The organism is Faecalibacterium sp. BIOML-A1 (genome assembly GCF_009679715.1).
In the GTDB taxonomy this organism is placed as follows: Bacteria; Bacillota; Clostridia; order Oscillospirales; family Ruminococcaceae; genus Faecalibacterium; species Faecalibacterium taiwanense.
The window spans coordinates 1-57,671 of record NZ_WKZJ01000008.1 but is presented as its reverse complement, the minus strand read 5'-3'; the positions used below and the strand labels follow the sequence as shown (position 1 = coordinate 57,671).

Sequence of the window (57,671 nt, the reverse complement as noted above, 5' to 3'; positions counted from 1 at the left end):
GGCGCTACTTCCATTACCGTTTCCAACGGCACTGCATCCGCCATGGTCACGGTCATCGTCAACCGTTCGGCTGCATCTTCTTCCGATAATTCTTCGGACAGCAGCTCCACCGAACCGGATAACGATACTCCCATCGAGATCGATCCCGTTGTGCAGGCCATTCAGGACAGTGAGGACAACGAGATCGTTTTCACACAGGCCGAGGTGCCTACCGTGACCGGTGATATCCTCAATGCGCTGCGCACCACCGGCAAGACCCTGTGCGTGGTGGGCGATGGCTACACCATGCAGATTGCAGGCAGCGGTGTCAAGAGCACCACCAGTGAGCTGGACACCATGCTCATCCTGACTGAGTCCGATCAGGGCATCGAGTTTGAGCTGGACAAGGGCAAGGCTCTTCCCTGCTCGGTGCGCATCGATCTGGATGTGAGCACCTATACCCGCCTGTATCTGTACAACGCCGTCTCCAACAAGTGGCAGTACCTGAACAGCTACACCGACGGCATCATCACTGCCGATACTGCAGGCCGTTATCTGCTGACCAACCAGAACCTGAAATTTGCCAATATCAACTGGACCTTCTTCATTGCCGGTGGTGTTGTAGTGGTTCTGATCGGCATTGCATATGTTGTGCTGAAAAAGCGCTACTGGTTCTGGTAATTTTCAAAACCACTCTTTCATGAAACAGTAAGACCCTCTCTGAGTGTGATATGCTCCCCCTAGAGTAGACAGAGTAAAACAAAAACTCTGCGTACTCTGGGGGTATTTTTATGTCAGGAAAGAACAATCACTTTTGCACAAAAAATTCGCCGTCTCCTTGTGGAAACGGCGAACAAAAACTTATATTATTTCTCTATCTACTTGACGGAGCGCACTTCAATGGAACGCCTGGGCTTTGTTTGCATTATGATGTCTGCCTTCGTTACTTTTCAATGGGCTGCGAGGGCTTCCAGTCCTTGTAGTTCTCGTAGCGGCTCTCGCGGATCTTGGTGTGGGACCAGATCTCATCCGCCGTGGGCTGCCAGTTGGCTGCATAGTTCTTGCACTTCTCGCACAGGTGCTCCACGCTCTCCGGCGACTGCAGGTCGGTGCTGTGGGCACCGGTCTCGTGCACCATCTTCTGCAGCAGTTCGGGGTTTTCCAGCATCGGGCAGGGACGCAGATGGTTCTTGTTGAAGGGCTGGCCGTTGTGATAAGCCATGAACAGCGGGCTGTGCAGAATTTCCAGAATGCTCTGGTCGTGGATATTGGCATTGGAGTAGTGGATGAACACGCACGGCTCTGCGTCACCGGCAGAGTTGATGTGGAAGTAGTTGCGTCCGCCGGCAATGCAGCCGCCCACGAACTCGCCATCGTTCTGGAAATCCATGGGGTAGAACGGGATATCGCACTCTTCCGAGCGCAGATAGCGGATGCGGTCGATCATATATTTGCGCTGCTCCGGGGTAGGCATCAGTTCCGGTGCTGCCTCGTTGCCCACGGGCATGTAGTGGAAGTAGAAGCCGAAGTGTGCACCCTTCTCACACAGGAAACGCATGAACTCATCGTTGGTAACAGCTTCGATGTTATCGCGGGTGTAGCAGATGGACGTGCCGAACACGATGCCGTGCTCCTTGAGCAGATCCATAGCATGCATGACAGCGGCATAGTGCCCCTCACCGCGGCGGGCATCGTTGGTCTCCGGGGTGCCCTCGATGGACAGCATGAAGGCAATGTTGCCCAGACGCACCACCTCTTTGCAGAACGGCTCATCGATGAGGGTGGAATTGGTGTAGATGGCAAACTGCACATCGTTGTGCTTCTCGGCCAGCTTGAGGATATCAGCCTTGCGCACCAGCGGCTCGCCGCCGGTCAGCATGTACAGGTATACGCCCAGCTCCTTGCCCTCGGTAACGATCTTGTCCATATCCTCAAAGCTGAGGTTGTTCTTGTTGCCATACTCGCCAGCCCAGCAGCCCACGCAATGCATGTTGCAGGCAGAAGTGGGGTCGAACAGGATCAGCCACGGAATGTTGCACTGATACTTCACGCGGTTCTCGCGGATGGTCTTGGTGCCGCGGAAGAAAGCCTCGTAGCCCAGATTCAGCGCCATGGTGCGGGCCACGTTGGGGTCGGTCTGATCCAGCACACAGTTGATGAGCTTGGACCACTTGCTGTCGGGGTCGGTCAGGGTCTGTCTGGCGTGTTCGTAGGCTTCATCGCTGAACGAACTGCCATAGAACTGCTTTGCAATATCCACCAGCTGTCCCACGGTTTTCTGACGGTCTTTATCGGCATGAGAAAGCACCACGTCCACCATTTTACCAACGGCAGCACGCTGCATTTTATGAGTCAGGCTCTCAATAGAAGTATTCATTATCCTTTTCCTCCAAACGGTATTTTTCGGAAATCTCTTTTTCTATTTCTATGCCATTACTCTACCATTCTATCCCACAAGTTTCCATAAACAGAAAAAGCGCCGTGATAGAAAACCCATCACGGCGCGGATTATGATAAAATTTTGTCGTTCTTCCGGTTCAACCGTCCTGTTCCAGATGGATCTTATTGCTGGCAAGGCGGCATAACGCGCGGCGCAGATCGCCCTGCAGCATCCGTCCCATACGTTCTACCATCACAGCGGGCTCGGTCTTCATATCCCGGCGGATCCATTCCAGCACCACGCCCACCAGCGCATATTTGTAAAAATCCACCACAAACTGCTTGTCATCGTCCTGCACGGTGATGTCGCGGCATTCGCGATCCGCAAATTCCTTCAGCATGGGGTCCAGAAGCTTGTACAGATACTGCTCCACCTGTTCACGCCCCACAGAGCGGTATACGTTCAGCACCAGTGTTTTGTTATCCCGGATCTGGTGCAGGATGTCCAGAAATGCTTCGGTCCATGTATCAAAGCTCTGGCAGCCTTCCATCGCCTTGATTGCATCTTCCGTCAGGATCCAGTCCACCAGATCGTAAATATCCTTGAAGTGGTAGTAAAAGGTCATGCGGTTCACGCCGCAGTCCTCGGTGATATCGTTGATCGTGATCTTATTGAGGGGCTTTTCCAGCAGCAGCTTTTTCAGCGATGCTTCCAGTGCCCGCTTCGTTGTTTGTGACACAAAAACCTTCCTTTCCCAACCGTAGAAATTTTTCCCGCTGCGTACGGCGATTGGCAGCTTCGTACATTATAATACCGCAAAAGTCGTTCCGATTGCAAGCATTGATTCTGTCCATTTTGTAAACAAAGAACGACTTCCTGCGTTTTCACTCCGGCAGTTTCTCGTTTCAAAAGCCGTTTCTCAGCCCCCCAAACCCCTTCCGGCGGTGCGCAATGCCTGCAAAAGCGGCTTCTTCCGGCAAAAAAGCGGAAAAGGCCCTTGATTTTATATTCCTCTACGCTTAGAATGGGAGCAGACGGCTGTGATTGAAGTGCCGTTTTGAGGGAGGGTACAAACTATGATGGATACCATTGGTTTTCTGGGCTGCGGCAACATGGGTGGAGCCATCGCCCGTGCCGTTTGCAAAGCTGTTGACCCTAAGAAAGTTTTTCTGGCAAACCGCACTGCGGCCAAGGCGCAGGCACTGGCCAAGGAACTGGGCTGCAAAACAGCCACCAATGCTGAGGTGGCCGGTGACTGTGACCTGATCTTTCTGGCGGTAAAGCCCCAGATGATGGAAGCACTGCTGGAGCCGCTCAGATTCACGCTGGACGAGCGCCCCAAGCGCTTTGTGCTGTGCAGCATGGCAGCAGGCCTTTCGATCGCCCGCATTCAGGAGCTGGCCGGTGAGGACTTTCCTGTGATCCGCATCATGCCCAATACCCCGGCATCGGTGGGCGAGGGTATGATCCAGTACTGTTCCAGCAATGTCACCGCTGAGGAAGAAGAAGCCTTCCTCAGGATCATGGCTCCTGCGGGCCGTCTGGATGCCGTGCCGGAAAGTCTGATCGATGCCGCCAGCTGCGTTTCCGGCTGCGGCCCGGCATGGGTGTACCAGTTTATTGAGGCTCTGGCTGATGGCGGCGTGGCCTGCGGCCTGCCCCGCGCCAAAGCGCAGGAATATGCCGCGCAGATGGTTCTGGGCAGCGCAAAGCTGGTGCTGGAAAGCGGAAAGCATCCCGGCGAACTCAAGGATGCTGTGTGCAGCCCCGGCGGCAGCACCATTCAGGGCGTGCGCGTGCTGGAAGAACACGGCCTGCGCGGTGCGGTGATGGATGCCGTGATCGCCTCGTACAATAAGACAAAGGAAATGGGAAAGGGTTAAGGATATCATGCGCATCGTTGTAAAAGTAGGCACTTCTACTCTGGCATACGCCACCGGACGGCTAAACATCCGCCACACGGAACAGCTGGTCAAGGTGCTCAGCGACCTGAAAAACGAGGGTCATGAGGTCATTCTGGTGTCCTCCGGTGCCATTGGCATGGGCGTGGGCAAGCTCTCACTGCCAACCCGTCCAAAGGACACCACCACCAAGCAGGCCTGCGCCGCTGTGGGCCAGTGTGAGCTGATGTACACCTACGACCGGCTGTTCAACGCCTACAATCACACCGTGGCGCAGATCCTGCTCACCGGCGTGGACGTGGAGCACACCGAACGCCGCGTGAACTTTCAGAACACCCTGTCCCGCCTGCTGGAGCTGGGTGCCCTGCCCATCATCAACGAAAACGACACCGTTGCCACCGATGAGATCACCTCCATTGGCGACAACGACACGCTGGCGGCCATCGTGGCCTGCTGCGCCAAGGCTGACATGCTGGTGCTACTGAGTGACATCGACGGCCTGTACACCGCCAATCCCCACACCCACACGGACGCAAAGCTCATCCCGCTGGTGGAGGAGATCACCCCCGAGGTGATGGCTCTGGCCGATGGTGCCGGTTCGGCCCTTGGCACCGGCGGCATGGCCACCAAGCTGCGCGCCGCCCGCATGGTAACGGGCAGCGGTGCCGATATGGTCATTGCCAACGGCGCACACCCGGAGCTTTTGTACGACATTGCCGCAGGCAGATCCGCAGGCACCCGCTTTGCGGCCCGCAAGGAGGACTGAACACATGACCACACAGGAAATTCTGGAAGCCGCCCGCAGCGCCAAAAGTGCCCTTGCGCTGGCCGATAACACCGCCCGCAACGCGGCCCTGCTGGGCATGGCAGATGCGCTGTGCAGCGCAGACGATCAGGCGGCCATCCTTGCCGCCAACGCCGAGGACATGGCTGCGGCCAAGGGGCACATCAGCGATGTGATGCTGGACCGTCTGGCCCTGACCGCACCGCGCATTGAAGCCATGGCGCAGGGCATCCGGGAGGTATCTTCCCTGCCCGACCCGGTGGGCCGGGTGCTGAACCGGGTGGAGCGCCCCAACGGGCTTGTCATTGAAAAGACGGCTGTGCCCATGGGCGTGATCGCCATTATCTACGAGAGCCGCCCCAATGTGACCAGCGATGCCGCTGCCCTTGCCATCAAGAGCGGCAATGCCTGTATCCTGCGCTGCGGCAAGGAGGCCTGGCGCAGTGCCAACGCCATCGTCACAGCCCTGCGGCAGGGCCTGAAAAAGGCCGGTCTGCCCGAGACAGCGGTCTGCCTGATTGAGGACACCACCCACGCTTCTGCCAACGCTCTGATGACCGCTGTAGGCTATGTGGATCTGCTGATCCCGCGCGGCGGTGCCGGGCTGATCCGTGCCTGCGTTCAGAACGCCAAGGTCCCCTGCATCCAGACCGGCACCGGCATCTGCCATGTGTACGTAGACGACACCGCCGATCTGGACAAAGCTCTGGACATCATCGAGAACGCAAAAGCCAGCCGCCCCAGCGTCTGCAACGCCGAGGAGGTGTGCCTTGTGCACTCTGCCATTGCCGGGGAGTTTCTTCCCCGTCTGGCCCAGCGGCTTGGCCCGGACCGCGCGGCAAAGGGCCTGCACCCGGTGGATCTGCGGCTGGATAAGCGCGCAGCCGCCATTATCTCCGGCACCCCTGCCGGAGAAAAGGACTTTGACACCGAATTTCTGGACTACATCCTCGCGGTCAAGGTCGTGGACAGCGTGGAGGAGGCCATCGGGCATATTGCTGAGCACTCCACCGGCCACAGCGAAGCCATCCTGACCCAGACACAGGCCCATGCCGATCTGTTCACTGCCGCAGTGGATAGCGCCGCCGTGTATGTGAACTGTTCCACTCGCTTTACGGATGGCGGTGAATTCGGCCTTGGGTGTGAAATGGGCATTTCCACCCAGAAACTCCACGCCCGCGGCCCCATGGGACTGGCCGAGCTGTGCAGCTACAAGTATATCATCCACGGCAATGGTCAGATCCGCTAAAGCCCGCTGAACCCACCTTTCCAGTGCGGAAATCGGGAGTGAGCGTTTTCTCCATAATATTCATAATTTAGAAACGAAACTGAAAAGCTTTTTCCGAAACAGGCTGGTGCGATTTGCGCCAGCCTGTATTTTTGTTTTATTCCCATGAAATGTTCTTTCAGCAAAGACAAAAACTGAATTATGTTTTCAATCTGCCTTTCCTGTTCGCTCACTGATATGGATGATTGTATCCCAGTTTTCTGCACTTCTCACAAAGATATAGTCTTACTTTCTCCATTTTGTTTTGTAAAAAGTACAAGAACCCTCTTGACAACCCCTATTTCGATGCGGTAAAACTATATTGAAAAGCTTGATAACGATTTCACTTCATTTCACTTTCCAATGAGAAAGTTGTTTGTCACACGCAACACTATACTTGGAACAAAGGAGAGAGCAATATGACGATCGCCATTCTTGCACACGATTCCCGCAAAGAGCTTGCACTGCAGTTCTGCACTGCTTACAGCGCCATTTTGTCCAAAAACACAGTCATTGCTACCGGCACCACCGGACGGATGCTGGCGCAGACTACCGGCCTGCCCGTGCACTGTTATCTCTCCGGGCGCTTGGGCGGTGTGCAGCAGATCACTTCCCGCATTGCGTGCGACGAAGTGGATCTGGTGTTGTTCTTCCGTGACCCGCTGAAAGCGGATGCCGCCAGCATCACCGAGCAGAATCTGCTCCGCCTGTGCGATATGCACAGCGTACCCATTGCCACCAACATTGCCACCGCCGAGGTCTTGCTGCGCGGTATGGATCAGGGCGACCTGGACTACCGCGAGGGGATGCATCCCGCTCTTGTGGAGCCCATGCCCACCGTGCAGCGCCACGCCGTGTGATGAATCGTGTATAGAGTATCGGGAAAGAGACAGCGCCGCAGGAAACTTCCTGCGGCGCTGTTGTTTTTTGTTTTGCTTTTATTTCAGTAAAGCCTGCAGCTTTTCCAGCCGGCGGACGGCTTCGTCCAGCACATCGGTGCCGCGGGCAAAGTGCATCCGGATCAGGTGGTTCACCGGCTCCCGGAAGAAGCTGGAGCCAGGCACAGCGGCCACGCCCACTTCCCGGATCATCCACTCACAGAACTGCAGGTCGGTCCAGCCCTTGAACTGGGGCAGCGCCAGAAAATCGGAAATATCGATCATCACAAAATAGGTGCCCTGCGGAACATTGTGCTTCAGCCCCACACGGTCCAGTCCGGCCAGAAAATGATCGCGTTTTTCGGTGTAAAGGGCCTGCAGCTCTTCGTAATAGCTGGCGGGCATCTCCAAACCGGCCACAGCGGCCTCCTGCAGGGGTGCAGCCGCACCCACAGTGAGGAAGTCGTGCACCTTGCGCGCGCCCTCAATGACCTCTGCGGGTCCGATCAGATAGCCCAGACGCCAGCCCGTGATGGAGTAAGTCTTGGAGAGCGAGTTGCAGGTGATGGTGTGCTCAAACATGCCGGGCAGGCTTGCCATGCAGATATGCTCTGCCGGCGCATAAATGATATGCTCGTACACCTCATCTGTCACCACAAAGGCATCGTACTGGATGGCCAGCTTTGCAATGGCTTCCAGCTCGTCGCGGCGGAACACCTTGCCGCAGGGATTGGAGGGGTTGCACAGGATCAGCGCCTTGGCACCCTCGGCAAAGCCCTTTTCGATCAGGCTGATGTCAAACTCATAGGTGGGCGGCACCAGCGGGATATAGATGGGTTCCGCGCCCGAAAGAATGGCATCGGCACCGTAGTTCTCGTAGAACGGTGAGAAGATCATCACCTTGTCGCCGGGGTTGCAGATGGTCATCATGGCGGCCATCATGGCCTCAGTGCCGCCGCAGGTCACGCAGATCTCGGTGTTGGGGTCTACTTCGTGGTGCAGGGCAGGGCTGGTCTTTTTTGCCAGCGCCTCGCGGAAGTTTTGCGCGCCAAAGGTCACAGCGTACTGGTGCGGGCCTTTGTAAGCCGTTTCGGCCAGAGCGTCCAGCAACTGCTTCGGCGGGTCAAAATCCGGGAAACCCTGCGAAAGGTTGATGGAGTCGTACTGATTGTTGATGCGGGTCATGCGGCGGATGACAGAATCCGTGAAGGTACCCACACGGTCACTTAAAACAGGCATGCGCTCTCCCCTTTTCAGCCCTTAAAATAAGCCTTCTGGATGGCCAGCAGCACGCCCGCACGGCTGGCAGCAAAGTTCAGACCGCCCTGCAGGTAGCAGGTGTACGGCTCACGCAGCGGGCCGTCGCATGAAAGCTCGATGGTGCTGCCCTGTGTAAAGCTGCCGCTTGCCATGACCACCTCATCAGTATAGCCCGGCTCCGGAGAAGGTTCCGGGGCGGCATAGCTGTCCACGGGACTTGCAGCCTGAATGCCCTGACAGAAGCCGATGAGCGCATCCGCAGTGCCTGCATCAAAGCAGGTGACGATGTCGTTGTGGTCGTCGCAGTAGCGCGGCACTGGATTCTTGCCCAGCAGCTCCAGCATACACTGGGCGTAAATGGCGGTCTTGATGGCCTCGCACACCACGCCGGGCGCATAGTAGAAGCCCAGATACATATCACGGGGCGTTTCCAGCGTGCAGCCCAGATCCTTGCCGAGACCGGGCGCATTCAGGCGGTAAGCGCACAGCTCCACAAGGTCTTTGCGGCCCGCAATGTAGCCGCCGGTGGGAGCGATGCCGCCGCCGGGGTTCTTGATCAGGCTGCCCACCACAAGGTCTGCGCCCATCTGACAGGGTTCCTGCGTCTGGGTGAACTCGCCGTAGCAGTTATCCACAAAAATAATGATGTCCGGGTTTGCGGCGCGGGCGGTATCCGCAATTTTTCGGATCGTTTCCAGATCAAAGGCATTGCGCTGCAGATAGCCGCGGCTGCGCTGGATGTGGCACACCTTTGCACCGGGGGCCTTTTGGGCGATCAGGTCATAATCCGGGGTGAAGTCGGCTTTCAGCGGAGCTTCATCGTACCGGATGCCGTAATCCATCAGAGTGCCGGTGCCCCTGCCCTTGCCGTCCAGACCGATCACACCTTCCAGCGTATCGTAGGGACGGCCGGTGGCAGCCAGCAGGGTGTCCCCTGCCCGCAGCAGGCCGAACAGCGCCACAGCCAGCGTGTGGGTGCCGCTCTGGAACTGGCTGCGCACGAGGGCGTCCTCTGCGCCCATCACCTCGGCAAAGATCTGCTCCAGCTTTGCGCGGCCGGTATCCCACAGGCCGTAGCCGGTGGTGCCCAGCATATCGGTGGAGGACATCTGGGTATCCGCAAAGGCTTTCAGCATTTTGAGCTGGTTAAAATCGCGGATCTCCTCCATATGGCGGAAGTAGGGCTGGCACAGCTCCATAGCTTTTTCGTCCAGCGCCAGAACTTCAGGTTTGTAATTGAAAAAGTGGTTCAGCATTGACATTATAACGGTTCCTTAATTTTATAGATTTTATAGAGCGCAGGCTTTCTGTCGGAATGACTCCTTCAGCCGCACTTCGTGCGCCAGCTCCCTCAGGGAGGGAGCTCCTGACGAAACCAGAACGTTTCACTTATGCAGAAAGCTTTTCCGTCCTGCCAAAGGCTCCCTCATTGAGGGAGCTGGCAAAACCGTCAGGTTTTGACTGAAGGAGTTTGTCCATATCTTGCATATTCCCCCAGCTTTTCAAAGCCAAGCCGGGTATAAAAGTGCACCCGCTCCGGGCTGCAGAGAAACACCGGGTGCTCCCCCTTGGCGGCAAGCTCGTTCGCCATCTGCACAATGAGCCGCCCGCCGATGCCCTTGCCCCGCAAAGGCTGGGCTGTCTGCCCGCAGGCCATGTAGGCCTGCCTGTTCGCAAGGGCATAGGCCCCTACCGTGCAGATCGTTTCACTTCCCTGCCGCAGCGCCCACACAAGAGCTTTGCCGCGGGTGCGCTTTGTGCAAAGCTCGGAGTAAAAGTCCTCCTGCTTTGCCGTATCCGCCGGGTAGAGCGCCCGTGCCACATCCATGGCAGAGGGTTCTCTGTCAAGGGTCAGTCCGGCCCAGAGCGTCTCGTCTGCAGCGGGCAGCGGCAGAGCCTTGCCGGGTGCAAGGCCGAATACAGTCAGCGTTTCAGCTTTGCACCACCCGGCAGGCGGTGGGCATTCGTTTTCGTCTAAAATGATGCTCTCACACCCGCAGAAAGCCAGAAAGCTGGCCAGCTCTTCCGGGTTTGCGTGCCCTGCTGCCCATGCGGTACTGCCGCTGAGTTCCAGCGCCAGTGTAGGTCCTGCGTAGAATCGCCACGGCTGGCTTTTGCTAAAAAGGGCAAGATCCAGCGGCAGGGTCGCCCCCAGCACCCATTTCCCCCGGCAGGCATTTAAAAAGCGGGCGCGGTGGGCTTTTGTGCTGACCTGCGCGATCACTTCAGCTCGTTGACGATCTTCTTGAACTCGCGGCCGCGCACCTCAAAGTTGGGGTACAGGTCAAACGATGCGCTGGCCGGGGACAGGATGATGATGTCACCGGGCTTTGCGCAGGCACGGGCCAGCTCCACAGCGTGCTGCATGTTGTCGGCATGCTGGATGGGCAGCTCTGCTTCGTTGAAGTTCGGGTCCTCGCGCACAGCCTTTTCGATGCGGGGGCCGGTGGCACCCATCAGCACAAGGTTCTTCACGTGGGCCACCACTTCCGGTGCCAGCGGCTCATAGGGAATGTGCTTGTCGTAGCCGCCAGCGATCAGAATGACCTTCTGGTTAAAGCTGCGCAGACCGGCAATGGTGCGCGTCGGGCTGGTGCCGATGGAGTCGTTGTAGTACAGCACGCCGTCCAGCGTGCGCACCGGCTCAATGCGGTGCTCCACACCGGTAAAGGTGCTGCCCACCTTCTGGATGGCTTCCACGGGCACCTCGCCCCACACGGCAGCAGCAGCAGCCAGCAGGTTTTCAATGTTGTGCAGGCCACGCAGCTTCACGTCCTTCTGGGCCAGGAAGGGGGTCACAACGCCATCCTCGGCCATGCAGAGCATGTTGTCCTCTTTGCGCAGGAAGGCACCGTTGTCGGTATCGTGCAGGCGGGTGAACCACACCTGCTTGCCCTTGCAGTCGGACTGCATGGAACGGCTGATCTCATTCTCATAGCCCAGCACAGCGCGGCAGGGCTGCTTCTGGTACAGCAGGATGTTGCGCTTGGCATCAATGTACTCCTGCATGTCCTTGTGGTGGTCCAGATGATTGGGGGTGACATTGGTCACCACGGCAATGTTGGGGCTGGAATGCATGCTGATGAGCTGGAAGCTGGAAAGCTCCACCACAGCCACATCCTCGGGAGCCACCTCGGGCAGCATGGGCAACAGAGCTGCGCCGATGTTGCCGCCCAGATGCACCTTGCGGCCTGCGGCCTCGTAGAACTTGGAGATCAGGGTGGTGGTGGTGGTCTTGCCGTCGGAGCCGGTCACGGCTACGATCTCGCAGGGGCAGAAGTCGAAGAACAACTCCACCTCACTGGTGACCATGGTGCCTGCGGCCATGGCATCCTGCAGGGGCTTTTCAAAGTAGCCCACAAAGCCCGGGGTGCGCATGATGATATCCTGACCCTTGAAGCCATCCAGATAGTTTTCGCCCAGACTCAGGTCGATGCCCAGCTCCTTGATGGTTGCAGCGTAATCGCCAAAGTCCTCCACGCTCTTTTTCTGGTCGCACAGGGTCACATGGGCACCCAGCTCCACAAACTCCTTGATCAGGGTCTTGTGGCTGACACCGGCACCAATGAAGGCCACTTTTTTGCCTTTGATGAGTTCAATCAGTTTCTGCTGATCCTTCTGCATAAAAACAGTTCCTCCTCCATAATATCGTATTCAGAACGCACCTCAAAACGGGTGCAGAGATGTTTCGCTGTACCATTATAGTCCATTTAGCCGCAATTGGCAACGGAAAAACGCCCTTTTTGCCCCAAAAAGTAAGGTAAATTCACAATTCTGCAATTGTATTTTGCCGCTGTTTCTGCTACACTTGTCGAAGTAGAGTGCTTTTTGTATACAAGAAGCCTTTTTTCGCAAATACCATAGAATGAGGTCATCCCCTTGAAACAGTTCTTCCGTATTACCGCAGCAGTGCTTGCTGCTGCGTTCCTGCTTGCGCTCACCGGCTGCGGCAGCAGTTCCAGTGCGCCAAGCTTTACATGGTTCGTGGATACCATTCCCGCAAACCTTGACCCGCAGGTGGCTTCTGCTGCCCCGGACGTGATCGCCTGCGAGAACCTTTACAGCGGGCTTGTCCGCAAAAAAGCGGATGGCGAGATCGTGCCCGATCTGTCCGAGAGCTGGACGATCTCCTCCGATGGCAAGACCTACACCTTCCAGATCAAGGACGGCCTGACCTACAAGGCCGTCAAGGGCGCTTCCACGGATCACACCATCACTGCCGAGGATTTTGTGTTTGCATTTCGGCGCATATTCCAGCCGCAGACAAATTCCCCTTATGCCGTGGAGTTTGCCGCCCTTGAGAACAGTGCTGCCGTGCTGGCTGGAACAGCCGATGCCAGCACGCTGGGCGTTTCGGCCGCCGGCCCGCTGACGCTGGTGTTCCGCCTGAGTGAAAAGGACGACAACTTCCTTGCCAAGCTCACCCTACCCGGTGCCATGCCCTGCGATGAAGCATTTTTTGAGAGCACCCGCGGCACCTACGGTCTGACCGCCAAGACCACCCTTTCCAGCGGCAGCTTCTATCTTTACAACTGGACGGCCAGCGGCCTGTTCCTGCGCCGGGATGTCTCTTCCCCCATGATCGGCAGCCTGCGTCTGGTGCAGAACACCGGCAGCACCGGCAAGAGCGCCGCCCAGCTCATTGCAGACGAAAAATGCTCCGCCGCGCTGGACGACACCGGCGAGGATACCTCGCTGCAGTCGGTGGATTACTCCGACACCACCTGGGCACTGCTGTTCAACAGCGCCGAAGATTCTGTGTTTGCCGATCAGGAACTGCGGCAGGCGCTTGCCGGCATCGCCCGGGAGAATGTGGATGTGCCCTCTTCCGGTCTGTACACCGCTGCCGAGGGTCTTGTGCCCACCGGCCTTTCCGTGGACGGCATCGATTACCGCAAGTCTGCCAGGAACCCGCTGCCCACCATCACCGGCCCCCGTACATTGTACCTGAATGCACGGCAGGGCATGGCCAGCTCGGATTTTTCCGGCGTGACCATCCTGCTGCCGAAGGAAGCCGGCCTGACCGAACTGGCCGAGCAGATCAACGGCGCATGGCAGAAGGACTGCTCCCTTTTCTTCTCGGTGGAAGAGGTTCCGCAGGAGGAGTTCGACAAACGCCTTGCAGCGGGCAGCTACACCATTGCGCTGGCTCCTATCCGCGCCGAAGGCGGCAGCGTATACCAGATGCTGCAGCAGTTCACGGCCGAGGGCGGCGGCCTGACCGGCTGGTCCGACCCCATCTACTCTCAGCGTCTGGCCGAGAGTGCCCAGCAGACCGGCAGCGCCCGCTGTGCCCTGCTGGCCGATTGTGAGCGCCAGCTGCTGGAAGGCTGCGCCGTGGTGCCGCTGCTGGGCCAGAACAGGCGTCTGCTGGTGGCGGACGGCATCACCGGCCTTGTGTTCGACCCCTTCACGCCGGTGCTGGACCTGACCGATGCCCAGAAAAACTGACATTCTCCGGCCCTTGACAATCCCGTCCCTCTTTGCTACAATAAATGAGCAACTTGCAGGGTTAGCTCATCCGGTAGAGCGGCTGCTTCCCAAGCAGCAGGCGGCGGGTTCGGGTCCCGTACCCTGCTCCAAAAACAAACGGCAAACCGTGGAATATCGGTTTGCCGTTTTTGCTTACAGCCGCTCCCTGCAAAATACGAAAGGACTCTGCCATGATCTTTGTTCCCCTGCTGCATTACTTCAAATGCAAAAATTCCTACAGCGGCAACGAATACGGCCTGCGATACCGGATGATCCCCGGCAAGCGCACCGTGCCGGACCCGGACGGCGGCGAGGGTGCCGCAAAGGAGGAAAGCATCCTCACCGTGGACTACTGGCCGGACCCCTGGACCATTGAAAAGACCGACCCTGCCCTGCGGGTGCAGAAGGTGTTTCCGCTCACCGACGAGGGCCGGGAGGCCACAGCCGCTTTTTTGCAGGACGCGTTCAATGCCGATCCTGACCGCTGGAAAAACTGTCCCAGCATGATGGACAGCGACCCGTGGGAGCCGCCTGCTGCCGAAGCCGAGCCGGACAAGCCGAAGGAATAAAACATGATCTATCGTTTAAAAGAACTCAAGGGCGATACCATTGCAGTGCCGCAGCTGGTGTTTTCCAAACTGGGCATCGCCGAAGAATACAATGTGCGCGTGGCTCTGTATGTGCTGGCGACCGGCATCACCGACCCGGACAAGATCTGTGCCGACCTCAAGCTGCGCAGCCGCATCAGCGCCGAGAGCGCCCTCTCCTTCTGGGCGGGCGCTGGCCTGCTGGAGCGGTACGAAGAGAACGCCGCACCGGGCGAGGAACCCAGCGCCCCCGCACCCATGACCTGGGCCGAGATCGCTGCGGCCAGCCGCACCGACCCCATGATCTCCAGCCTGATCGACTGCGCACAGACCGGCTTTGCCCGTCCGCTGACCCACAGGGAGATGGAAAAGCTGGTCAACCTTTATATGCAGGAGGGCTTTGCGCCGGAGACCGTGATGCTGTGCACCGCCTACGTTGCCAGCACCGGCCGCAGCACCATGGCCGCCGTAGTGCATGAGCTGAAGGTGTGGCGCACCGAGGGCGTGGAGACCGGTGAGCAGGCCGATGCCCACCTCAAACTGCTGGCACTGCGCCAGAGCCGCGAGCAGTATGTCAGCGGCCTTCTGAACATCCCGGAAAGCGAGCTGACCCTTGGCGGGCGCAAGGCCATTGCACGCTGGTACGAGGTTTACGGCTACGACGATGCCATGGTGCAGGAAGCTGCCGTGCAGGCCGGGGCCAAGCGCGACCTGTGGTACTGGAACAGTATCCTCAAAACATGGAACGCCAAGGGCCTGCGCACCGTGCACGATGTGCGCAGCCCGGTGGCTGCTGCAGGCGCAAGCCGGAACCTCCGGGTAGACCGTGAAGCCCCCAGCGGCAACGATTTCCTCAAGAACGCTGCCCGCCGCCGTCCGTTGAAAAAGAAGCCGGAATAAGGAGGAGCCATGCGTACCAAAAACGAACTGTATCAGGAAGCCATGCGCACCGTGGCCGCCCGGCGGCAGGTGGCCAGAGCCAGAGCCGAGGATGCCCGCGCCGAAGCCGAAGCCGCCATTCCCGCCCTGCGCCATGCAGAAGAAGAGGTGCGGGTGCGGGGCATCCGCTGCGCACTGGCCGGTGCTGCGGGCAAGGACCGCACCGAAGCTGCCGCCGCCCTTGCCGATGCAAAGCAGAAGCTGACCGCCCTGCTGGCACAAAGCGGACGGCCCGCTGATGCACTGGAGCCGCGCTTTGTCTGCCCCAAATGTCAGGACACCGGCAGCGTGAATGGCCGCACCTGTGAGTGCGTGCACAAGGTGATGCAGCAGCTGCGCCGCAAGGAGATCGAGGCGCTGTCCAGCCTGTCCATTGCAAGCTTTGACACCATGGAGCTGCGCTATTACCCGAACCGTGCCGATGAAAAGGTGGGCGGTGCCATCCGCCCTTACATGGCCGATATGCTGGCAGACCTGCGCAGCTACGCGGAAGAGTTTGACCACCACAGCGAGAGCCTGATGCTGTTTGGCAATGCGGGCCTTGGCAAGACCCATGCGGCCCTTGCCATTGCGGGCATCGTGCTGGAAAAGGGCTACGATGTGATCTATGTTTCCAGCCCGGACTTTTTCTCCAAGCTGGAAGGGCTGCACTTTGGTGCAGACCCGGCAGGCGAGGAGGAAACGCTGATGCAGACCGCTGCCGGGGCCGACCTGCTCATTCTGGATGATCTTGGCTCGGAATTCAACTCCGCCTTCCTCATCAGCAGCCTGTACAGTCTGCTCAACAACCGGCTGGGTGCAAAGCTGCCCACCATCGTCACCACCAACATCACTGACGGTGCTCTGCTGGAAAAGCTGTATACCGAAAAAATTTCCAGCCGCCTTTCTGCCTTTGTCCCCTGCCTTTTTGCAGGCGATGACATTCGCACACAGAAAGCAGCTGAATAAAACAAGCGGCAATGCAAATGCATTGCCGCTTGTTTTATTTAAAACTCTAATACAGGACTCATTTCGTTGCGGCGCTGTGCCTGCACGATGCAGTCCTTCTCCGGCACAACGCCCGCCGCGCCCAGCGTGTTGAACACGGTCTGCAGGGCAAGCGCAGGCGTGTTGTTCTCCTGCGAAAGATGGCACAGCGCAAACTTTTTGCACCCTTCCTGAATGAGTTCCAGCAGCTTTGCCGAGCATTCGTCGTTGGAAAGGTGGCCCCGGGTGCTTTCAATGCGTGCCCGTAAGTAATAGGGGTACGGCCCGCTGCGCAGCATGTGCAGGTCGTAGTTGCTCTCCAGTGCCACAAGGTCGCAGCCGGAAAGCGCCTCGTGCACCGGCGGCGTGAGCACGCCAAGGTCGGTTGCAATGGTCATGGTCTTGCCGTCCGGGGTGTGGATGCGGTAGCCCACACAGGGCACATCGTGGCTGGTGGGAAAGCTCTGCACGCCAAACGCGCCCACGTCCTCTTCCCTGCCTTCCAGCTCGTGCAGCTCACAGCTGGCCGGTACGATGCCGTTGCTGTCCAGAAAATCCAGCGTTGCCGCTGCACCGTACACCGGCAGCGTGTTCTTTTTGAGGAAGGTGGAAAGCCCCTTCACATGGTCGCTGTGCTCGTGGGTGACAAGGATGCCGTCGCAGTCACTGGCGGCAAGGCCCAGCGCCTTGAGCGCCGCCGAGGTAGTGCGCACGCCCTTGCCCATATCCACAATGAGATACCGCTGCCCGCAGCGCACCACACTGCTGTTGCCGGAGGAACCCGAATATAACGAGATGAATTCTGCCATGAAAAACCTCTGATACACTCAAAAACAGCCCGCCGCATATGCAGCAGGCTGTTTGCTTTTTATAAGTTACAGTGCCTGATCCAGTGCAGCGGGCATACGCTCCACCTTGCTGATGTCTGCACCCAGACCGCGCAGCTTTTCCACGATATTCTCGTAGCCGCGCTCGATGTGGCCGATTTCCTCGATCTCACTGGTGCCGTCTGCCATCAGCGCAGCCACCACCATGGCAGCGCCTGCACGCAGATCCAGTGCGCGCAGCGGTGCAGGGGTGAGCTTATCCACGCCCTCAAACACAGCCACCTGACCGTCCACCTGCACGTTGGCACCCATCTTGCGCAGCTCGTCCACATAGCGGAAGCGGTTGTCCCACACGCTCTCGGTCACGGTGCTGGTGCCCTTGGCCACGCTCAGCAGCACGCCCATCAGGGGCTGCATGTCGGTGGGAAAGCCGGGATGCGGCATCGTGTTGATCTTCAGCGGCAGAATATCGCCGGTGCGGCGCACACGCACAGCATCGTCAAATTCTTCCACCTCCACGCCTGCACGGCGCAGCTTTTCGGTAATGGGTTCCAGATGCTTGGGGGTGACGTTCTTCACCAGAACATCGCCGCCGGTGGCAGCAGCAGCCACCATGTAGCTGCCAGCCTCGATCTGATCCGGGATGATGCTGTAGGTGCAGCCGTGCATCTTTTCCACACCGCGCACCTTGATCACATCGGTGCCTGCGCCGCGGATGTTCGCACCGCACATATTCAGGAAGTTTGCCAGATCCACCACGTGGGGTTCCTTGGCACAGTTTTCCAGAATGGTCTGGCCCTTGGCCATTACAGCGGAGAGCATACCGTTCATGGTAGCGCCCACGCTGACCTTATCAAAGAAGATGTGTGCACCGTTCATCTCCTTGGCGCGCACGGTGATCATGCCGTAGTCCACGCTGTCCTCTGCGCCCAGAGCACTGAACACCTTCAGGTGCTGGTCAATGGGGCGGGGGCCGAGGTTGCAGCCGCCGGGCATGGCCACCTGAGCCTTGCCAAAACGGGACAGCAGTGCGCCCAGAAAGTAGTAGCTGGCGCGCATCTGGCGGGACAGGTCGTCCGGGACGTTGGTGCCGGTCAGATGGGTGGTGTCGATCTCGTAGGTGTTGCGGTTGATCATTTTGATCTGTGCGCCCAGAACGCTGAGGATCTTCAGGCTCACCGCCACATCACTGATATCCGGCAGATTCTCGATCACACAGACATCCGCAGCCAGAATGGTTGCAGGCAGGACGCCCACCGCCGCATTTTTGGCACCCGAAATGGTAACTTCGCCGTGCAGGGGCTTGCCGCCCGTAATAACAAATTTCTCCAATTTTATGATCTCCTTGTCGGAGGCCCGCAGCCGCAGGCCTGTTAAGGTTCCTGAAAGCATTTTCCATAAAAGCTGCCTGATGTGCATGAGCCATAAGGCCGTACACGTACAGCTATCTTATTATACACAACTTTCACAAAAAAGCAAAGCCCCGTTTGGTGTTGTTTTATTATTTTCTGTTTTGCCCATTTTCGCGCAGGATATTCCAAAATTTTGATTTCTTTTTCAGGTATTTTACAAAAACCAGATACATTGCTGTTGCGCTTTCTTTACCAGATGTGGTCTTCGCACCGAGTCTCAGTGATCCAGCCCAGCTGGTAGGCAGCCACCAGCTGCTTGAGGTCGTGCACACGCTCCCGCAGCACCTCGCCCTCGTCGGTGTCCTCCACGAGAATGCGATGATTTTCGGTCTCCAGAATGTTTTTCTGGGAAATGATATCCAGATTATCCTTCACCGCTTTCTCAGCACTTTCAAAGGGCTGATGGGTGCGCAGGGACATGGTGCGGCTGGAATACACCAGCGTGTAGCCCGCAATGCCGGTCTTTTCGTGGTAGGCACGGCAGAAACCGCCGTCGATCACCACCAGCCGTCCGCCGCCCTTGATGGGGCTTTCGCCGTTCTTTTCCCGCACCGGCACGTGGCCGTTGACGATGTGACTGGCACCGGGCAGGCCAAACTCGGCCAGAATGCGGCGGCAGACGGCCTCATCGTTATACCATGTATAATAGGGGTCCTTCACCTCGGTGTGGGTGGAAGCGTCCTCTACATAGAGCCGCTCAAATGTGGTCATGGCACTGCGGCCAAACAGCGGCGAAAGCTTGCCGCACCATAGATACCACAAAAAATCCTGTCCGCTCTGGCGGGCAGCGCTGCCTTCCGGTGCATAGTAGCCCCGGCGGGCGCGGGCATCGCAGTAGTCCATCAGTGCGCGGCCGGAGTAGTAGCGGCCCTCAAAGCGCTCCATGGCAAAGGTGCCGCGGCTGGTCATGGGCACAGCCCCATGGTAGAGCAGGTTGCCGTTCTCAATGTGGTACACGCTGCCCTTTGCATAGAGAAATTCAACATGCTGCTGCAGTTTTTCGCTCTGGCGGAAGGACTGCACCAGCTTGCGCAGCACCAGCTGTTCATCCGGGTGCAGTGCGGCCGGGTCGGCGGGGTCCACCGTGGGGAACGAGGTATCCCGCAGCGGATACTCCTTTTCGCCGATCTTTACCGTGTGCTTTTCCCAGTCGATGCGGCGCAGATAATCTCGCTCCTGCATCTGGAAGTCCGGGTTGCGGTCGATGACATGGCACTCCAGCTTGAACATCAGAATGCTGATGGCCTTGTGCATCACGGCACAGCGGTGCAGCATTCCCCTGGTGTAGGGGCCGCGGGCCGCATCGGTATGAGGCATCCAGATGGAAAGATCATCATTGCCGTAGAACTGCTCGGCCATGCGCTGCAGATGGCGCAGGTTGATGCCGTAGCAGTCCTCCAGCATTCCGTGGTTATGATAAGCCAGCGTGGTCTTGAGCACCGTGCAGATGCAGATGGGGCTGCCCGCAGCGGCACCCATCCATACTACATCGTGGTTGCCCCACTGGATATCCACATTGTGGTGGCGCATGAGCAGATCGAGGATGATATCCGGGCGTGGGCCGCGGTCGAACAGGTCGCCCACGATGTGCAGCTTGTCCACTGCCAGATGCTTGATCAGCTCACACAGCCGCACGATAAAGCGGTCGGCGCGGCCATTTTCAATGATGCTGCCCACGATCTGGCCATAGTACAGATCCTTGTCGTGATCCTCAAAATGGGCGTGGAGCAACTCGTCCAGAATGTAGCCGCAGCTGGCAGGCAGGCATCTGCGCACATGGTCGCGGGTATGCTTGGAGGACACCAGACGGCAGATATCAATGAGTCTCAGCAGCGTTTCGGTGTACCACTGATCCAGCGCTTCCTCGCTGGTACAGCGTGCCTTGAGCTGGGGCAGCTTTTCGTTGGGGTAATAGATCAGCGTTGCCAGCTCGGCGCGGGTATGCTTCGGCACGGTATCGCCCAGCACCTGATCCACTTTTTCGCGAATGACACCGGAAGCGGAATTCAGAATATGCACAAAAGCTTCATTCTCGCCGTGCAGGTCGCTCATGAAGTGCTCGGTACCCTTGGGCAGCTTGAGCAGTGCCTGCGTGCTGATGATCTCGCTGGCTGCCGCCGCCTGCGAAGGATAATCCCGCGAGAGCAGGGTCAGGTACTTGAGATTATCGCGGATCTCATCGGTTTCGGTGCGCATGGTCTCCTCCATCGCAACGTTCTCTCCGCCGCAGTCCGCCACACGGACCTTGCAAAGATGTTGCTTTCCATATGTATTATTTTTTCCTTATCTTATAGTATAGCACGTCCGGGGTGAAAAGTGGTATACTAGGGCTGACAAACTTTCAGCAAAGGACTTTGGATATTATGCCGAAAAGCGATTTCGTCTCCGTTCCCTCTTCCTGCACCCTCTGCCCGCGCCGGTGCGGGGCCGACCGTGCTGCCGGACGCACCGGTTTCTGCGGCGCGGGCGGCACCTTAAAAGCAGCCCGCGCTGCCCTGCACTACTGGGAGGAGCCATGCATCAGCGGCACAAAGGGCAGCGGCACGGTGTTCTTTTCCGGCTGCACCCTCAAATGCTGCTTCTGCCAGAACTATCCCATCAGCGCCGAGGGCCTTGGCAAGGAGATCAGCGTGGAACATCTGGCAGAGATTTTCCTGAATCTGCAGGAGCAGGGTGCCAACAACATCAATCTGGTCACACCCGGCCAGTGGCGGCCCTGGATCATTGCCGCGCTGGATATTGCCCGGGCTAAGGGCCTGCATCTGCCCATCGTATGCAACACCGGCGGCTACGAAACGGTGGAAAGCGTGGAAGCATGGCGCGGATACATCGACATCTGGCTGGCCGACCTGAAATACGTCTCCTCCGCCCTCTCGGCAGAGCTTTCCTCTGCACCGGACTATTTTGCGCAGGCAAAGCCCGCCATTGAAGCCATGATGGCACAGGCCGGGCACCCGGTGTTCAATGCAGAGGGCATCCTGCAAAAGGGGGTCATTCTGCGGCACCTTGCCCTGCCCGGCCATGTTGACGACAGCTTTGCGGTGCTTGACCAGATGGCCGCGTGGAACGATGCAGACCCCGAGTGCTTCATCCCCAGCGTCATGAGCCAGTACACACCGTTTTACAAAGCCGCAGAGCACGGCATCGGACGGCGCATTACCACCTATGAATACCGCCGGGTGGTCAACTATGCCATGGACAAGGGACTGGCGCAGGGCTACATGCAGCAGAAGAGCAGCGCAAAGGAAGAGTATACGCCTTCTTTCGATTTGACAGGGGTATGAATTCGTCAAATCTCCCAAAAAAGGCTGATTATTTTCTCTTGCATCCCCGCGGAAGTGCTTGCAATCCTATCCGGGCCGGATTATAATGGATACAACGATGTGTTAACAGAACTCTGATGAGCTGTAAATATCAGGAGGAGCGTTATGGAACATTTCAACCCGATCCTTGGCAACGATACCACCGGCCAGAAATTCATCACCTGCGGTGAGATCATGCTGCGCCTGACCCCGCCGAACTACGAGAAGATCCGTATGGCATCCGGCTTTGAGGCCAGCTACGGCGGCAGCGAGGCCAATATTGCACTGGCACTGGCGAACCTTGGTGTGGACAGCACCTTCTTCAGCGTGGTGCCCAACAACAGTCTGGGCAAGAGCGCCGTGCGCTGGCTGCGTTCCAACGACGTGCACTGCACCCCTATGATCCTGACCGAGCCGAACGAGACTCCTTCCAACCGTCTTGGTACTTATTATCTGGAGACCGGCTACGGCATCCGTCCGTCCAAGGTCATCTATGACCGCAAGCACAGTGCCATTACTGAGTACGATTTCTCGCAGGTGGATCTGGATGCTTTGCTGGACGGCTACGACTGGCTGCACCTGAGCGGCATCACCCCGGCACTGGCACCCAACTGCCGCACCCTCATTCTGGATATGCTCAAGGTCGCCAAAAACAAGGGCCTGACCGTCAGCTTCGACGGCAATTTCCGCTCTACCCTGTGGAGCTGGGAAGAAGCCCGCGATTTCTGCACCGAGTGCCTGCCCTATGTGGATGTGCTGCTTGGCATTGAGCCGTACCACCTGTGGAAGGATGAGAACGACCACTCCAAGGGCGACTGGAAGGACGGCGTGCCTCTGCAGCCCAGCTATGAGCAGCAGGACGAGATTTTCCAGCACTTCATCGAGCGGTATCCCAATCTCAAGTGCATTGCCCGCCATGTGCGTTATGCGCACAGCGGCAGCGAGAACAGCCTGAAGGCCTTCATGTGGTACGATGGCCACACCTTCGAGAGCAAGCTGTTCACCTTTAATATCCTTGACCGCGTGGGCGGCGGCGATGCCTTTGCCAGCGGCCTGATCTACGCCATGCTGCACAACTACAGAGCCATGGATATGATCAACTTTGCGGTGGCAAGCAGTGCCATCAAGCACACCATCCACGGTGATGCCAACATCACCGATGATGTGAGCACTATCCGCAACCTGATGAACATGAACTACGATATTAAGCGGTAAGTTTTATCGCCGTACAGAGAACGCCCGCCGGGTCTCCCCGGCGGGCGTTGCTTTTTCTATCAGATATACCGCCCGGTGATGCTCTCCGGGTTCTGTCTTACCTGTTCCGGCGTACCTGCCGCCACGATGCGTCCGCCGGCATCGCCGCCGCCCGGCCCCATATCCACAAGGTAATCCGCATTGCGGATCACATCCAGATCATGCTCAATGACCACCACGGTGGCACCGTTCCCGATCAGCTTCTGGAACACGCCCAGCAGGGTCTGTACATCCAGCGGATGCAGGCCGATGGTGGGTTCATCGAACACGAACACACTGTCTGCCTGCCCCTTGCCCATCTCGCTGGCAAGCTTCAGCCGCTGGGCTTCGCCGCCGGAAAGGCTGGGTGTCTCCTCGCCAAGGGTCAGGTAGCCAAGGCCCAATTCTTTCAGTACCTGCAGGCGCTGGCGCACAAGCTTGCAGTCCGCACAGGCTTCCAATGCAGTGGACACATCCATGTCCATCAGGTCGGCCATGGAGGCTGGTTCGCCGTTCGCCGTGGGCAGCTTCACTGCCGCCGCTTCCCGGCTGTAACGCGAACCGCCGCAGTCCGGGCAGGGCACTTCTACGTCCGGCAAAAACTGCACATCCAAACTGATGACGCCGGTGCCGTCACAGGTGGGGCACCGCAGCTTACCGGTGTTGTAGGAGAAATCGCCCGCCTTATAGCCGTGGTCTTTGGCATCCTGCGTTTTAGCAAACAGCTTGCGCAGCTCATCGTGCACATTGGCATAGGTGGCCACGGTGGAGCGCACATTGATGCCGATGGGCGTTGCATCGATCAGCTTCACCTGCGCGATTTCCTCGGCCTCCACGCTTTTCACATGCGCTGGCAGGGCTGTGCCATTCACCTTTGCCTGCAAGGCCGGGACCAGGCTTTCCAAAATCAGGGTGGTCTTGCCGCTGCCGGACACACCCGTAACCACGGTCAGCCGCCCCTTGGGCAGTTCCAGTTCCAGCGGCTTCACAGTATGGATGGCCGAGGTTTCCAGATGGATGCTGCCCTGTGCAAACAGTTCATTTTCCGGCACATGAGGCCGGGCGTTCACCCCCGCCCTGCCTGCAAGAAACGGGCCGATCTGAGAAGCCGCGTTCTGTTCAATTTCCGGAATACTGCCCTGCGCGATCACATGTCCACCCTTTGCACCGGCTTCCGGCCCCATCTCGATCAGCCAGTCAGCTTCCTTTAAAATTTGGGTATCGTGATCCACCAGCACCACCGAGTTGCCGTCGGCCACAAGGTCGTGCATCACATCGGTCAGGCCTTCAATGTTAGAAGGATGCAGGCCGATGGACGGCTCGTCCAGCACATAGAGCACACCGGTGGTACGGTTGCGCACCGCACGGGCCAGCTGCATCCGCTGGCGCTCACCGGTGGAAAGAGTGGAAGCGGAGCGGTCCAGCGTCAGGTAGCCAAGGCCCAGCGAGAGCAGCCGTGCCGCTGCCGTCTGGAAGGATTCGCAGATATTGCGGGCCATGGGCCGCATCTCTTCCGGCAGACTGTCCGGCACACCCGCCACCCAATCGGTAAGCTGCACAAGAGTCATCTGACAAGCCTTGTCCAGCGTGATGCCCCGCAGCTTTGGGGTACGAGCCGCATTACACAGCCGGGTGCCGCCGCAGTCCGGGCAGATGCCTTGCCGCAGGAACTTTTCCACCCGCTTCATGCCCTTTTCATCCTTGACCTTGGAGAGGGCGTTCTCCACGGTATAGGTGGCATTGAAATAGGTAAAATCCAGCTCCCCGGCCTGATTGGAATTTTTGTTATGATAAAAAATGTGCTTTTTCTCCGCCGGGCCATGGAAAACGATATCCTTTTCCCGGTCGGTCAGGTCGCGGAAGGGCACATCGGTGCGCACGCCCATCTCCCGGCAGATATCCACCATCAGCGACCACATCAGGCTCTTCCACGGGGCCACGGCACCTTCGTCGATCGTAAGAGAATCGTCCGGCACAAGGGTGCTCTCGTCCACGGTCATCACCATGCCGGTACCGCTGCAGGTGCGGCAGGCACCCTGACTGTTGAAGGCAAATTCTTCAGCGGAAAGCGCGCGCACGCTGGCACCGCACTGCGGGCAGAGCAGCGGCTTTTCTGCCGCCACGGCAAGGCTGGGTTCCAGCCAGTGGCCGCACTGCGGGCAGGGATAGCTGGAAAGACGGGAGAACATCAGGCGCAGACTGTTCAGCAGTTCCGTGCCGGTACCAAAGGTGCTGCGGATGCCCGGCACAGCGGGCCGCTGATGCAGTGCCAGTGCAGCCGGAACATACAGCACTTCGTCCACCGATGCCTTTGCCGCCTGCGTCATGCGGCGGCGCGTATAGGTGGAAAGTGCGTCCAGATACCGGCGGGAGCCTTCGGCGTAAAGCACGCCCAGCGCAAGGCTGGACTTGCCCGAACCGGACACGCCCGCCACACCCACGATTTTGCCCAGCGGCACATCCACATTCACGTTTTTCAGGTTGTGCACCCGCGCGCCGCGGATCCTGATATGGTCGACCATCTTCTTTTCCCCCTGCTGTCACTGCTTCTTTTTTAAATAGTATCCAATGCCAATGGCATCTGCCAGCGCCCAGCCGATGGGCACGCTGAGCCAGATGCCAATAACGCCCAGCGGCGTGGCCGAAAGCAGATAGGCCAGCATCAGCGGCAGAGCAAACAGCAAAATGCTGCCGGTGATGGGGCCTTTGGTCAAACTACGCTGCATTGTTTCCGATTCTCCTTTTTATAACGCTGTTTCAGCCGGTGCACTGGCTCTGCCGCCGTCCCGCCTTGAAAGAGACTGCTCTCTTCCTGCAAACTTCTGACGGTACTCTCTGGGCGTGCAGTGCTTGATCTCCCGGAAGGTCTTTGTAAAGTAGCTGGTATCCGAAAAGCCGCAGTCGGCACCGATCTCGCCGATCTTCATGCTGGTGGAAAGCAGCAGCTCGGCGGCCTTTTCAATGCGGTACTGCTTGACATACTGGATGGGTGTGATCCCCAGCAGCTGCCGGAAGCTGCGCAGGCAGGCGCTCTCACTCAGGGCCACGCAGTCGGAAATGCGCTCCACGTTCAGTTCCTCAGCATAATGCTCTTCCACAAAACGCAGCATCTGTTTCATGCGCTGGGCCGCGATCTGCTCCTGCTGAGAGACCTTTGTTTTTCCACCCTCGCACTGCATTCCCAGCAGATGCACCGCCGCCGAAAGATGGTACCGCGCCTGATTCTCATAGTCAAAGACCTCTTGGGCCACTGCGTCCCAGACTTCCCGCAAATGGCAGAGCACGGCCTTCTGCCCGTCGTCTGCCTCGTCCAGCAGAAAGAACGCCGGTGCTCCCGGCTGAAGCAGCGGGTGTACGAGCTTTTGCCAGAAGATAGTATCCATGCCGCCGATCAGGCGCGGATGGAATACCCCGGAATGCAGCAGGGCATCCCCGGTCTCAGCCTGCTCCACCGCATGGAACACTCCGGAATTGACAAACACGCCCTGCCCGGTCTGCAAAACCAGCCGGGCTTTGCTCACGTCCACCGCCAGCGGGCCTTTTACGGCAAGGATGTATTCAAACTCTTCATGCCAATGCCATGCTACCGAGTAGCTTTTGAGGTCCTCTTCATAGCAGGCAATAGGAAACAGTGCGCTGCCGTGCTGCACCAGTTCCCTGCCCTCGTCATCCGCCACAACATCCGGCAGGCAGTTGAGCCCGCCCGCTGCTGCACAGCCGGTCTGAAATGCCACGATCAGCCATCTCCTTTCCGTCAAGGTGCACATCCGCATCCGCGCCGGTTTTGTTGTATCAATCGGGCGTTTTTATCCTAATATTCCGCTCCGATGTGTGATATTATTACATCAGCAAAGTACAAGATGCATTGCAAGTATAACACGCTTCCCGGAGGAACTCAAGATTTATGGTACAGCTTCTGCTTCCGATCATTTACATCTCGTTCATCAGTCTAGGCCTGCCGGATTCCCTGCTGGGGTCGGCGTGGCCCTCCATGTATCCGGCGCTCGGTGTGCCGGTGTCCTATGCGGGGCTGATCTCCATGATCATCTCCTTTGGCACCATTGTTTCCAGCCTGAACAGCGACCGGCTCACCCGTGCGCTGGGTACCGGAAAAGTGACCGCCCTCAGTGTGGCCATGACAGCTGCCGCGCTGTTCGGCTTTTCGGTCTCCACACAGTTCTGGATGCTCTGCCTGTGGGCCGTGCCCTATGGGCTGGGTGCAGGCAGCGTAGACGCGGCCCTGAACAACTATGTTGCTTTACATTATAAAAGCCGCCACATGAGCTGGCTGCACTGCATGTGGGGCATCGGCACCATGATCAGCCCCATGGTCATGGGCCGGGTGCTGGCAGGCGGCGGGCCGTGGACATCCGGCTACCGGTACATTGCCCTGTTCCAGATCCTGCTGAGCGCAGTGCTCTTTTTCAGTTTGCCGCTATGGCAGAGCCGTACTGCAGGCACTGACACCGAAACTGCTTCGACGCAGGCGTTGAGCCTTGGACAGGTATTCCGTCTGCCGGGTGCCAGAGAGGTGATGCTGTGCTTCTTCTGCTACTGTGCATTGGAGACCACGGCCGGTCTGTGGGCCAGCAGCTACCTCACACTGACGAAAGGCGTTGCCGCCGGCACTGCCGCCAGCTTTGCCAGCCTGTTCTACATCGGCATCACTGCCGGGCGCGCCGCCTGCGGCTTTTTGACCCTGAAATTCAACGATACGCAGATGATCCGCATGGGTCAGTGCATTCTGGCCGCAGGGGTGCTGGCTCTGCTGCTGCCCGGGCCGCAGATCCTTGCCCTGAGCGGTCTTGTTCTGGTGGGGCTGGGCTGTGCGCCCATCTATCCCAGCATCATCCACTCCACGCCGGAACACTTCGGCGCGGACAGATCGCAGGCGGTCATCGGCATCCAGATGGCAAGCGCCTATTTGGGCAATCTGGCCATGCCGCCGCTGTTCGGCCTGCTGGCAAACAACATCACTCCGGCACTGTTCCCTTTTTACCTGCTGGCACTGCTGGTGCTCATGGTATTCATGCACGAACAGCTGGTGCGCAAAACAAGCTGCTGCTAATTCTGCCATTCTCCTATTTCATATACAGCAAAAGGCTCCCTGTCCGGTCTCGGGCGGGGAGCCTGCTGTTTTAAAGGAGTTATTTACAGGATGCACCGGCTGATGGCGTTGGCGACCGCAAACAGTTCCTGCTGGCCGATAAAGCCGAACTTTGCCTCGTGTGCGTCCGCAAAGCAGACGGTCAGCTGCGATGCCTGCACCGGGTCGCCAAAGCCTGCCGTCTGGATCCCGAAGTGCAGCACCTTGCGGTACGGCAGCACAAAGATCTGCTGCCGGGTTCCAGTAACGCCCTGCATATCCACCATGATGATGCGGTGGGTGGTAAAGATCACCTGATCGCGCACCGTCTTGTAGGCACCCACGATGCTCTCACCGTCCAGCAGCAGCGCGCGGGCATTTTTGCAGATGTCCTTTTCCTGAAGGCGGATGAGGTTTTCCATTGGCTTATCACGGAATTCCATGGTTTTTGTCCCCTTTCCTGCGTGGTTTTCTGCCCTTATTGTAGCATTCCTGCAGGCGGTTTACAAGATGTGCTCTCGCCTTTTGGGCCGGGCTGTGCTATACTGTATGCCAAAGAGATTCTTATAAAAACGAGGTAACTCCCATGGAGATCATCATTCATCAGGCCATTCTGCATGTGCTGGACACCACCATGGATGCGCCTGTACTCAGCGGCAGCGGCATGGAAATGACCGCCGAAAAGACCGCCTATTTCCAGTACCACATCGAAAAGCTGCTTGCCAGCGACGATATCCGCCAGTGCCGCCCGCTGCCGGATTCCGCCTTTAAAAACGAGCTGGAGCACAACCATGATTTTGTGGACCTCTCCTGCCGCATCGCAGGCGTTCTGTTCGACTACATGCACGCGCACACCACCATTCCGGGGGCAGACCTTGCCGTGGTGGATTTTACCCGCGATGGTGAGCCGTGGCTGGGCATCCTGAAGTTGAACTACAAAAACGGCTACACCCACTACACCGAGAATGTGGAGGGTGCCCCGGTGAACTCCATCATCCAGCAGCGGGCCTGCCTGCCCAGCCAGAGCGGCAAGGTGGAGGAAGGTGCCCTTGTCAATCTGACCGACTACTCCATGAAGCTGCTGGAAAAAAAGTTCGACATCGACGGCCACAAGGATTTTTACCTTTCCACGGTAGTGTTCCAGTACACCACCGCCCAGCCGGAAAAGAAAAAGCTGCAGGCCATTCAGGAAGCCGCCGTGCAGGCCGTGCAGGAAAACTACGCAGATCAGCCCCACGTAGAGGCTCAGGTCGCGATGCTGATCGCCAATCAGGCCGCAGACAACGACAATCAGGTATCCATCCAGCAGGTGCGTCAGCAGTTGGAAGAGGAATATCCCCTTGCCGCCGTGCCCTTTGATGATTATGTGGAAAAGAGTGATGTGCTGGAAGCGCCTGAACAGCCCGTGACCGTGACCCCTGCGCGCATCCGCCGCATGGAGAGCCGCAGCATCCACACCGCCAACGGCATTGAGGTGAAGATTCCCACCGAACTGCTCAACTCGGACAACGAGGTGGAATTTCTGCACAGCGACGACGGCAGCATTTCGCTGCTCATTAAAAATGTGATCCTGTAAGAAACGATTTAAATTGTCTCCGCGCACGGATTGCGCTCCGACAATATCAGCGGAATCATTATTTTCATATTTGCAAAAGCCGAAAAATCTGCGGATTTTCCGGCTTTTCTTTTTTCACAGGAAGGAGCCGTAACGGGAAACAACAAAAAAGCCATCGTTTTTGCATTTCTGCATCAACGATGGCTTCGTATTGGAGCGGCCGACGAGGCTCGAACTCGCTACCTCCACCTTGGCAAGGTGGCGCTCTACCAGATGAGCTACGGCCGCATATTGGAAACCCTGCTGGATTTCCTTAGCTGGTGCCTCCGATCGGAATCGAACCAATGACACGGGGATTTTCAGTCCCCTGCTCTACCGACTGAGCTACAGAGGCATAAGCGGTGCAATTATCCCTGCACCCTCCCGAGCGATTCTCGCGAATTTCGGGGCCCCCGCGAAAGCTTGCGAAGCAAGATTTTGTGGGGAAGAGGAGAAAGTCTGGCGTTCATCACGGCAGTCTTGCTTGCAAGACCGCCCGATGAACTGCAGGACTTTCGACGAAGCGACCCGGATCGGGCTCGAACCGACGACCCCCAGCGTGACAGGCTGGTGCTCTAACCAACTGAGCTACCGGGCCAAATGGTGGAAGTTAACGGGCTCGAACCGCTGACCCTCTGCTTGTAAGGCAGATGCTCTCCCAGCTGAGCTAAACTTCCACAAAATGGAGCGGCCGACGAGGCTCGAACTCGCTACCTCCACCTTGGCAAGGTGGCGCTCTACCAGATGAGCTACGGCCGCACATTCCATGTGTTTGTGCCGGACTGTTTACCGGCGACGCTGATTATTATACCGTACCGCCCGGAAATTGTCAACCACAAATTTGCATTTTCTGCAAAAAAGTTGGAAACCCGCCTGTCTGTATTCAAAAGACTTCACTTTTGCGGGCTTTACCTGTGTCATCATTCAAGTTTGTCACGACATACACGAAGAAAATTGATTTGCTTTCCCTTTTGTAAACTATTATAATGGAAAGTGTCATTTTGTCGCCTGTAAGAGCTGCGTCTGTTATGCCGCTGAGGGCATACAGGCGCGTTTTCGTGCGCAGAAATAGGAAAAGCCAGCATAAAGGAGCAAACACAATGTATAAGATCACTGAAAAAGTCGCGCTGAATCCCACCGTGACGAAGATGGTCATTGAAGCCCCGCTGATCGCCAAAAAGGCAAAGCCGGGCCAGTTTATCATTGTGCGCCCGTTTGAGGACAGCGAGCGCATCCCCCTGACCGTGGCCGGTTACGACCGCGAAAAGGGCACTGTGGATATCATTTTCCAGATCGTGGGCGGTACCACGATGGAGCTGAACAGCCTGCAGGTGGGCCAGAGTGTCCACGACTTTGTAGGCCCGCTGGGCCGCGCCACCGAGGTGGAAGGCCTGAAGAAGGTATGTGTCGTGGGCGGCGGCGTAGGCTGCGCCATCGCTCTGCCCATTGCCCGTGAGCTGCACGAGCAGGGCTGTGTGGTGCACAGCGTGGTGGGCTTCCGCAATAAGGACCTGCTGATCCTTGAGGACGAGTTCAAAGCCTGCAGCGACGAGCTGCGCATTATGACCGACGACGGCAGCTATGGCACCAAGGGTGTTGTTACCGCTGCACTGGACGAGCTGGTGGCCGCCGGCAACCAGTACGATCTGGTCATCACCATTGGCCCGCTGATCATGATGAAGTTCGTGGTCAAGACCTGCCAGAAGCATGGCCTGAAGAGCATCGTTTCCATGAACCCCATCATGATCGACGGCACCGGCATGTGCGGCGGCTGCCGCCTGACCGTTGGCGGCGAGACCAAGTTCGCCTGCGTGGACGGCCCCGACTTTGACGGCGATCTGGTGGATTTTGATGAGGCAATGGCCCGCGGCACCATGTACCGCCCGTTTGAGGCACACGCCCGTGAAGCGGCATGCAATCTGCTCAATCAGGAGGTAAAATAAGATGGCTTTCAATATGGACCCGAAGAAGTGCCCCATGCCCACGCAGGACCCCAATGTGCGCAACAAGAACTTTAAGGAAGTTGCTCTGGGCTACACCGAAGAAATGGCCGTGAACGAAGCAAAGCGCTGCGTGCACTGCAAGAACAAACCCTGCCAGACCGGCTGCCCTGTGGGCATCGATATCCCCGAGTTCATCGGCCATGTGGCCGAGGGCGACTTTGAAGCCGCTTATCAGGTGATCAACCGCTCCTCTTCCCTGCCCGCTGTCTGCGGCCGTGTATGCCCGCAGGAGAGCCAGTGCGAGGGCAAGTGCACCCGCGGCATCAAGAACGAGCCGGTGGGCATCGGCCGCCTGGAGCGCTTTGTTGCCGACTGGCACCGTGAGAATGTGCACACCGCCCCCATCGTGCCCGAATGGAACGGCCACAAGGTGGCCATCATCGGCGCAGGCCCTGCCGGCCTGACCGCCGCAGGCGATCTGGCAAAGCTTGGCTACAAGGTCACCGTTTACGAGGCCCTGCATGTGGCCGGCGGCGTGCTGATGTACGGCATCCCTGAGTTCCGTCTGCCCAAGGCCATCGTGCAGCAGGAGATCGACGGCCTGAAGAAGATGGGTGTTGATTTTGAGTGCAATATGGTCATTGGCAAGGTGCTCACCATCGACGAGCTGATGGACGAGTACGGCTACGAGGCCGTGTTCGTAGGCTCCGGTGCCGGTCTGCCCCGCTTCATGGGCATCCCCGGCGAGAGCCTGAAGGGCGTCTACTCTGCCAACGAGTTCCTGACCCGCTCCAACCTGATGAAGGCTTATCTGCCCACCAGCAAGACCCCCATCCGCACCGGCAAAAAGGTCGCCGTTGTGGGCGGCGGCAACGTGGCTATGGACGCTGCCCGCAGCGCCCTGCGTCTGGGTGCCGAGACCGTGTACATCGTCTACCGCCGCGGCATGGCTGAGCTGCCCGCCCGTAAGGAAGAGGTGGAGCATGCCGAGGAAGAGGGCATCATCTTCAAGACCCTGTGCAACCCTGTGGAGATCCACGCCAACGACGAGGGCTTTGTCAAGTCCATCACCTGCATTGAGATGGAGCTGGGCGAGCCGGATGCTTCTGGCCGCCGCCGCCCCATCGAAAAGAAGGGCAGCGAGTTCGAGCTGGATGTGGACACGGTCATTATGAGTCTGGGCACCAGCCCCAACCCGCTGATCCGCTCCACCACCCCGGGTCTGGAAACAAACAAGCACGGCTGCATCGTTACCGACGGCGACGACGGCAAAACCAGCCGCGATGGTGTGTACGCCGGCGGCGATGCCGTGACCGGCGCAGCTACCGTCATCAAGGCCATGGGCGCAGGCAAGGCTGCTGCAAAGGCCATTGACGAGTACATTCAGAGCAAGTAATCCCCTGTGAAGGTGGGCACCGTCCACTGAATACCGGATATGAAAAATCCCCTGTGCCAGTGCACAGGGGATTTTTTGCATCTTATTCTGCGGTCTCCGTTGTGAGCGCCGGGTAGCCCGTCCGCACGCACCGCACAGCGCACCGGGCGCTGCCGCCGGTGGTACAGGTAAAGAGGGTCAGATCCCATTCATCGGACTCCTCCGTCTTTTCGGTCATTTCCTCAATTTGCGTGGGCTGCAGGTTTTCCACATAGGAGACCTCGTAGGTCCAGCGCATACCGTCCATATCCGTAAAATAGACCTGCGCGCCCTCGGTCAACCACTTGATGGGGCTGAAATGCTTTGCATAGTTGTGGGCGCAGACCACCATGTTATCCGCATAGGTGGAACCGGAGTAACGGCCCGGTGCGATTTTCAGGCCCGCATAGCTCCACTGGCTCATCACCGGCAGTTCCAGCCCGATGGACGGAATGGACAGATAGCCGATGTAATCCCAGCCGTTCAGTTCGGTCACGGTCATTACCTGCGTGGGGTCCAGCTCCGGCTGCAGCGCCACGGTATCCGATTTTGCCTTTTCCTCAATGGCAGCGTTCAGGGTCTGCTCCAGCTCGCCCAGCACCTCCTGCGAGGCCTTGTCTGCACGGGATGCATCCCACTTGTTATAGGCCAGCAGGGCTGCTGCCGCAAGGATCAGCAGCGCGCCCAGCACCATACACAATCTTCCGATTTTCTGTCGCATAGCAATGTTTCCTTTTTGTTCCGCGGTAGGTTTCATCCCTTTCAGTATATGCGCAATTGGTATGTTTGTCCAGTAAAAACTTACCGCACTGCCCGGTCCGGCACAAGGCGGCACACAAACCGCACCATCAGCGGGGTCAGCGGCAGCCACACCAGCGTGCACATCACATTGAACAAGGTGTGCGCATTCGCGATCTGCCGGGCGATCACGGCAAGCTCCGGCCCTTTGGGCGAAAGTGCAGCCGTCAGCCGCACATACAACGGCAGACCGGCGCAGAATACCGCCGCGCCGGTCAGATTGAACACTGCATGGGCCGCAGCCACCCGCTTTGCGTCCCGGTTTGCGCTCAAGGATGCCAGCACTGCTGTGATGGTGGTGCCGATGTTATCGCCCAGCAGCACTGGCAGCGCACCCGCAAGACCCAGCAGACTGCTGCCGTCCAGCCCGGGGCGGGCTGCAAAGTTCTGCAGCAGGGCAATGGTAGCCGAGCTGCTCTGCACTGTCAGGGTCATGCCAAGCCCCGCCAGCAGCCCCAGCCATGGGTGCTGCCGCACCCGACCCAGCCAGTGCACAAACACCGGGCTTTGCGCCAGCGGTTCCATAGCAGTGCCCATATCGGCAATGCCCTCGAACAGCAGGCCAAAGGCGAACACCGCCCGGCCAATGGCCCGGGCCTTCCGCCCCGCACAGGCAAAGCAGAGCAGCAGCCCGGCCAGCAGCACAAGGCCGCGCATATCTTCCAGCCGGAAAGCCAGCAGCTGTGCGGTAACGGTGGTTCCGATGTTGCAGCCAAAGATCACCGGGACCGCCTGCCGCAGGGTCAGCAGGCCCGCACTTACAAAGCCCAGCACCATCACCGTGACTGCCGAGCTGCTTTGCAGCACCGCCGTGACCGCAGCCCCCGCCAGCACGCCCCGCACCGGGCTGCCGGTCACAGCGGCCAGCAGGCTTTTCAGGCGGCTGCCTGCCGCTGTTTCCAGACTGTGGCTGAGCGCATCCATGCCGTATAAAAACAGTGCCAAGCCGCCAAAAAGTGTAAAAATTCTTGTCAGGTTCTGTTCCACTGCCGCCGCCCCTCCCGCAGAAACGTTTCTTATTCTATTTATGCAGCTGCCGGGCGGTTCAGGCTTTCTGCCGTTCTCCCCTTTTTGTGAACTTTTTTAAAATTATCCTAAACTGCCCTTGCATTCTGGGTGCGGGAGGAATATTATTGTCAGGCGTTAATAGTTAACAGCTGTTAAGCATTTTGCAATGAGGAGGGATAGAATGTTGAACGAGACCGAAGCCGCCGCGAGCTTTCACGGTCTGTGCCATTTTTTGGGACGGCTGAGCAAGGCGTCCCGGGCCGGCATGAAGGCGGCTCTGCGGGGCTGTCCCAAGTGCCACTTTCCCATGCTGGAGGGTCTGGCTCACACGATCAGTACCCGCGGGCAGAACGGAGCGGTGTATGTTTCCGATTTTGCCCGGGAGGCACACCAGCCGCTGCCGGCCATCAGCCGCAGCCTGCGCCAGCTGGAACAGGACGGCCTTGTTCTGCGCGAAGCAGACCCGGCTGACCGGCGCAAAACACTGGTGCGCATCACGCCGGAGGGCTACGCCGCCTGTGCCCGGTGTGAGGATGCACTCAGCGATTATTTTGCCTGCGTGATGGCCCGGCTGACACCGGAGCAGGTGCAGCAGATGAATACTTTGCGCGGCGCACTGATGGATGCCATTCTTGCGGAAAACGCTTCCCGTGAAGCAAAAAACAACGAAGGGAGAACCGAACTATGACGAAAATTTTCAAGCAGCTGGCCCGGCACTGGGCCGTCTGTCTTGTGGTGTTCGCGCTGCTGTTCGTGCAGGCGTACTGCGATCTTTCGCTGCCGGACTACACCAGCAGGATCGTGGACACCGGCATCCAGCAGGGCGGCATTGAAAGCCCCCTGCCGGAAACGATACGCCAGAGCACGCTGGACGCCCTCACGCTTTTGATGAGCGAAGAGGACGCCGATGCGCTCCAGAACGCCTACGGGTATTATCTTCAGGACGACGGCGTGCTGAAGCTGCGCACCGACCTGACCGATGACGAGCGCACCGCGCTGGAGGATGCCGTCACCACGCCGGACATCGTGCTGTATATGGCCGCCGCGCAGGCAGCGAACGCCCCCGCCGGGCAGGACACCATGGGCATGACCGGCCTTGCTGACATGCAGGCGGCATCCTCTGAGAGCACCACCACGGATAGCGAGACCGTCACCCCCACTGCCGAAGATCTGGACACCGTATGCGCCCAGTTTGCCGCTATGAGCCAGATGCCCGGCTTCACCCGCGAAGCTGTCCAGCAGCAGCTGGCCGGTGCTTTTGCCAGTCTGGATGATACCCTGATTGAGAACCTCAAAAGCCAGTCCATGCTGCTGGTGCAGCTGGAATACGAGGCACAGGGCATTGCCCACGATGTGCAGATGCGCTACCTTTACCGCGTAGGCGGCCAGATGCTGGGCCTGACTTTGCTGATGGTGGCTGTGTCCATTGCGGTGGGCTTCCTCGCCTCCCGTGTGTCCGCCGCCATTGGCCGCGACCTACGCCGTGAGACCTTTGCCAGCGTCATCGGGTTCTCCAATGCAGAGATCGAGAATTTTTCCACCGCATCTCTCATCACCCGCACCACCAACGACATCCAGCAGGTGCAGTTCGTCTGCGTCATGCTGCTGCGTATGGTGGCCTATGCGCCCATTCTGGGCATTGGCGGCGTGCTGCATGTGCTGAACAGCAGCACCGGCCTTTCCTGGATCATCGTGCTGGATGTGGCCGTTCTGCTGTTGCTCATCCTCTTCCTGATGAGTGTGGCCATGCCCAAGTTCAAGATCATGCAGAAGCTGGTGGACCGGTTGAACCTCGTCAGCCGCGAGATTCTGACCGGCATCATGCCGGTGCGTGCCTTCAGCCGTGAAAAGTTTGAGGAGGAGCGCTTCGACAAGGCCAACAAAGACCTGATGAGCACCCAGCTGTTCACCAACCGCGCCATGGTTGCCATGATGCCCTTTATGACCCTCATCATGAACGGCACCAGCCTGCTGATCGTCTGGTTCGGTGGCAAGGCCATGGACAACGGCACCATGCAGGTGGGCGAGATGATCGCATTCATCACCTACACCATGCAGATCGTCATGTCCTTCCTGATGCTGGCCATGGTGGCCGTCATGCTGCCCCGCGCCGGTGTGGCTGCGGAGCGCATCGACGAGGTGATCCGCACCAGGGCCACCATCAACGACCCGGACGAAGCTGCTGCAAAGCCCGCGCAGGAGCACGAAAACTGGCAGGGTGAGGTAGAGTTCCACGATGTGAGCTTCCGCTTCCCGGGTGCGGACAGCGATGCGCTGGAGCACATCAGCTTTACCGCAAAGCCCGGCGAGACCACCGCCATCATCGGCTCCACCGGCTGTGGCAAATCCACCCTGCTCAACCTCATCCCCCGCTTTTATGATGTCACCGGCGGCAGCGTGACCGTGGATGGCATCGATGTGCGCAATATGCCGCAGGCACAGCTGCACGACCTGCTGGGCTATGTGCCCCAGAAGGGCGTGCTGTTCAGCGGCACCATCGACTCGAACCTGAAGTTCGGCGGGGAGCACATCACCGATGCCGATGTGAAAAAGGCTGCTGCCATTGCGCAGGCCACCGAGTTCATCGACGCAAAGCCCGAGGGCTACCAAAGCCCCATTGCACAGGGCGGCTCCAATGTGTCCGGCGGCCAGAAGCAGCGCCTTTCCATTGCACGCGCCATTGCCAAGGACCCCAAAATTTATCTGTTCGACGACAGCTTTTCTGCCCTCGACTTTAAGACCGATGTTGCCCTGCGCCGTGCACTGAAAGCCCAGACCGATAACGCTACCGTTATCATTGTGGCACAGCGCATCTCCACTGTGCTGCACGCAAACCAGATCCTGGTGCTGGACGAAGGCCGCCTGGTGGGCAAGGGCACCCATGCCCAGCTGATGGCTTCCTGCCCGGAGTATCAGGAGATCGCCCGCAGCCAGCTGAGCCAGAAGGAGCTGGACCTCAAATCTCTGAATACCGAAAAGGAGGGTGAGTGATATGCCAAGACCCGGACGCATGACGACCGAACGCGCCAAGGACTTCAAGGGCACCCTGCTGCAGCTTGTGCGCAACCTTGGCCGCTACCGCCTTTCGCTCGTTACCGCCATTGTATTTGCCATTCTTTCTACCATCTTCAATATTGCAGGCCCTAAGGTGCTGGCAAAGGCCACCACGGCTCTTGCCACCGGCTGGATCGCCAAGCTGCGCGGCACCGGCAGCATCGACTTTGTGTATATCGGCCGCATCCTGCTGTTTTTGCTGGGCATGTACCTGCTGAGCAGCGCCTTCAGCTTTATTCAGGGCTGGCTCATGACCGGCCTTTCCCAGAAAGTCTGCTACGACTTCCGCAAGCAGATCAGCGAAAAGATCAACCGCCTGCCCCTTGCCTACTTTGAAAAGCGCACCGTGGGCGAGGTGCTGTCCCGCATCACCAACGATGTGGACACGCTGGGCCAGAGCCTGAACCAGAGCATCACCCAGCTCATCACCAGTGTGACCACCATGATCGGCGTGCTGGTCATGATGCTGTCCATCAGCCCGAAGATGACCCTGATCGCCCTACTGATCCTGCCCGTCTCGCTGGTGCTGGTGCTCATCGTAGTTCGGTTCAGCCAGAAATACTTCAAGGCCCAGCAGGCCATCCTGGGCGTTGTAAACGGTCAGGTGGAAGAAGTCTACTCCGGCCACAACGTGGTCAAAGCCTTCAACCGCGAGGCCGTGGTGCTGAACGACTTCAACGCCGCCAACGATAAGCTGTACGAATCCGCATGGAAGAGCCAGTTCCTCTCCGGCCTGATGATGCCCATTATGAACTTTGTGGGCAATCTGGGCTACGTGGCAGTGGCCATCGTGGGCAGCATTTTTGCGGCAAACGGCACCATTACCATCGGTGACATTCAGGCCTTCATCCAGTACGTCAAGAACTTCACACAGCCCATCCAGCAGCTTTCTCAGGTGTCCAACATGCTGCAGAGCATGGCCGCTGCCGCTGAGCGGGTGTTCGAGTTTCTGAACGAGCCGGAAGAGGATCAGCAGGCAGACCCGGCCCGCCGGGCCGACCCCGGCTGCATCAACGGTCAGGTGACATTCAGTCATGTCCGCTTCGGCTACACCCCGGACAAGACCGTCATCCACGATTTCAGCTGTGAGGTCAAGCCCGGCCAGAAGGTGGCTATCGTCGGCCCTACCGGCGCGGGCAAAACTACCATGGTCAAGCTGCTCATGCGCTTCTATGATGTGGATTCCGGTTCCATCACCCTGAATGGCCACGATGTGCGTGACTTTGACCGCAGCGCTCTGCGCGAGGGCTTCGGCATGGTGCTGCAGGACACATGGCTGTTCAAGGGCACCATCATGGAGAACATCCGCTATGGCCGTCTGGATGCTACCGACGAAGAAGTGATCGCCGCCGCCAAGGCTGCCAACGCCGACCACTTCATCCGCACCCTGCCCGGCGGCTACCAGATGGAGCTGAACGAGGACGCTTCCAACGTGAGTCAGGGCCAGAAGCAGCTGCTCACCATCGCCCGCACCATTCTGGCAGATAACCGCATCCTGATTTTGGACGAAGCCACCAGCAGTGTGGATACCCGCACCGAGCAGCGCATCCAAACCGCCATGGACCGCCTGATGGAGGGCCGCACCAGCTTTGTGATCGCACACCGTCTTTCCACCATCCGGGACGCCGACCTCATCCTTGTGATGCGAGATGGCGATATTGTGGAGCAGGGCACCCACGACCAGCTGATCGAAGCAGGCGGCTTCTACGCCGACCTGTACAACAGCCAGTTCGAGGACGTGGTGGAGTAAGCTGCCCGTCATCGCAGTATAAGCACAAAAATAGCACCTGCCGCCTTCCTTTCCGAAGGCAGCAGGTGCTATTTGTTTACCCTCTCAGTCATCGCTACGCGATGCCAGCTCCCCCGAGAGGGGGAGCTTTTCAGCAGTTACCGGTCAGCTGCAATAGAGCTCTCCCTTCGGGAGAGCTGGCGCGAATGCGCCTGAGAGGGTTTTCTTTTTTCTTTATTCCTCCACCGCTTCCAGCTTCAGGCCGAACAGCTTTTCCGAGAGGGACGGCAGCAGCTGCTGCACCGCGCGGACATAGGCCATCACCCACGGGTCCTCGCGCTTTTGTCCCAGCACGATGCCGAACCGGTGTCCCCTGCCCCAGTCCAGCACCCGCGCAAAGCTGAGATCCGGTCTGCGGTAATAGACTGCAGGAACCATCTTGAGCGCAGGATCCCCATAGGATGCGCTGCGGATGCCGCCCACCGGCGTAAAGTTCACTCCGCGCTCCAGCCCCTCCTGCAGCAGGCTGGTCTCGTAGACGGTCTGGTACATTTCTTTGACGGGCAGCCAGCGGTATTGCAGCGCCTGCTCCAGACTCAGCCTGCCCACCGGCATATCGGCGGGCGGGTGGATGGGAATGCACAGCTCCGGCACATAAAGCAGCGGGATGAAAGTGAACCCCTGCGCGTAAAATTCCGCACTTTCCAACTGGAAAGAAAGGTCCGCGTCCCCTTTTTTCAGACTGCGCCAGACCTCGCTGCGACTGGCGCACTGCATCATAATAGACGTGTATTGCAGACACAGCTCGTTCGTCAGAGAAAACAGGTCGTACCCGAACATCCGCATCGCCTCATGGCTCCATGCAATGACCAGATGCCGTTCCGGCGGCTTTTCCTGCTGCTGTACCGCACGGGCATGGCGCACTGCCTCCTGATATAAGGCCGTCAACTGCTTTGCCTTGGGGTAAAAGTCCCGGCCTGCCGGGGTCAGGATCACCCGGCGCGGTACATGCTGGAACAGTTCAAACTGCAGTTGCCCTTCCAGCGTGCGGATCTGCTGCGAAAGCGCCGACTGCGAAAGATACAGTGCCTCTGCTGCTGCCGAAAAACTGTCCATCTCTACGATCTTCACAAATCCATCCAGTGCACTCTGGTTCATTTGCGCGTCCTCGCTTTCTTACATTAGGATTTTCTAAATTATAATATAACATAATTGAATTGTAAAGTGCGTCACTCTACGCTACAATTGTTAAAGATTCAGCAAAGTGGTTTTCACCCTGCTGCACGATAAGAAGAGAAAAGAGAAAGAGAGCATCCCTATGAATAAGATCTCCCGCAAAGGCTTTCTGAAGATCGCCGCTGCCGCCGCCATGAGCGGTGTCACTGCCGGTGCTCTGGCCGCCTGCAATTCCGCCTCCAGCTCCACTGCCTCCGGTGCCGCCGGTCAGTACATTCCCGGCACCTACGAGGGCACTGCCGAGGGCATCTCCTCCACCGTCAAGGTCACCATGACCTTCTCCGACAGCGCTGTCACCGACGTGGTGGTGGACACCTCCGGCGAGACCGCTTCTTTCGGCGCTGCCGCTGCCGATGAGCTGCGTGAGCAGCTGATGGCTGCCGGTTCTGCCGAGATCGACGGCGTTTCCGGCTCTACCATCACCTCCGATGCCGTGATGAAGGCCGCCAAGAGCTGCTATGCACAGGCAAAGGGTGAGGCTGTGGTGTCCAGCGTGCAGCTGCCCACAGGCGACGCAAACGACTGGCTGGGCAAAGAGCCTGATATCGACGAGACTGCCATCACTGAGACCGTGGACACCGACATCCTCATTGTGGGTGCAGGCAACGGCGGTATGTTTGCTGCCGCCTATGCAGCTGCGAACGGCCTGAATTTCCGCGTTATTGAGCAGAACGCCAACGTACAGGACACCCGCCACTGGTACGGCGCTATCGACTCCGCTGCCGCCAAGGAGGCCGGTGAAAAGCCCGCCGACCGCGCCAAGCTGCTGAGCGAGATCTCCCGCTACGCCTCCGGTAAGTGTGACCAGCGCGTCGTCAAGACCTGGATCAATGAGTCTGCCGCTATGCACGACTTCATGCGCAGCATTCTGGAAGATAAGTACGGCTGGGTGTGCGATTTCACCTCCGGCAGCGAGGCTGCATGGCCCACAGAGAATGCTGAGCACAATACCGACTACCTCTTCCCTGTGCAGGAGCATAACTACATGGCCAGCGAAAGCGCATCTGGTCTGGCCCGCAACGAGCTGCTGCTGCAGTACATTCAGGAGCTGGGCTACGATGTGGACTTCAAGACCAGTCTGGCCAAGCTGGAAAAGAACAGCGAGGGCCGCATTACCGGCATCATCGCCCAGAGCACCGAAGATGACCACTTTATCCGCTACAACGCCAACAAGGGCGTGCTGCTGGCCTGCGGCGGTTTCCCCGGCAACCCCTACATGATGGAGCAGCTGGACCCGCTTGGCACCAGCGTGACCACCGCCTGCTCCTACTCCCCCGCCGACAAGGGCTACGGCATCCGCGCTGCTGTATGGGCCGGTGCCAATCTGGACAAGGAAGCCGCTCCCATGCTGTTTGACCGCGGCGTTGTTGCCCCCGGCGTGGATGGCGGCTATGTGGATAGCGACACTGCCTTTGGCGGCAAGGCCTTCCCCGGCAAGATCCGCCAGTACAACCCCGGTACCCAGCCCTTCCTGAAGGTGAACCGCAACGGCGAGCGCTTTGCCAACGAGAGCTGCCCCTACAACGATATCGTCTACGCTGCTGCCCACCAGCCGGGCCGCGTCTACGCACAGATCTGCGATGCCAACATTCTGGAGGACGCAAAGCGTTTCCACACCATCGGCTGCTCTGCCCAGACCCGCAACGGCGGCGAGAAGTACATTCAGGGTAAGATGGACGAGGCTATTGAGGCCGGTGCATTGTTCAAGTGCGATACGCTGGACGAGCTGGCTGACAAGATGGGCTTTACCGGTGCTGCCAAGGACACCTTCCTTGCTACCGTGGAGCGCTACAATGAGCTGTACGACAAGCAGAACGATGAGGATTTCGGCAAGCCCGCTTACCGCCTGAGTGCCATCCGCACCGCGCCCTTCTATGGCTGCTGGCTGGGTGCCTCTCTGCTGACCACCGAGCAGGGCATTGCCATCAACGAAAAGGGTCAGGCGCTGGACAACAACAACCAGCCCATGGAGGGCCTGTATATCACCGGTGATATGTCCGGCAGCTTCTTTGCCAACAACTACCCCTGCCTGATGGCTGGTGTGGCCATGGGCCGCACCCTGACCTTCGCCATGAAGGCCGTCAAGCAGATGGCGGGTCTGGATAACGCCTGATCCAGCGCGGTTTTCCGGCACAACTTAAGCGTTTTTCCATTTCTTCTTTCTTCATGAAGAGAGGCGGTCCCTGTTTGGGGCCGCCTCTCTTTGCTATTTTTTCGCCACGTGCCCCCTACACAAATCCCCACGATTGTGCTATGATAAAGCTGAACAGCCGGTTTGTGCCAGACAACCGGCAAAATCGAGGTGTTTGTACAAATGTCTGATCTCCTTGAAACTCTGCAGCAGGAAGGGGTAGACCCCGCTCTGCTGGAAGCAGTCCAACAGTACCGCGCTGCCCATGCCCTGCCGGACGCACTGCGCCCGCGCATTCCTTCCCCTGCCTTTACCTACTACGGCAAACAGGTGTGGGAGCAGGCGCTGGCGGCGCTGCTCTGCGGCGAAAACCTGCTGCTGGCAGGCGGAAAAGCCACCGGCAAAAACGTGCTGGCCGAGAACCTTGCCGCCGCCTTTGGCCGTCCCGCATGGGACATCTCCTTCCATGTGAACATGGACGCAGCATCCCTCATCGGCATGGACACTTTTGTGGACGGTCAGGTGGTGTTCCGGCCCGGCCCGGTATACCGCTGCGCCCAGTGCGGCGGCTTTGGTGTGCTGGATGAGATCAACATGGCCAAAAACGAAGCGCTGGCCGTGCTGCACGCGGTGCTGGACTTCCGCCGTGCCATCGATGTGCCCGGCTACGACCGCATCCCGCTGGCGGAGGAGACCCGCTTTATTGCCACCATGAACTACGGTTATGCCGGCACCCGTGAGCTGAACGAGGCCCTCACCTCCCGTTTCGTGGTCATCCAGATGCCCACCATTACGCAGGACGATCTGGAAAAGTTGCTGCGGACGCAGTTCCCCGATCTTGCTTCCAAGTATGTGCGCCAGTTTGCACTGCTGTTCCTTGACCTGCAGAAAAAGTGCGACAGTGCGGAAATTTCCACCAAGGCGCTGGATCTGCGCGGTATGCTGGATGCCCTGCGGCTGATCCGGCGCGGCATCCCGGCAGGCGCGGCACTGGATATGGGCATCACCAACAAGGCCTTTGACTCCTACGAGCAGGGCCTGATCCGTGATGTGATCGCAGCGCGCATTCCGGCCAAGCTGGATGCCGCCAAGCTCTTTGGCTGATGGACGCCCAGAGTTACACCGCGCAGGAGCGGCGTGCGGCCAATCAGGTCTGGGCTGCTGCAGGAGCCTATGGCTTTGAGCCGCTGTTTCTGGCCCGCTATACCGACGGCACCACCGATTTTTACATGAACACTGTCGTGGGCCTCATCCACAAATATTACGGTGACGCGCTGATCCGCAGCGTCTTTGACGCATGGGACGGTGATCTGCGGCAGACGATGCTGGACGACATGACATGGCTGTATCTGGAAAACGCCGCCTATCGGCTGGAGCTGCCCCGCCGCCCGGTTCTGGAAGCGCTGCGCCATGCCCATGCAGATTACTTTTTTGCGATTCAATACAAGCTCTCCCGTCAGGAGTGGATGGCAAAAAATCAGCTGGTCTACACCATGCAGGCTGCACGCTGGCGGCGTGTGCTGGGCCGTGCCGACCCGGTGATGACCCCTTATGAGTCCGGCCTTGCTGCCGCGCTGGCCCCGGAGCATGTGCCGGAGCCGGAACAACTGAAAGCCGAAATTTTATCGATCTACGCAAAATTCAACCTGTTCGACGGCACTGTGCACCAGAGAGCAGCTTTGCATCTGCATCTGGACGGCCTGCTGGCAAAGCTTGCCACCAAAGCCATGCCCACCCAGATGATCAAAACGGACCGCGTGACCGTGGAGCACTCAAACTCCGTGGATGCCGTAGGCGGTGGACTGGCGGTGGACAAGCGCAGGGCCCACATCACCCTGAAGCAGGATGCCGCGCAGGACAGAGCCTACATCGAAAGCTGCTTCGGCCGCTCTCTCTACCCGCCGGAACGGCTGCGCAAGGCTGAGCAGGAGCTTTGTGTGGGCGACCATCTGGGGTGCCATTTGTGGTTCAGTGCCGGTGTGCCCAGCCCGGAGCAGGCTCCCACACCGGAAGCAAAGCATCTGGCTGAACAGGCTGAGCTGCAGGCCGACCGCAACCGCGCTTATTACGCCAAAAATCGGGAACTGCACCGCAGTGTGGTGCTGCGGCTCACCGAGCAGATCCGCAACTGCATCCTTGTGCACCAGCAGCCCAACGCCCGTGTTGCCCGCAGCGGCAACCTGAACGCTGGGCGCATCTGGCGCGCACCACTTTTGAACGATGACCGGGTGTTTTTGTGTGCCGAGGAAGAGAACCAGCCCTCTTTTACGGTAGACCTTTTATTGGACGCATCCGCTTCCCGCCTGCACTGTCAGGAAGTGATCGCGGCTCAAGGATCCATTTTGGCCCAGAGCCTTGCGGCCTGCGGGATCCCGGTGCGGGTGTCCAGCTTCAGCAGCCTGCGGGGCTACACCGTACTGCGGGTGCTCAAAGGCTTTGCAGACAAAAACCTGCAAAACATCAACCGATATTTTGCTTCCGGCTGGAACCGTGACGGCCTTGCTCTGCGGGCCGCAGGCGACCTTTTGCAGTATGCGCCCGGTCCTGCGCCGCGGCATCTGCTCATCGTGCTGACGGACGCTTCGCCCAACGACAGCCGCCGCATCCCGCCCAGTGCAGAAAACCCGCTGGGCTGCGGTTACGAGGACGCTGCCGGTGTGGCTGACACTGCCGCGCAGGTGCGTGCGCTGCAGCGCATGGGCATCCGGGTGTCGGCTGTGTTCATGGGTGAGGACAGCTCTGCCGGTGCCGCTGCACAGATCTACGGCAAAAACATGGCCCGTATCCGCGGCATGGACCAACTGGCCCGCGCGGCCGGGCGGCTGATCCAAAACGAGATCCGTGAACTGGGCGATTGAACCATATTTTACCAGAACAGCCCACAGATGGGAGGCTTTGGCCTTGCCGTCTGTGGGCTGTTTTTGATACAGAACACAACTGATTCGCTCTTGCAACAACCATGTTTCGGGTCGTTGTTGCAGGATGCGCGGAAATATTTTGTTTTTCTACAAACTTATAGTTGTTTTCCGTTGTGAAGTATGCTATACTATGTTCAGTCAATAAAACATTCCTGCGTAAGCCGCCTGCTGTGCACCGGGTCGTTTGGCGCAGTGCCCATCCGTTATACAACGAACTGCTGTGTTATAGTTTCAGGAGGGAACCGATCATGGATGCCAACCGTTATTTTGATGCCATGCACAACGCTATGTCAGCTCAGCACCCCGGTGCGCAGCTGCTTTTAACGGTAAAGCTGCAGGACACCTGCGGCAACGATGCCTGCCTGGAGCTGAAGCAGCTGCCCGGTGAGAGCACCTCCATTCTGTGCTACTCCACCATGGGTCGCCGCTGCCTGAACTTCCAGCTGTTCCGCAAGGGCTGGCAGCTGTGCCACAACGCCGATGGCCAGCTGGTGGGCCGCTTTCCTTCCAGCGCCGACGGCCTGATCGACGAGACCGATTTCCGCGCCTACTGCCGGGAAGACCGGCTGGATCTGGCCCGCACCCAGCGCATCACCGCCGAGCTTCGCCAGTGCGCCGGTATCGATTATCGGGGCAGCATCCCGCAGAACGCCCGCACCGGTGCCGTTATTACCGTGGAGAGCTTTGTAGGGGCCGGTGCCCGCTGGACCTACTGGAGTCAGGATGTTCTGCCCAGCCTGCCGCTGGGTGCCATCCTCTACTGGCTGGCGGATCATCTGGCCGGTGCCGAGCGCCGCACCCTGCAGGCCGACCCGCAGGCAGCCCGCCTTGCCGCCCAGTGGCTGGCCGGTGATACAGCCGTATTCTTCCATCCGTCGGTGCCGATGACCGCCATGAATACGGTCTCTTCCGGCTCTGCACCCGCACGCCGCCGCACCACTGTGCCCGCTGCCCGCAACAAGAGCTGGCAAAGCATCATGGCCGTGATGGCAGGCATGTGAACGAAAAAGCAAGGAAAGACCGATCGTCTCTCCTTGCTTTTTCAGTATTATTCGAGGTACGGGTCCAGCAGGGCATCCACCGTTTTGTTCCGCTTGGGGTTCGGCTTTTTGATCACATGGCCGCGGCAGACCACCAGTTCCAGATGCTGCAGCGCACGCAGGTCTTCCAGCGGGTTGTGCTTTGTCACAATAAAATCTGCGCTCTTGCCCGGCTCAATGGAACCGGTCACGTCTCCTACTCCGGCCAGCTGAGCATTGCGCAGGGTGGCCGTGTACAGGGCGAACTGGTTGCTTACACCGCAGTATTTGTGGAAGTAGCACAGCTCCCGCCAGAAATCGTACTGGGTGATGTACGGACAGCCTACATCGTTGCCCAAGGCCACCGGGATGCCGTTGGCAAGGGCGGTCTTTGCGCTTTCCACCACGCCGTCAAACACGATCTTGCCGTTATACTGGTCCTTTTCCGAAGCGCCGGAAACCGCCGTATCAAACAGTGCGTAGGGCAGCGCCGGGGAGATGGTGGTGCACACAAAGGCTCCCCTCTCCTTGTAAAGCCGGATGGTCTCATCATCCATCTTTGCGCCGTGCTCAATGGAATCCACGCCGTTTTCCAGCGCCACCTTTACGCCTTCTGGCGACTCGGTGTGTGCCGCCACGGTATAGCCCAGCTTGTGGGCCTCGTCGCAGACGGCTTTGACCATTTCCGGCTTCATCTTCAGCTCGCCGGGGGTTCCCTTTTCCGCAGCATCCAGCACACCGCCGGTGATCATCAGCTTGACAAGATCCACCTTCTGTCCGCTGGCCTTTTTGAGCTGAGCAAGTGCTTCGGCATTGTTATGGGCCGCAACTGCCACCGAGCCCGCCATGTGTCCCCCGGGCACCGAAATGCCTTCGTTGGCAGCAAGGATGCGCGGTGCCAGCAGTCTGCCTGCAGCGGCATCGTCCCGGCAGCGGGTGTCAAAATCTGCAATGCCGCCCACGGTGCGGATGGTAGTCACGCCACCCAGCAGTTCCAGCTTCGCGTAGCTGCATACCAGCCTGTAGGCCACCGCACGGGTCAGGCCATTGCTCAGAATTTTGCGCACCAGCGCAGCATTATCCCGCGGCTTTGCGCTGGGCTTGCCGTTGCCTGCCAGATGCACATGCAGGTTGATCAGGCCCGGGCACAGATAGCCTCCGTGCAGATCGATCACCTCATAACCGTCCAGATCCACGCCCTCATCGACAATGGCAATGATCTTATCATCCTCGGTCAGCAGGATCTTGTGCGCTTCCGGCTGCATCTGCTCGGTGCCATCCAGCAGGATCCCGTTCGTATAGGCACGTTTCATTGGGAACATCCCCTCTTTTTCAGGTTTTTTCAGACAGGAGTTGTTTTATTTCAGTATAGCACGTTCCGGCAGATGGTGCAATGCAAAAACGGGCAGGAAAGGTTCAGCCCTCTCCTGCCCGCTCGGTGTTTTTATTTACTGTGCGGCTGCGCTGGAAGCTACTTCGGAAGCAGCAGCCTCAGAAGATGCGGCTTCCGAAGAAGCAGCTTCGCTGGATGCGGCATCTGCGCCGCCGGTCACGCCGCCCTCAACGACCAGCTCATCCTCATAGTCAAGGCCGTAGGTATCCACCAGAGTCTCCTCATAGTCCTTGTGGAAGAAGTTCTCTTCGCCCAGAGCCTTGATCTCCTCGTTCAGCCAATCCAGAACGGTGGTGTTGCCCTGGCTCACAGCGGGAGCAATGGTGTCCTGACTGCCCAGAGAGGGAATGCCGACCGTGTAGCCGGTGTTCTGCTTTGCAAATGCAATGACCTCGGTGTTATCGTTGGCCCATGCCACGCCGTTGCCATTCTCCAGTGCATTCTTGGCCGTTGCATAGGAATCGTACTTCTGCAGCGGAATGTCGGGGTACTCCTTGGTCAGGTAGGTCTCGGCGGTGGTGCCGGAAATGACGATCATCTGGTCGTCAGCGTTCCAGTTGTCCAGAGTGGTGATAACATTGCTGTCCGGAGAAATGACACCCAGAGCCACGTTCATATAAGGCAGAGCAAAGTCCACTTCCTCTGCGCGCTCCGGGGTCACGGTGAAGTTTGCCAGGATCACATCCGCCTTGCCGGTCTGCAGGTACTCGATGCGGTTTGCAGCCTCGGTGGAAACGAAGTTGATCTCCACGCCCAGATCCTCGCCCAGACGGCGTGCAAAGTAGACATCATAGCCCTGATATTCGCCGTTCTCGTCCACATAGCCGAACGGGTTCTTATCGGAGAACACGCCGATGTTGATGGTGCCGGACTCCTTGATCTGATCCAGAGTGCGGTAGACCACGCTGCTGCCGGATGCTGCGCTGCCGGATGCTGCAGTGGAAGCAGAAGAAGAGCCGCCGCATGCGGTCAGAACAGCGGCAGCGGAAACTGCACCCAGACCCAGCAGGAAGGAACGACGAGAGATCTTAGACTGTTTCATAATGATTACTCCTTTACAAAATCTTTCCCATTTGGCTGCGGAACACCCGCAGCCTTTATCTTGATCTGTGACTCATTTCACAGCATCAAACGTGAAGGTGCGCAGGAAGCGTTGCGCGCGCTCGGTCTTGGGCTGGTCAAAGAACTCGGCCGGTGCAGCTTCTTCCACGATCTTGCCGCCATCCAGAAAGATGACGCGGTTGGCAATGGCGCGGGCAAACTGCATTTCGTGGGTGACAATGATCATGGTCTTGCCCTGCTTGGCAAGGTCCAGCATAACGTCCAGCACCTCGCGCACCATTTCCGGATCAAGGGCAGCAGTCACTTCGTCAAACAGAAGGATCTCCGGGTGCATACACAGTGCGCGCACGATGGCAACGCGCTGCTTCTGGCCGCCGGAAAGCTCCCGCGGGTAGCTGTTTTTCTTGGCAAGCAGGCCCACACGGTCCAGCAGAGCTTCGGCCTCCTGCTGCACTTCCGCTTTGGGGCGCTTCTGCACCTTGGTGGGTGCCAGAAGCACATTGTCCAGCACCGTCATGTGCGGGAACAGCTCGTAGCTCTGGAACACCATGCCGATGCGCTGGCGCAGCTGGGTCAGATTTTTACCGCCGTAGGCAACGGTCTCATTGCCCAGCCGCACCCGGCCGCTCTGGGTGGGCTCCAGACCATTCAGACAGCGCAGCAGGGTGCTTTTGCCGCAGCCCGAAGGGCCGACCACCACGATGACCTCGCCGGGCTTGACAGCAAAGCTGATATCATCCAGCACGGGGGTCTCGCCATAGGCCTTGATCAGATGTTCAACAGTCAAAATAGGTTCTGCCATGTACGGTCACTTCCATTTCTTTTCGAGATAGGATGCCAGCAGACTGATGGGCCAGCATACGAAGAAATATAACACGAAAACCGTGAGATAAATGCCAAACGCTGCGTTGGGGCTGGCGGTGCGGTTGGCCTCGATGATCTGCTGTGCTACCTTGATCACTTCCACCACACCGATCATCAGCACAAGGCTGGTGGTCTTGATCATGCGGGTAATCAGGTTGATGGACAGCGGGATCAGGCGGCGCACCGTCTGCGGAATGATGATGTACCAGTAGGTCTGCGCACGGCTCATGCCAAGGGCCTCGGCGCTCTCATACTGGTGCTTCGGAATGGCGATCAGCGCACCGCGCACAAGGTCGCTCATTTCTGCGGTGCCCCACAGCACAAACACGATGATGGATGCCGTCTCGCCGGAAAGATTCCACCCAAAGGCACGGGTGGTGCCGAAGTAAACGAGGAACAGCAGCACCATCTGCGGCATGATGCGGACGAACTCCAGATAAAGCCGCAGAACCGCCTTGATAACGGGGTTGCGGGAGGTCATGAGCACGCCCAGCAGGATGCCCAGCGGCAGGCTGATGATCACCGAGACGGCGCTGATCTTGAGTGCAACGCCAAGGCCGCCCAGCAGGCGGGCCATGTTTTTGCCCTTGAACAGGACATCAAGACCCAAATCCAGCATAGCGCAGCCTCCTTTCGATCAGGCTGCCCACAATGGACACCGGCAGCAGAATGATAAGGTAGAACACCACCAGCAGAAACAGACATTCGATGGTTTTGGAGTACATGCCGATCAGGTCCTTTGCCGTGAACATCAGGTCCATCAGGCTGATGGCGCTGAACACGCTGGTCTCCTTGAGCAGGAAGATCACATTTGCCATGAAAGCCGGCATACTGGTGGACATGGCCTGCGGCAGAATGATGTAGCGCATGGTCTGCCAGCGGTTCATGCCAAGGCTGTAGGCACTCTCGGTCTGGATGGGCTCAATGGCTTCCAGACCGCTGCGGAACGCTTCGGCCATGTAGCTGCCGCCCAGAAACGCCAGACCGGCAATGCCGCAGATCTCGGCATTGGTGCGGATGCCCACCTTGGGCAGGCCATAATAAATGAAGAACAGCTGCACCAGCAGCGGTGTGTTGCGGGACAGCTGGATGTAAACACCCACGATCTGCCGCAGAACGGGCACCTTGTCATACTGGATCACTGCGCAGGCAAGGCCAATGATGATGGCAAAAATGATGCCTGCAACGCCCAGCCGCACGGTAAGTACAGCGGCCTTCTGGTAGAGCGGCAAATATTGCTGGATCGCATTCCAGTCCATTGCCGGATTCCTCCCTTGTATCCTGATTTGCGGGTCAAAACAAAACGCCCGGAAGCTCCCTCTTCAAGTAAGCTCCCAGGCGGTCAGCGACAGATCCTTCTGCGTGTTCCCACACAGAATATGCAGATATGCTCACACGGCATACCATACTGCAGGGCGGCCGGTCCGGGAAGCGTTTGCGGTACAACAACACATTGCGCAACAACACATCATAGCCGTTTCCTCCCTGAATGATCTCAATTTTCGGATTTGCTCGACCCGATGCACGTAGTTTACACCCTATTACCCATTATGTCAATATGATTATGGGACTTCTTTCGATTCTTTGCTCATTCAGCCTAAAATCATATCATTCTATGTGTAAATTTTATTCATTTTTCAACTTGACCGTATGCGTCGTGCGGACAGCAAAAAGCCCTCCCGTCGAGGGGAGGGCCGGGCCGGATAAAGATTTTTTAGGAAAGTTTAAGAAACAGCCGGTTTTGCTTTCTGCTGCCATATGCTCCCCTCCTGCCTTTTCTTTTATAAATAAGTATCATGATTTCCCGGGAAAAGTGCAATCAAAAGGCACCGGCTTGTGCAAAAAAGTCGGTGCCTTGGGGCAGGAATATTTTACAGGTTCAGCAGCACATTGGCCCGGAAAACGTTGCCGCCCGTTTCCACCGTCAGATTGCCGTGATACCTGTGCACGGCAGTTTCGACGGAAACAAGGCCGATGCCCTGTCCGTCATGCTTGGTGGAATGCAGAACGCCGCCCTGCTTTTTCAGCACGCCGTCATAGCGGTTCTCCACCATCAGGCCCATCATGGCCGGGCTGAGCATCCGGGCCAGCACCTTGATCTGCCGTTCTTCCGGCGGCAGCTTCTGGCTGGCATGGAGCGCATTTTCCAGCAGGTTGCCAAGAATGGTGCACAGGTCGGCCTCCGGCAGGGGCAGGAGCTTGGGCAGTTCCAGCTTCCATTCGATCTGGATGCCCTGTTTCCGGGCCTCGTAGTCGTAGTGGCCGGCAAGCGCATCCACCGCAGCGTTGACGCACAGGGTGGGTCTGGCATCGCTGAGTTCGCTCTCGTACTGGCTCAGGTAGCTTTTCAGTTCATCCAGCCGCCCGGCCTCGGTCAGGCCGGAGATCACATGCAGGTGCTGGCGGAAATCGTGCCGCAGGTGGCGGGTCTGTTCCAGATAGCTGCGCAGCTCCATATAGCGGCGGGACTCCACGGCCAGCAGCTGGTTTTCGCGGTCCAGCTGGGAGCTGCGGGCATACTCCTTTGCCACGCGGTACATCTCGTACAGCAGCAGAAAGATGCCCAGCAGCGAGATGCTCACTGCCAGCACCGCGATGATGCGGATGCGGTTCATCAGGATGACGCCGATCTCCTTCGGCATACAGAACACCAGAAACGCCGCGTACAGTGCCGGCAGCGGCCATGCCGACTCCCAGAAGGCTTCGCCGTGGTACTCCTGCAGCAGCCACCGGCTCCAGCGCACTGCCGTAAAACGGAAGATGGCGCTGAGTATCACCGAGAGGGTCAGGCAGATGACCGAGGTGCTGGGCAGAAACACCGGCTGTGCATTGTCCAGCTCAGCTTCCGCGTTCAGCACAATGGCAAGCAGGGTGCACACAGACATCATCACTGCCGACACTGAGAACAGAAACATGGTCTGGCTGATTGATACTTCCCGGTCGGTGCGCCAGCGCAGCAGCCAGAAGCTGATGATGAGCAGCGGGATGAGCAGGAAATTCGTTTCCATGTCCAGCATGCAGCACACCGCTGCGCCAGCCAGACCCATCAGTGTGATCGCCGACGCACCGATGGCATAGGTTTTACGCGGTGCACGCAAGTGCTCCTGCAGCGAGGCAAGGCAGAGGTATTCTGCCGGATACATCATTGCAAATTCCAGAAAAAAACGTCCAAACAATGCAAAATTCACAAGCGCTCTCCTTTCCGGGTCAGAATTCCCGCTGCATACCACGGAACTGGTACTGCGTAAATTGGGCAAGCAGACTGTTTTTGTCCTTCTGCCGCACCGGCAGATGAGTCCCATCCAGCATTTCAATGCAGTCGCCCTCAAACCGCAGCACCTTGGACATGTTGATGATCACGCCGCGGTTGCACACCAGAAATTCCGGCTGGGTCTGAAGCTGTTCCTGCACCTGTGCAAAATTTGCCGTGGCCCGGCACTCGCCGTCATCCGTGACCACACGCACATAATGGTTCTGTGCCGTAGCATAGTAGATCTTGGTCAGCGGCAGCCGCACGATCTGCCGGGCAATGCGCACCTCCAGCTCCGGCTGCTGGCGGCACAGCACCCGCCGCAGCTCCCCTGCCAGCTGCTCAAACTTTTCTTCCTTATAAGGCTTGAGCAGATAATCGAATGGATGTACCGGAAAGGCATCCCACACGTACTCTGGCGAGGATGTCACAAACACGATCAGCAGGTCCGGGTCGGCCGCACGCAGCCGCTGCGCCGTCTCAATGCCATTGGTGCCCTCCATGCAGATGTCCAGAAACACCACCTGATACCCTTCGCGCCAGCCGGCCCGCAAAAATTCATCTCCGCTGGCAAAACAGCTGCAGGATATGTTCTCATTTTCAAATGCCTTTTTCAGCAGCTGTTTCAACCGTTCGGCATCCGGCTTGCTGTCTTCCACGATCGCCGTCTGCAGGTTCATTGCTGCACCCCCTGTTCCTTCTGCTTCCCTGTTTTTTATATTATAGCACAAGTTCTGCCTTCCGTGGTCTGCCATTCGCGCACAAAACAGCCCGTTTCGCGCAGGTTGCGGCAGTGGGCAGAAATTTTTTTGTGTTTTCCTGCTGCAATGCAAAACAAAAAAGGCACCACACAATGTGTGATGCCTTTCTGATCTGGTGGAGAATACCGGGATCGAACCGGAGAACGAAGTGACAGCTGTTCGCATTGACTTCGTTGCACAATATGGATATAATATAATTAGAATTTTACTATTATAGATCGTTCAGGAGCAGGAGGTGCTTTTATGAATATCCGTCCATCTGCAGCGATTCGTCAGAACTACAACGAGATCGCCGATCTGTGCAGAGAAACCGCTGAGCCGATTTTTCTCACCAAAAACGGCGAGGGTGACTTGGTCGTCATGGACATCGAAACCTACAACCGCCGTGAAAAAATGCTGAAGCTCCGCGAAGAGCTGCTTTCCGTGGAAGAGGACCGGATGCGTGGAAGCGAGGGCTATTCGATCGACGAGGTCACTTCCATGATGCGCAGTGCGATCAAGGAGGCCGCCGGACATGGAGCAGCAAAATAAATACCGCGTGATCGTGTCAGCACGGGCTGCTCAGATGCTGGTGTCCCACGCCGCATTTCTGGCACAGGTCAACCCTGCAGCAGCAGAGCGGCTTACAGTGGAATTTGAAAAGGCTGCAAAATCTCTGGAGCAGATGCCGCAGCGCTGCCCATGGCTCAAAGGCGAATACATTCCTAAAAATGCTTACCGATTTATCTTGTTTGAAAAACGCTATATGCTTATCTTCCAGATCGTAGATCATACGGTTTATGCAGATCATGTGGTAGATTGCAGACAGGATTACGGCTGGCTCATCCGATGATCAACAAAGGCGGTGGCTTTCCCTTTTGTGGGAAGCTCCCGCCTTTTTCTGCGTCTGTATAAAAAAAGCGCCATACTTCCTACGAAGTACAGTGCTTTTTGGTGGAGATTACCGGGCCGATTCTGATCACGGTGACCCTCTTGCAGTCCATGCACGGCACTCTTCTGGGTGAGCTAAGCCCTCACTCGTTTGGCAACAACAAAAAAACACCACACATTTCCGTGTAGTGCTTTTTCCTTCTGGTGGAGAATACCGGGATCGAACCGGTGACCTCTTGCATGCCATGCAAGCGCTCTCCCGAACGGTATCGAAACGCACCCCCACACGAAAGTGCGGGGACAGGCTTAATATCGCGTTGATACGTTCTATCCACCCAAAAGGTTCACAGTTGCATCCTGCTTCCAGGAATCATGCTCCGCCTACAAGGCAATTTTACCACCCAATTTTCAAGTGTGTCAATGGGTTTTGCTCAGAGAGAAGGTCATTTACGAGAAAAGTTTTTTTCTGACAGCTTACTTAGCGCAATTTTGATTTTACACATCAAAGTTGCGCTTTTTATTTTCCCCAAAAGTATTGACAAGGAGGTTTTCTCAACGATGCCGATGTATTATCGCTGTTTTTTATCCATGAACCAACCGCATGACCCTTGACTACTTCTACGGACAGACTGGAGAGCTTTTCTCCTTCTACCGCATTCCAAAGGCTCTTTTTCAGGAGCAGCGGTTCCAGAGCCTGTCCACGGATGCCAAAACCCTGTATGGTATCCTGCTGGACCGCATGAGCCTGTCGGTGAAAAACGGCTGGCTGGACAAGCAAAACCGGGTGTTCATCATCTTCACAATCGAGGATGTCAAGAGGGCATTGTGTTGCGCAGACAACAAAGCAACCAAGCTGCTCCGGGAACTTGAAAAATTTGGTCTGATTGAACGAAAACGCCGAGGGCAAGGAAAGCCAAGTTTGGTATATGTGAAAAACTTTTCGGCAGAATCTTCAAAAGAGAGTGTCAAGAATCGTGATAATGACGATTCTTGTGGCTTCAAAATCGCGTGTCAAGACCCTGCAAAATCACGGTGTAATAAGACTAAAGAGAATGATACTGAAATGAGTGAGACTAATCTCTTCTATTCCGAAGAATCGGATGGGATGAGTAAGCGCGCCCAACTGGAAGAATATTTTTCGCAGTCTTTGGAGGTAGACCTTCTGCTCCGGCTCTGCCCGGATGATGAGGACACCATCTATCAGATCGTAGATTTGCTGGTGGACACCTGTGCTACCAACCGCAAGCTGCTGCACATCGCCGGGGACGATAAGCCCGCCGAGGTGGTACGTAGCCGATTTATGAAGCTGAACGCCGACCACATCAAATTTGTGTTGAAGTGCCTTGCAGAGAACAGCAGCCCAATCAGGAACATGAAGCAATACCTGCTCGCTTCTCTGTACAACGCACCGACCACCATGCAGCTTTACTATCAGAATCAGACCAACCACGATTTAGCGAAACGGGGGTGATAATAATTTCCAAAAAAGCAACCACGATTGCCATTGTCAACCAAAAGGGAGGCACTGGCAAAACAACAACCTGTGAAAATCTGGGTGTTGGCCTTGCCGCCGAGGGTAAGAAGGTCCTACTTGTAGACGCTGACCCGCAGGGTTCACTCACCATTAGTATGGGCTGGCAGAAGCCGGACGAACTGCCCGTTACTCTTTCTACCCTGATGCAGAAAGCCATGAACGACCAGTGCATTCCGCCCGGTGAAGGTGTGCTGCACCATGCAGAGGGTGTAGACCTCATCCCGGCCAGCATTGAGCTGGCAGGGCTGGAAGTTGCCCTTGTCAATACCATGAGCCGGGAAAAAATGCTGAAGCAAGTCTTGGACAGTGCAAAGCAGGACTATGACTATATTTTGTTGGACTGCACTCCCTCCCTTGGGATGCTGACCATTAACGCGCTGGCGGCGGCAGACACTGCTCTGATACCCGTACAGGCACAGTACCTTTCCGCGAAAGGTCTGGAACAGCTTTTGCAGACCATCAACAAGGTGCATCGGCAGATCAACCCAAAGCTGAAAATCGAAGGTATCCTGCTGACGATGACAGATAACCGCACCAACTATGGCCGACAAATCGACACGCTGATCCGGCAGGCATACGGAAAGCACATCAAAGTGTTCGGTCAGACGATTCCCCACTCCGTCCGTGCAGCGGAAATCAGCGCGGCGGGTAAGAGCATCTTTGTCCATGACCCGAAAGGCAAAGTGGCAGAAGCCTATAAATCTCTGACGAAGACTAACTATTAAAAGTCAAGCCCTAAAATAAAAAAATCCGCCAACCATCCGCTGCCCATGACAAACATCATTCAAATGCTGGCCTTGGAGTAGCGAGGGTGACGGAG

50 protein-coding genes and 6 tRNA genes (1 of these 56 running past the window's edge) are annotated in these 57,671 nt (G+C 57.9%); 27 read left to right on the top strand and 29 right to left on the bottom strand.

The window, feature by feature from the left end; all coding sequences use genetic code 11:
- Nucleotides 1-660, top strand: the 3' portion of a protein-coding gene (locus GKG36_RS09810; protein WP_154260490.1) for an Ig-like domain-containing protein. The gene continues 861 nt to the left of window position 1, outside the view; only the last 660 of its 1,521 coding nucleotides appear in the window; its start codon lies beyond the left edge, outside the window; its stop codon occupies nt 658-660.
- 262 nt (nt 661-922) lie between these two features.
- Here the strand turns inward: GKG36_RS09810 and GKG36_RS09805 are convergent, their stop codons facing one another.
- Nucleotides 923-2,356 (bottom strand): radical SAM protein, encoded by a 1,434-nt coding sequence (locus GKG36_RS09805; RefSeq protein ID WP_154260488.1) that lies wholly within the window; start codon nt 2,354-2,356, stop codon nt 923-925.
- 160 nt (nt 2,357-2,516) lie between these two features.
- A complete protein-coding gene (locus GKG36_RS09800) occupies nt 2,517-3,098 on the bottom strand; it encodes a TetR-like C-terminal domain-containing protein (protein ID WP_173012947.1) in 582 nt (193 codons plus the stop codon).
- Between the two features lie 337 nt (nt 3,099-3,435).
- Between GKG36_RS09800 and proC the strand changes: the two genes are divergently transcribed.
- From proC to GKG36_RS09780, 4 genes are all read left to right on the top strand, one after another.
- Complete coding sequence (gene proC / locus GKG36_RS09795; protein ID WP_154260484.1) at nt 3,436-4,242, top strand: pyrroline-5-carboxylate reductase; 807 nt, start codon at nt 3,436-3,438, stop codon at nt 4,240-4,242.
- 7 nt (nt 4,243-4,249) lie between these two features.
- The gene (proB, locus tag GKG36_RS09790; RefSeq protein ID WP_097775355.1) at nt 4,250-5,026 is read left to right on the top strand and encodes a glutamate 5-kinase; all 777 of its coding nucleotides are present in this window, start codon (nt 4,250-4,252) and stop codon (nt 5,024-5,026) included.
- A 4-nt stretch (nt 5,027-5,030) separates the two neighbouring features.
- Nucleotides 5,031-6,293, top strand: a complete 1,263-nt coding sequence (locus tag GKG36_RS09785; RefSeq protein ID WP_154260482.1) for a glutamate-5-semialdehyde dehydrogenase — start codon at nt 5,031-5,033, stop codon at nt 6,291-6,293.
- A gap of 437 nt (nt 6,294-6,730) precedes the next feature.
- Entirely contained in the window at nt 6,731-7,171 is a 441-nt protein-coding gene (locus GKG36_RS09780) for a methylglyoxal synthase (protein WP_005945815.1), read from the top strand.
- 78 nt (nt 7,172-7,249) lie between these two features.
- Here GKG36_RS09780 and GKG36_RS09775 read toward each other — a convergent pair whose 3' ends face one another.
- The 4 genes from GKG36_RS09775 to murD all read right to left on the bottom strand — a co-directional run bounded on the left by GKG36_RS09775 (nt 7,250) and on the right by murD (nt 12,073).
- Nucleotides 7,250-8,428: a pyridoxal phosphate-dependent aminotransferase gene (locus GKG36_RS09775; RefSeq protein ID WP_097781690.1), complete on the bottom strand. Its 1,179-nt coding sequence runs from the start codon at nt 8,426-8,428 to the stop codon at nt 7,250-7,252.
- Nucleotides 8,429-8,442: 14 nt separating this feature from the next.
- Nucleotides 8,443-9,705, bottom strand: coding sequence for a methionine gamma-lyase family protein (locus GKG36_RS09770; protein ID WP_097775352.1), 1,263 nt, complete (start codon nt 9,703-9,705; stop codon nt 8,443-8,445).
- Between the two features lie 194 nt (nt 9,706-9,899).
- Nucleotides 9,900-10,673, bottom strand: a complete 774-nt coding sequence (locus tag GKG36_RS15040) for a GNAT family N-acetyltransferase (protein ID WP_173012946.1) — start codon at nt 10,671-10,673, stop codon at nt 9,900-9,902.
- A complete protein-coding gene (murD, locus tag GKG36_RS09760; RefSeq protein ID WP_005945808.1) occupies nt 10,670-12,073 on the bottom strand; it encodes a UDP-N-acetylmuramoyl-L-alanine--D-glutamate ligase in 1,404 nt (467 codons plus the stop codon). The genes GKG36_RS15040 and murD overlap by 4 nt, the downstream gene beginning before the upstream one ends.
- Before the next feature lie 255 nt (nt 12,074-12,328).
- Between murD and GKG36_RS09755 the strand changes: the two genes are divergently transcribed.
- From GKG36_RS09755 to GKG36_RS09735, 5 genes are all read left to right on the top strand, one after another.
- Complete coding sequence (locus tag GKG36_RS09755; RefSeq protein WP_154260480.1) at nt 12,329-13,900, top strand: peptide ABC transporter substrate-binding protein; 1,572 nt, start codon at nt 12,329-12,331, stop codon at nt 13,898-13,900.
- A 55-nt stretch (nt 13,901-13,955) separates the two neighbouring features.
- Nucleotides 13,956-14,031 (top strand) — tRNA-Gly (locus GKG36_RS09750).
- Nucleotides 14,032-14,112: 81 nt separating this feature from the next.
- Nucleotides 14,113-14,490, top strand: a complete 378-nt coding sequence (locus tag GKG36_RS09745; protein ID WP_097775348.1) for a hypothetical protein — start codon at nt 14,113-14,115, stop codon at nt 14,488-14,490.
- 3 nt (nt 14,491-14,493) lie between these two features.
- On the top strand, nt 14,494-15,408 hold the full coding sequence (locus GKG36_RS09740; RefSeq protein ID WP_154260478.1) for a DnaD domain protein: 915 nt from the start codon (nt 14,494-14,496) through the stop codon (nt 15,406-15,408).
- A gap of 9 nt (nt 15,409-15,417) precedes the next feature.
- The gene (locus GKG36_RS09735; RefSeq protein ID WP_154260476.1) at nt 15,418-16,395 is read left to right on the top strand and encodes an ATP-binding protein; all 978 of its coding nucleotides are present in this window, start codon (nt 15,418-15,420) and stop codon (nt 16,393-16,395) included.
- A gap of 38 nt (nt 16,396-16,433) precedes the next feature.
- Here GKG36_RS09735 and GKG36_RS09730 read toward each other — a convergent pair whose 3' ends face one another.
- The 3 genes from GKG36_RS09730 to GKG36_RS09720 all read right to left on the bottom strand — a co-directional run bounded on the left by GKG36_RS09730 (nt 16,434) and on the right by GKG36_RS09720 (nt 20,860).
- Nucleotides 16,434-17,222, bottom strand: a complete 789-nt coding sequence (locus GKG36_RS09730) for an MBL fold metallo-hydrolase (RefSeq protein WP_118526059.1) — start codon at nt 17,220-17,222, stop codon at nt 16,434-16,436.
- Nucleotides 17,223-17,288: 66 nt separating this feature from the next.
- On the bottom strand, nt 17,289-18,572 hold the full coding sequence (locus GKG36_RS09725; protein WP_196218898.1) for a UDP-N-acetylglucosamine 1-carboxyvinyltransferase: 1,284 nt from the start codon (nt 18,570-18,572) through the stop codon (nt 17,289-17,291).
- 269 nt (nt 18,573-18,841) lie between these two features.
- Nucleotides 18,842-20,860 (bottom strand): fructose-1,6-bisphosphatase, encoded by a 2,019-nt coding sequence (locus GKG36_RS09720; RefSeq protein ID WP_154260474.1) that lies wholly within the window; start codon nt 20,858-20,860, stop codon nt 18,842-18,844.
- A gap of 155 nt (nt 20,861-21,015) precedes the next feature.
- Here GKG36_RS09720 and GKG36_RS09715 point away from each other — a divergent pair, with 155 nt between their 5' ends.
- Complete coding sequence (locus GKG36_RS09715) at nt 21,016-21,936, top strand: radical SAM protein (RefSeq protein WP_097781681.1); 921 nt, start codon at nt 21,016-21,018, stop codon at nt 21,934-21,936.
- Between the two features lie 144 nt (nt 21,937-22,080).
- Nucleotides 22,081-23,169, top strand: a complete 1,089-nt coding sequence (locus GKG36_RS09710) for a sugar kinase (protein ID WP_154260472.1) — start codon at nt 22,081-22,083, stop codon at nt 23,167-23,169.
- A 59-nt stretch (nt 23,170-23,228) separates the two neighbouring features.
- On the opposite strand, the gene GKG36_RS09705 is transcribed toward GKG36_RS09710, so the two are convergent.
- From GKG36_RS09705 to GKG36_RS09695, 3 genes are read right to left on the bottom strand one after another with little or no spacing between them, the layout of a single operon-like run.
- On the bottom strand, nt 23,229-25,709 hold the full coding sequence (locus GKG36_RS09705) for an excinuclease ABC subunit UvrA (RefSeq protein WP_154260470.1): 2,481 nt from the start codon (nt 25,707-25,709) through the stop codon (nt 23,229-23,231).
- Between the two features lie 18 nt (nt 25,710-25,727).
- On the bottom strand, nt 25,728-25,913 hold the full coding sequence (locus GKG36_RS09700; protein WP_243139048.1) for a hypothetical protein: 186 nt from the start codon (nt 25,911-25,913) through the stop codon (nt 25,728-25,730).
- A gap of 18 nt (nt 25,914-25,931) precedes the next feature.
- Nucleotides 25,932-26,921 (bottom strand): AraC family transcriptional regulator, encoded by a 990-nt coding sequence (locus GKG36_RS09695; RefSeq protein ID WP_242959998.1) that lies wholly within the window; start codon nt 26,919-26,921, stop codon nt 25,932-25,934.
- A gap of 170 nt (nt 26,922-27,091) precedes the next feature.
- Here GKG36_RS09695 and GKG36_RS09690 point away from each other — a divergent pair, with 170 nt between their 5' ends.
- On the top strand, nt 27,092-28,255 hold the full coding sequence (locus tag GKG36_RS09690) for an MFS transporter (RefSeq protein ID WP_154260466.1): 1,164 nt from the start codon (nt 27,092-27,094) through the stop codon (nt 28,253-28,255).
- Between the two features lie 83 nt (nt 28,256-28,338).
- Here the strand turns inward: GKG36_RS09690 and GKG36_RS09685 are convergent, their stop codons facing one another.
- Nucleotides 28,339-28,716 (bottom strand): PH domain-containing protein, encoded by a 378-nt coding sequence (locus GKG36_RS09685; RefSeq protein ID WP_097775338.1) that lies wholly within the window; start codon nt 28,714-28,716, stop codon nt 28,339-28,341.
- A 143-nt stretch (nt 28,717-28,859) separates the two neighbouring features.
- Between GKG36_RS09685 and GKG36_RS09680 the strand changes: the two genes are divergently transcribed.
- A complete protein-coding gene (locus tag GKG36_RS09680) occupies nt 28,860-29,849 on the top strand; it encodes a nucleoid-associated protein (protein ID WP_005945773.1) in 990 nt (329 codons plus the stop codon).
- A gap of 191 nt (nt 29,850-30,040) precedes the next feature.
- On the opposite strand, the gene GKG36_RS09675 is transcribed toward GKG36_RS09680, so the two are convergent.
- The 5 genes from GKG36_RS09675 to GKG36_RS09655 all read right to left on the bottom strand — a co-directional run bounded on the left by GKG36_RS09675 (nt 30,041) and on the right by GKG36_RS09655 (nt 30,626).
- Nucleotides 30,041-30,116: transfer RNA gene (locus GKG36_RS09675), tRNA-Gly, on the bottom strand.
- A 30-nt stretch (nt 30,117-30,146) separates the two neighbouring features.
- A tRNA-Phe gene (locus GKG36_RS09670) sits at nt 30,147-30,222 on the bottom strand.
- Nucleotides 30,223-30,391: 169 nt separating this feature from the next.
- Nucleotides 30,392-30,465 (bottom strand) — tRNA-Asp (locus GKG36_RS09665).
- A 3-nt stretch (nt 30,466-30,468) separates the two neighbouring features.
- Nucleotides 30,469-30,544: transfer RNA gene (locus GKG36_RS09660), tRNA-Val, on the bottom strand.
- A gap of 6 nt (nt 30,545-30,550) precedes the next feature.
- A tRNA-Gly gene (locus GKG36_RS09655) sits at nt 30,551-30,626 on the bottom strand.
- Nucleotides 30,627-30,967: 341 nt separating this feature from the next.
- Between GKG36_RS09655 and GKG36_RS09650 the strand changes: the two genes are divergently transcribed.
- Both GKG36_RS09650 and gltA read left to right on the top strand, forming a co-directional pair.
- The gene (locus GKG36_RS09650; RefSeq protein WP_044954207.1) at nt 30,968-31,810 is read left to right on the top strand and encodes a sulfide/dihydroorotate dehydrogenase-like FAD/NAD-binding protein; all 843 of its coding nucleotides are present in this window, start codon (nt 30,968-30,970) and stop codon (nt 31,808-31,810) included.
- 1 nt (nt 31,811) lies between these two features.
- A complete protein-coding gene (gltA, locus tag GKG36_RS09645) occupies nt 31,812-33,206 on the top strand; it encodes an NADPH-dependent glutamate synthase (protein ID WP_005945766.1) in 1,395 nt (464 codons plus the stop codon).
- An 82-nt stretch (nt 33,207-33,288) separates the two neighbouring features.
- Here gltA and GKG36_RS09640 read toward each other — a convergent pair whose 3' ends face one another.
- Entirely contained in the window at nt 33,289-33,945 is a 657-nt protein-coding gene (locus GKG36_RS09640; protein ID WP_154260463.1) for a sortase, read from the bottom strand.
- 80 nt (nt 33,946-34,025) lie between these two features.
- Nucleotides 34,026-35,009 carry a Na/Pi symporter gene (locus GKG36_RS09635; protein WP_173012944.1) on the bottom strand — a complete coding sequence of 328 codons (984 nt, stop codon included), beginning with the start codon at nt 35,007-35,009 and terminating at the stop codon, nt 34,026-34,028.
- Between the two features lie 202 nt (nt 35,010-35,211).
- Here GKG36_RS09635 and GKG36_RS09630 point away from each other — a divergent pair, with 202 nt between their 5' ends.
- The 3 genes from GKG36_RS09630 to GKG36_RS09620 are packed head-to-tail and all read left to right on the top strand — an operon-like array spanning nt 35,212 to nt 39,834.
- Nucleotides 35,212-35,718 carry a MarR family transcriptional regulator gene (locus GKG36_RS09630; protein ID WP_242959263.1) on the top strand — a complete coding sequence of 169 codons (507 nt, stop codon included), beginning with the start codon at nt 35,212-35,214 and terminating at the stop codon, nt 35,716-35,718.
- Complete coding sequence (locus GKG36_RS09625) at nt 35,715-38,021, top strand: ABC transporter ATP-binding protein (protein WP_154260461.1); 2,307 nt, start codon at nt 35,715-35,717, stop codon at nt 38,019-38,021. The genes GKG36_RS09630 and GKG36_RS09625 overlap by 4 nt, the downstream gene beginning before the upstream one ends.
- Nucleotide 38,022: 1 nt before the next feature.
- Nucleotides 38,023-39,834 carry an ABC transporter ATP-binding protein gene (locus GKG36_RS09620; protein ID WP_044954204.1) on the top strand — a complete coding sequence of 604 codons (1,812 nt, stop codon included), beginning with the start codon at nt 38,023-38,025 and terminating at the stop codon, nt 39,832-39,834.
- A 213-nt stretch (nt 39,835-40,047) separates the two neighbouring features.
- Here the strand turns inward: GKG36_RS09620 and GKG36_RS09615 are convergent, their stop codons facing one another.
- On the bottom strand, nt 40,048-40,971 hold the full coding sequence (locus GKG36_RS09615) for a LysR family transcriptional regulator (protein ID WP_154260459.1): 924 nt from the start codon (nt 40,969-40,971) through the stop codon (nt 40,048-40,050).
- Between the two features lie 160 nt (nt 40,972-41,131).
- Here GKG36_RS09615 and GKG36_RS09610 point away from each other — a divergent pair, with 160 nt between their 5' ends.
- From GKG36_RS09610 to GKG36_RS09595, 4 genes are all read left to right on the top strand, one after another.
- Nucleotides 41,132-43,162, top strand: a complete 2,031-nt coding sequence (locus GKG36_RS09610) for an FAD-binding protein (RefSeq protein ID WP_154260457.1) — start codon at nt 41,132-41,134, stop codon at nt 43,160-43,162.
- Nucleotides 43,163-43,363: 201 nt separating this feature from the next.
- Nucleotides 43,364-44,284, top strand: coding sequence for a MoxR family ATPase (locus tag GKG36_RS09605; protein WP_120080198.1), 921 nt, complete (start codon nt 43,364-43,366; stop codon nt 44,282-44,284).
- Nucleotides 44,284-46,038, top strand: a complete 1,755-nt coding sequence (locus tag GKG36_RS09600; protein WP_154260455.1) for a hypothetical protein — start codon at nt 44,284-44,286, stop codon at nt 46,036-46,038. The genes GKG36_RS09605 and GKG36_RS09600 overlap by 1 nt, the downstream gene beginning before the upstream one ends.
- A gap of 308 nt (nt 46,039-46,346) precedes the next feature.
- Nucleotides 46,347-47,099, top strand: coding sequence for a hypothetical protein (locus tag GKG36_RS09595; RefSeq protein WP_154260453.1), 753 nt, complete (start codon nt 46,347-46,349; stop codon nt 47,097-47,099).
- Between the two features lie 47 nt (nt 47,100-47,146).
- Here GKG36_RS09595 and GKG36_RS09590 read toward each other — a convergent pair whose 3' ends face one another.
- The 8 genes from GKG36_RS09590 to GKG36_RS09560 all read right to left on the bottom strand — a co-directional run bounded on the left by GKG36_RS09590 (nt 47,147) and on the right by GKG36_RS09560 (nt 54,366).
- A complete protein-coding gene (locus GKG36_RS09590) occupies nt 47,147-48,430 on the bottom strand; it encodes an amidohydrolase family protein (protein WP_154260451.1) in 1,284 nt (427 codons plus the stop codon).
- Between the two features lie 135 nt (nt 48,431-48,565).
- On the bottom strand, nt 48,566-49,552 hold the full coding sequence (locus tag GKG36_RS09585; protein ID WP_154260449.1) for a substrate-binding domain-containing protein: 987 nt from the start codon (nt 49,550-49,552) through the stop codon (nt 48,566-48,568).
- 72 nt (nt 49,553-49,624) lie between these two features.
- Nucleotides 49,625-50,374 carry an amino acid ABC transporter ATP-binding protein gene (locus tag GKG36_RS09580; RefSeq protein ID WP_154260446.1) on the bottom strand — a complete coding sequence of 250 codons (750 nt, stop codon included), beginning with the start codon at nt 50,372-50,374 and terminating at the stop codon, nt 49,625-49,627.
- A 6-nt stretch (nt 50,375-50,380) separates the two neighbouring features.
- Nucleotides 50,381-51,055 carry an amino acid ABC transporter permease gene (locus tag GKG36_RS09575; protein WP_005945729.1) on the bottom strand — a complete coding sequence of 225 codons (675 nt, stop codon included), beginning with the start codon at nt 51,053-51,055 and terminating at the stop codon, nt 50,381-50,383.
- Nucleotides 51,036-51,695 (bottom strand): amino acid ABC transporter permease, encoded by a 660-nt coding sequence (locus tag GKG36_RS09570; protein ID WP_005945726.1) that lies wholly within the window; start codon nt 51,693-51,695, stop codon nt 51,036-51,038. The genes GKG36_RS09575 and GKG36_RS09570 overlap by 20 nt, the downstream gene beginning before the upstream one ends.
- Nucleotides 51,696-52,062: 367 nt before the next feature.
- A complete protein-coding gene (locus tag GKG36_RS14980; protein ID WP_275541414.1) occupies nt 52,063-52,194 on the bottom strand; it encodes a hypothetical protein in 132 nt (43 codons plus the stop codon).
- 113 nt (nt 52,195-52,307) lie between these two features.
- Complete coding sequence (locus GKG36_RS09565) at nt 52,308-53,624, bottom strand: GHKL domain-containing protein (RefSeq protein ID WP_242961887.1); 1,317 nt, start codon at nt 53,622-53,624, stop codon at nt 52,308-52,310.
- Between the two features lie 19 nt (nt 53,625-53,643).
- Nucleotides 53,644-54,366, bottom strand: coding sequence for a LytTR family DNA-binding domain-containing protein (locus tag GKG36_RS09560; RefSeq protein ID WP_173012943.1), 723 nt, complete (start codon nt 54,364-54,366; stop codon nt 53,644-53,646).
- Between the two features lie 324 nt (nt 54,367-54,690).
- Between GKG36_RS09560 and GKG36_RS09555 the strand changes: the two genes are divergently transcribed.
- The 4 genes from GKG36_RS09555 to GKG36_RS09540 all read left to right on the top strand — a co-directional run bounded on the left by GKG36_RS09555 (nt 54,691) and on the right by GKG36_RS09540 (nt 57,576).
- Nucleotides 54,691-54,978: a type II toxin-antitoxin system Phd/YefM family antitoxin gene (locus GKG36_RS09555; protein WP_097775323.1), complete on the top strand. Its 288-nt coding sequence runs from the start codon at nt 54,691-54,693 to the stop codon at nt 54,976-54,978.
- The gene (locus tag GKG36_RS09550) at nt 54,962-55,279 is read left to right on the top strand and encodes a type II toxin-antitoxin system RelE/ParE family toxin (RefSeq protein WP_097775322.1); all 318 of its coding nucleotides are present in this window, start codon (nt 54,962-54,964) and stop codon (nt 55,277-55,279) included. Before GKG36_RS09555 ends, GKG36_RS09550 begins: the two co-directional genes overlap by 17 nt.
- A gap of 639 nt (nt 55,280-55,918) precedes the next feature.
- Nucleotides 55,919-56,788: a DUF6017 domain-containing protein gene (locus GKG36_RS09545; protein WP_154260442.1), complete on the top strand. Its 870-nt coding sequence runs from the start codon at nt 55,919-55,921 to the stop codon at nt 56,786-56,788.
- Nucleotides 56,788-57,576, top strand: a complete 789-nt coding sequence (locus GKG36_RS09540) for a ParA family protein (protein ID WP_173012950.1) — start codon at nt 56,788-56,790, stop codon at nt 57,574-57,576. The genes GKG36_RS09545 and GKG36_RS09540 overlap by 1 nt, the downstream gene beginning before the upstream one ends.
- Nucleotides 57,577-57,671: the final 95 nt, after the last annotated feature.

Coding starts and splice junctions, on each gene's coding strand:
- GKG36_RS09605 (WP_120080198.1), top strand. CDS start 43,364: ATGTCTGATCTCCTTGAAACTCTGCAGCAGGAAGGGGTAGACCCCGCT.
- GKG36_RS09595 (WP_154260453.1), top strand. CDS start 46,347: ATGGATGCCAACCGTTATTTTGATGCCATGCACAACGCTATGTCAGCT.
- GKG36_RS09555 (WP_097775323.1), top strand. CDS start 54,691: ATGAATATCCGTCCATCTGCAGCGATTCGTCAGAACTACAACGAGATC.
- GKG36_RS09690 (WP_154260466.1), top strand. CDS start 27,092: ATGGTACAGCTTCTGCTTCCGATCATTTACATCTCGTTCATCAGTCTA.
- GKG36_RS09745 (WP_097775348.1), top strand. CDS start 14,113: ATGATCTTTGTTCCCCTGCTGCATTACTTCAAATGCAAAAATTCCTAC.
- GKG36_RS09740 (WP_154260478.1), top strand. CDS start 14,494: ATGATCTATCGTTTAAAAGAACTCAAGGGCGATACCATTGCAGTGCCG.
- GKG36_RS09785 (WP_154260482.1), top strand. CDS start 5,031: ATGACCACACAGGAAATTCTGGAAGCCGCCCGCAGCGCCAAAAGTGCC.
- GKG36_RS09780 (WP_005945815.1), top strand. CDS start 6,731: ATGACGATCGCCATTCTTGCACACGATTCCCGCAAAGAGCTTGCACTG.
- proC (WP_154260484.1), top strand. CDS start 3,436: ATGATGGATACCATTGGTTTTCTGGGCTGCGGCAACATGGGTGGAGCC.
- GKG36_RS09735 (WP_154260476.1), top strand. CDS start 15,418: ATGCGTACCAAAAACGAACTGTATCAGGAAGCCATGCGCACCGTGGCC.
- GKG36_RS09640 (WP_154260463.1), bottom strand. CDS start 33,945: ATGCGACAGAAAATCGGAAGATTGTGTATGGTGCTGGGCGCGCTGCTG.
- GKG36_RS09775 (WP_097781690.1), bottom strand. CDS start 8,428: ATGCCTGTTTTAAGTGACCGTGTGGGTACCTTCACGGATTCTGTCATC.
- GKG36_RS09625 (WP_154260461.1), top strand. CDS start 35,715: ATGACGAAAATTTTCAAGCAGCTGGCCCGGCACTGGGCCGTCTGTCTT.
- GKG36_RS09730 (WP_118526059.1), bottom strand. CDS start 17,222: ATGGCAGAATTCATCTCGTTATATTCGGGTTCCTCCGGCAACAGCAGT.
- GKG36_RS09585 (WP_154260449.1), bottom strand. CDS start 49,552: ATGAAACAGTCTAAGATCTCTCGTCGTTCCTTCCTGCTGGGTCTGGGT.
- GKG36_RS09805 (WP_154260488.1), bottom strand. CDS start 2,356: ATGAATACTTCTATTGAGAGCCTGACTCATAAAATGCAGCGTGCTGCC.
- GKG36_RS09715 (WP_097781681.1), top strand. CDS start 21,016: ATGCCGAAAAGCGATTTCGTCTCCGTTCCCTCTTCCTGCACCCTCTGC.
- GKG36_RS09550 (WP_097775322.1), top strand. CDS start 54,962: ATGGAGCAGCAAAATAAATACCGCGTGATCGTGTCAGCACGGGCTGCT.
- GKG36_RS09575 (WP_005945729.1), bottom strand. CDS start 51,055: ATGCTGGATTTGGGTCTTGATGTCCTGTTCAAGGGCAAAAACATGGCC.
- GKG36_RS09615 (WP_154260459.1), bottom strand. CDS start 40,971: ATGAACCAGAGTGCACTGGATGGATTTGTGAAGATCGTAGAGATGGAC.
- proB (WP_097775355.1), top strand. CDS start 4,250: ATGCGCATCGTTGTAAAAGTAGGCACTTCTACTCTGGCATACGCCACC.
- GKG36_RS09600 (WP_154260455.1), top strand. CDS start 44,284: ATGGACGCCCAGAGTTACACCGCGCAGGAGCGGCGTGCGGCCAATCAG.
- GKG36_RS09620 (WP_044954204.1), top strand. CDS start 38,023: ATGCCAAGACCCGGACGCATGACGACCGAACGCGCCAAGGACTTCAAG.
- GKG36_RS09590 (WP_154260451.1), bottom strand. CDS start 48,430: ATGAAACGTGCCTATACGAACGGGATCCTGCTGGATGGCACCGAGCAG.
- gltA (WP_005945766.1), top strand. CDS start 31,812: ATGGCTTTCAATATGGACCCGAAGAAGTGCCCCATGCCCACGCAGGAC.
- GKG36_RS09580 (WP_154260446.1), bottom strand. CDS start 50,374: ATGGCAGAACCTATTTTGACTGTTGAACATCTGATCAAGGCCTATGGC.
- GKG36_RS09720 (WP_154260474.1), bottom strand. CDS start 20,860: ATGGAGGAGACCATGCGCACCGAAACCGATGAGATCCGCGATAATCTC.
- GKG36_RS09630 (WP_242959263.1), top strand. CDS start 35,212: ATGTTGAACGAGACCGAAGCCGCCGCGAGCTTTCACGGTCTGTGCCAT.
- GKG36_RS09710 (WP_154260472.1), top strand. CDS start 22,081: ATGGAACATTTCAACCCGATCCTTGGCAACGATACCACCGGCCAGAAA.
- GKG36_RS09570 (WP_005945726.1), bottom strand. CDS start 51,695: ATGGACTGGAATGCGATCCAGCAATATTTGCCGCTCTACCAGAAGGCC.
- GKG36_RS09610 (WP_154260457.1), top strand. CDS start 41,132: ATGAATAAGATCTCCCGCAAAGGCTTTCTGAAGATCGCCGCTGCCGCC.
- GKG36_RS09770 (WP_097775352.1), bottom strand. CDS start 9,705: ATGCTGAACCACTTTTTCAATTACAAACCTGAAGTTCTGGCGCTGGAC.
- GKG36_RS09650 (WP_044954207.1), top strand. CDS start 30,968: ATGTATAAGATCACTGAAAAAGTCGCGCTGAATCCCACCGTGACGAAG.
- GKG36_RS09685 (WP_097775338.1), bottom strand. CDS start 28,716: ATGGAATTCCGTGATAAGCCAATGGAAAACCTCATCCGCCTTCAGGAA.
- GKG36_RS09680 (WP_005945773.1), top strand. CDS start 28,860: ATGGAGATCATCATTCATCAGGCCATTCTGCATGTGCTGGACACCACC.
- GKG36_RS09705 (WP_154260470.1), bottom strand. CDS start 25,709: ATGGTCGACCATATCAGGATCCGCGGCGCGCGGGTGCACAACCTGAAA.
- GKG36_RS09545 (WP_154260442.1), top strand. CDS start 55,919: ATGACCCTTGACTACTTCTACGGACAGACTGGAGAGCTTTTCTCCTTC.
- GKG36_RS09700 (WP_243139048.1), bottom strand. CDS start 25,913: ATGCAGCGTAGTTTGACCAAAGGCCCCATCACCGGCAGCATTTTGCTG.
- GKG36_RS09560 (WP_173012943.1), bottom strand. CDS start 54,366: ATGAACCTGCAGACGGCGATCGTGGAAGACAGCAAGCCGGATGCCGAA.
- murD (WP_005945808.1), bottom strand. CDS start 12,073: ATGCAGAAGGATCAGCAGAAACTGATTGAACTCATCAAAGGCAAAAAA.
- GKG36_RS14980 (WP_275541414.1), bottom strand. CDS start 52,194: ATGGCAGCAGAAAGCAAAACCGGCTGTTTCTTAAACTTTCCTAAAAAA.